The sequence below is a fragment of the Maricaulis maris genome, assembly GCF_003634045.1.
In the GTDB taxonomy this organism is placed as follows: Bacteria; Pseudomonadota; Alphaproteobacteria; order Caulobacterales; family Maricaulaceae; genus Maricaulis; species Maricaulis maris.
Genome location: NZ_RBIM01000003.1, coordinates 164777 through 221935, shown reverse-complemented (window position 1 = coordinate 221935; position 57159 = coordinate 164777). Strand labels below are relative to the sequence as shown.

Here is a 57159-nt window from a genome sequence, read left to right as displayed (position 1 = left end):
ACAGATCACGCGATCAAATGTGTTGTCGGGGAAGGGCAGTTTCTCGCCGGTTCCTGCCGTCAGAACGGCATTGCGCAGCGGTGAGGCGGGGTCGGGCGGCGGTAGTTCAAAAAACTTGTCCAGCGCGATGACGACGTCGTCGTAACACAGGTCCAGCCCGACCGCGGAGACCGGGGTCTCGTCCCAATACAGCCCATGCATGTGGCGACCCTGGCCGCAGCCCAGATCAAGTACGCGCATGCCTGGCTGGAGCGCCAGGTAGTCAGTCCGGATGGTTTGCATCGATCAGGTCCTGCCCTGTTCGGCCAGCGCCTCGACATAAAGATGTGAGGCAGCAAGGGCGTGTTTCGACCAGTCGAATTCCTGGCGCGCACGGATGGCGGCCTGCTCGCCCAGCTGGCGCGCGGCGTTCGGGTCATCGAGCAGGCGGGCCAGATTTGCGGCCATCGCGCCGGCATCACCGGCTGGTGAGACAAGGCCGGCTTCTCCGACCACTTCCGGCAGGGCGCCGCCATCGCTGGCGACCACGGCCGCGCCGCAAGCCATGGCTTCGGCGGCGGGAAAGCCGAAGCCTTCAAACCGGGCCGGGCAGGCGACGATATGGGCGCGGTGGTAGAGCGCGGCGACTTCGGCCCGTGTCAGGTCGGAGGAGGTGGTCACCCGGTCGGACAGGCCGTGTGTGGCCAGCATCCGCTTGGCCGGACCGTCGCGCAGCGTGCCGATAATGTGCAGCCGTGCCGCCGGCCGCGCTGCGGCGACCCGCGCCAGCGCTTCAATCAGCACGTCCAATCCCTTGATCGGCACATCGGCGCTGGCGGTGGTCACGATCAGCCCGGTTTCGCGCGGTACCGCGTTGTCCGGCCGGAATGTGCCATGGTCGAGCCCGTTGAAGGCCACCCGCACACGTTCGGCATCGACACCATAGCGTTGAGCGTGGGTCTGGCGCGCGGCGTCAGAGACGGCCAGGTGCCGGGGCAGGGCCCGGGCCGTCTTGGCCTGCATGCCGATGAAGCGATACCAGCGCCGCGTCAAAAGTCGTTCCCACCATTTGCGTCCGGCTGCGATCGCATAATCGCGGTCGATTGCGATCGGGTGATGCAGTGTCGTGATCACCGGAATGTGGGCATTGATGCGCAACATCGGTGTGGCAAGGGTCTGGTTGTCATGGATGACATCGAACTCGCCTTCATGAGCTTTCACGAAGCGTTCGAGCCGGCGTCCGAAGGCGTAGAGTTCGCCGAAGGCCCCCGAGTTGTGCGCCAGCCATTCTGACAGGTCGGCCCAGGATGTGAGGTGGCGGGGGCGCAAGGCGAGGAAGGCGTTGGCTTCGGCAAACAGGTCCAGGGAGGGCAGTTCGTGCAGCGTGATCCTTGGGTCGAGCTCGGGATAGGGCGGACCCGAGGCGACCGAGACCTGATGTCCGAGCGCGGTCAGTGACCGTGTCAGCTCGCGAAGATAGACACCCTGTCCGCCGACATGGGGATGCGAACGATAGCCGGTGACAAGAACGCGCAGCGGTCGGACCGGCGTGTCGTCACTCTCCTTTTCCATCGGTGTGGAAACAAGGCTATGTCCATCCATGACGCGTGATTCCGGCAGTGGCAATTGAACGGCGAACCTATAGAAGTGAACATTGTTCGCCAAGCGCGTCTTGCCGGAAATGCGGCGCTGCAGCGAAGCCGGACCCGAGGGGCGTTTCCCGGGGGCGGGCCGACAGGATGATGGAATGGTGAAACCAACAGCCCTGCGCTTTGCGACCTATTACGGCGCCTTCTATCTGATGTTCGGCGCCTTCCTGCCCTACTTCCCGCGCTGGCTGGACGGGCGCGGCCTGTCGCCGGAATGGATCGGCTGGATCCTGGCGGCCGGCATGATCGGGCGCACCCTGGTCTCGCCGATCGGTGCGCGCTGGGCTGACCGGGCGGTGCGCCATCGTGATCCCATTCTCGCTTTTGCGATTGGAAGCGTGATTGTCTTTGCGCTGCACCTGCCGGTCTCGACGCCTTGGGTCTTGCTGATCCTGTCCTTTGCCACCGGGGCGCTGGTGTTTGGCCAGATCCCGGTGACTGACGCCTTCGCCATCCGGGCGGCGCGTGACCATGCGTTCGAGTTCGGTCCGGTCCGCGCCTTCGGGTCGGCCCTGTTCATTGTGGCCAATTTCACCGCCGGGGCGCTGATCGACCGGACCGGGACGGAAAGTGTGTTGGCCTGGATGATCATCGCCGGCGGCTTGATGGCGCTGGCGGCAGCCTGGTTGCCGCCGGGGCACCGCCCGACGGCATACATACCGCGCCCGGACGAGTGGAAACGCCTGGCCCGCCTGCTCGCCGGGCCGCTGGGTCTGGCGCTGGCGGCCTCCGCCCTGACCCAGTCCGGTCATGCCTTCTACTACGTCGTGTCCGCCAATGCCTGGTCGGCGGCCGGGATCAGCGGTGCCATGATTGGTGCGCTGTGGGCCTTTGCGGTGGCCTTCGAAATCGCCTTCCTGTGGCTGTCCGGGCGTGGATTTCTGGGCCGGCTCAGCCCGGCCAAACTGATGATGATCGGCGGCGCGGCCTCGCTGGTACGCTGGGGATTGACGGCGCTGTCACCACCACTCTGGGCCTTGTTTCCGCTGCAGGCCTTGCACGCACTCACCTTCGCCGCCACCTATGTCGGCTTCCTGCGCTTTACGGCGCAGGACATGCCGGACGACCAGACGGCCTTGTCACAAGGCCTCAATTCCGCCTTGTCCGGCGGGATCATACTGGCAGCGATGTCGACCGTGTCGGGCTATGCCTTCGCGCAATTCGGCATAGCCGGTTTCGCGTTCATGATGCTGCCGGGGCTGTTGGGACTGGGTGCGGCCTTTTTGTTGCATCATGTTTCTTCACTCCCGCCGCAGAAAGATATCGACTAGGATCGGGGCCATGAGGGGAATGCGGGACGAATCATCGGCGAGCGCCGAACTGGTTGTGCGCGAGCAAGGCGGCCGCACGATCCTTGAACCCCATGGCGATTGGGTCGTCGACACCATCGGGCGGCATGACAGCGCAATCCGCGCTGTTGAAACCTCCAATGATCCCTGTGACATCATTGTCGACCTCACCCATCTCGGCCGGGTCGATACGGCGGGCGCTTATCTACTGGGGCGCGCCACGCGGCGCTGCCCGACACCCGATGCGGATTTTCATTTTGTCGGCATTCACCGCACCGCCCGTCGCCTGATCGAGGAAGTGCGGTTGCGCACCCAGGTTTGCGGCCCTGAAGAGGTCCGGACCTTCGGTTTCATGAAGGCGATGGCGCGGATCGGGGCCGGGCTGGAAGCCGCCTATCAGGAAGCGGTCGACACGTTTGCCTTTTTCGGCAAGACATTGACCACCGGTCTGACGTGTTTCGTCCAGCCTTGGCGTTTTCGTCTCACACCGACCGTCTGGGCCATGGAGGAGGTCGGTGTCAACGCGCTGCCGATCGTCGCCGTCCTGTCGTTTTTCATCGGTGCCGTGGTTGCCTTCATGGGCGCCAACCTGTTGCAAAGCGTCGGTTTCTCCGTGTTTACGGTGGAATTGGTGGGGATTTCGGTGTTGCGCGAATTTGGCGTGCTGATCACCGCCATCATGTTGGCCGGCCGCTCTGACAGTGCCTTCACCGCCTCGATCGGCGCCATGAAGATGCAACAGGAAGTCGACGCCATGCGCGTGCTCGGCCTTGATCCGTTTGAAGCGCTGGTCCTGCCGCGCGTCGTCGCCTGTGTGCTGATGGCGCCCTTGTTGACCTTCGGGGCCATGGTGGCAGGGATTTTCGGTGGCATGCTGGTCGCCTGGACGGCGCAGGATATCTCGCCGGCGCTCTTTTTCACGCGCCTGCATTCCGAACTGGATATCAGTCATTTCTGGGTCGGCATGTCGAAAGCGCCGGTCTTCGGCCTGGTCGTCGCGATCATTGGCTGTCGTCAGGGCATGCAGGTGCAGGGCGATGTCGAGTCGCTCGGTCGCCGCGTGACCGCCTCCGTCGTGCAGTCGATCTTTGCAGTGATCGTGCTCGAAGCCCTGTTTGCCATGATGTATCTGGAGTTGGGGATTTGAGCGACGACATCCTCATCTCGGTGCGCAATCTGCGCAGCGCCTTCGGGCCTCATGTGGTGCATGAGCATCTCGATCTCGATATCCGGCGTGGCGAAATTCTGGGCATTGTCGGCGGCTCCGGCACCGGCAAGACCGTATTGCTCAACACCATTCTCGGCCTCAAACAGCCCGAGGGTGGCGAAATCCTGCTCAATGGCCAACGCTTGGCGGAGATGTCGGAGCGTGAGCGCCGGCAGATCGATAGCCGCCTCGGCGTCCTGTTCCAGAACGGTGCCCTGTTCACCTCGCTTTCCGTGCTCGAAAACGTGATGGCGCCGCTGCGCGAACATATCGATATGCCGGTCTCGCTGATGGAAGAGATCGCCGGCATGAAGATTGGCCTGGCCGGTCTCGACCCGAGCGCGGCTGACCGTTTCCCGTCGGAATTGTCGGGCGGTATGCGCAAGCGTGCCGCCCTGGCGCGCGCGCTGGCGCTGGACCCGGAAATCCTGTTCCTCGACGAACCGACCGCCGGACTCGATCCGATCGGCGCGGCGGCCTTCGACAATCTCATCCTGGAATTGTCGCAAGCGCTGGGCCTGACTGTGGTCATGATCACACACGACCTCGACAGTCTGTACTCGATTTGCGACCGGGTGGCCGTTTTGGCCGACAAGCGGGTTGAAGCGGTGGCGCCAATCAGGGACTTGTTGAACAACCCGCACCCTTGGATCAAGGAATACTTCCACGGGCCGCGCGGTCGCGCCGCGCTGGCCGGCAAGGAGAATTAGGACATGGAAACCAAAGCCCATCACGCCCTGGTCGGCCTGTTCGCGGTACTCCTTCTGGCGGCTGGCGGCTTCTTCGCCCTGTGGCTCGGCAAGGTCTCCTTCGACGAGGACTATGCCGTCTATGACATCGTGTTCGACGGCCCGGTGCGTGGCTTGCGCGAAAGCGGGGAGGTCCGCTTCAACGGCATCCAGGTCGGCGAGGTGACCGAGCTGGAGCTGGATGATCAGAGCCGGGTTATTGCGCGCATCCAGGTGCTCGCCCAGACACCGGTCCGGGTCGACAGTTTCGCCCAGCTCGAGCCGCAGGGCCTGACCGGCCTGTCCTATATCCTGATCACCGGTGGCACGCCGGAGGCAGAGCGCCTGCGCAGCGAGGCCGGTCGGCCGCCGCCGCGCATCTTCGCGCGCCGGGCGCAGCTGGAAGGTCTGGTTGAAGGGTCCGAAGATGTGCTTGATGCGGCCCAGACAGCCCTGTTCCGGCTGACGGCCCTGCTCAGCGAGCAGAATGTCGGTGAGGTCTCGGCAACCCTGACCAATCTGCGCGAGATTACCGAGCGTCTGTCCGAGGAAGAGGCGTTGATCGCGGACATGCGTCGCACCTTGGGCAGTATTGACACGGCAGCTCAGGACATGTCGGAAGCTGCGGCCTCGCTACAGCAATTCGGCGTTACGGCCGAAGCCTTCCTCAACAATGAGATGACGCTGGCCACCAATGAGACGACGCTTGCTGCCATGGCAGTGAACCAGGCGGCGGCGGATACCAACCAGATCGTCCTGACCCTGCAACCGGCGCTGGAAAGCCTCGCCGACAGCGGCATCGAGGACCTCAACCGGACACTCTCCGACTTGCGGCGCGTCGTCGCTTCGCTCGAGCGGATCACGTCGGAAGTTGAAAGCAATCCGGGCGGCTTCATTGCCGGAGCGCCCCGCGAAACCGTGGAGGTGCCGCAATGAGCGGATCCCGCTTTATCCGAGCCGCCCTGGCCGGGCTGACCGCCTTGTCGGTGTCGGCCTGTGTCTCCCTGTTGCCCGAGTCCGAGCCGGTCAATGTCTATCGCCTGTCATCACCGGAACCGGCCGAACTGGCGGGCGAGAACTGGGTGATCATCGAGATCGATACGCCGAATGCGCCGCGGGGCCTGTCCGGCGACCAGATCGCGATCATGCAGGACGGGGTCAGCCTCGCCTATATCAGCGGCGCGCGCTGGATTTCGCCGGCGCCGCGTCTGCTGCAAACATTGGTGATTGATACTTTCAACGCCAACAATAACCAGCTCGCCCCGACCCGGGCCGATGACGGTGTTCGCGCCGATTATGAGCTGCGTCTGGACATGCAGGAGTTCGAGGCTGTCTATGATCACGGCGTCGATGCGCCGCCGCTGGTGCGCGTGCGTATCGCTGCGCGCCTGGTTGCCGAACATGGCCGCCGATTTGCCGGCGCCCGTGTCGTCACTGCGGACGTGCGAGCCAGCGCCAACCGGACCTCAAGCATCGTCGCCGCTTTCGACCAGGCAACACGACAAACCGGTCAGGAAATCGCCGATTGGACGGCGATCCGAACGGCGTCGTCCGCCGACTAAGCTGTCAGGGCTTCAGGGCTTCAGGGCTTCAGGGCTACAGTCAGGCAACGAATTTCAGTCCGGTATCAGGCGGCTCAGCTGTCGCCCGAGCCGTCCTCATCCTTGGGGGCGCGGCGGCCGCGTTTCGGGGCCGGGGCGTCGTCCTCGTCGGGCATGGATGAGAGCAGGTCCTTCCAGCGCCAACCCGGCTCGCTGCTGGCGCCGCTGCTGCGCCGTCCACCACGTTCGGGGAAACCGACCGCATTGTCGGCACGCGGCTGGGTCGAGGCTTCGGAATGGCCGAGCGGGCGCTTCATGTCATCGTCATCGGAGACGGCGTCGCTGTCCGTGTCGGTCGGCTGGGCCGGTTCGGATGCGGAACGGCGTGACTTGCGTCCGGCCAGAGGGTCGGGCAGTTCGTTGGTGCCGAGGTCCGGCGCCCGGCGTCCGCCGGCGACCGAACCCATGCGCAGCATGAAGTCCGACAGCAATTCATAGTTCTGGCGAATGCGCGCCTGGAAGGCGGCATCGATTTCCTGGGCTTCCTCGGCCGCGGCCATGGCCGCCGCATTGAGGCCTTCCAGTCCTCGGCGCAGCGTGTCGGCGGCCTCTTGGGCGCGATCACGCGCCATGCCGGGCATTTCCGCGAGGCGTTCGGTCATGGCATCAATATGACGTTCGACGGTCTGGGTTTCCGAGCGGGCCGTTGCCAATACGGACTCGAGCCGGCGGCGTACCGAGTCGGCGGCTTCGTCGGCAGCGACCGAGGCGCGCTTGGTCAGCTTGTCGGCTTCGGCGAGGCGCAATTCGAAGGCCTCATCGGAACGGCGGGCGGCCTCATAGGCGGCCTCATTGGTCTGTTCGACCTTGCTGGCGACGATATCGGCCTGGGCCTCGATCGCGTCGATGGCGGCATCGGAGACAGACTTTGCCTCCTGGGCCGACGCGATCAGGCGCGCCAATGCCGACTCGTGTTCCTGCGCGGCGCTTTCGGTTTCGGCCCGGACGCGGCCGGCCATGCCATCAGCCCGTTCAATCGCGGCCTCCACGGCTTCGCGGAAGGCGACCGCTCCGTTCGACGCGGCGGAATTGAGCGCATCAGCGCCGTCGCGCGCGGTCGAGGCCATGACTTCCAACTCGGCCTTGTGGAAGTCGAGGGCGGCGGCAATCTTTTCCTGTTCCTTGCGCAGGGCTTCGCCAGCATCGGCGAGGCGTTGGCGGTGCTTCACATACGCGGCATCGAGGTTTTCCGAACGCTCCTTGAGACCGTCGGACAGCTCGCGCAAATGCGTGGTGCGCTCGGAAATGACCAGGGCGGCGGCATCGCTGCGCTCGGTGACGGCGCTGCCGGCCGAGTTGAGGTCTTCGACGCTGGCGCGGATGCGGCGTTCGCTGTCAGAGGCCTGGCTGGCCGCCAGCTCGGCGGCGGCGGCGACCATTTTGGATTGATCGGAAATCGCCGCTGCGATCAGGGCCGCCTTGTCGTCGAGCGATTCCGACACTTCGCCGAGCCGCAGGCGTTCGGTGCGCAGGCCCTTGAGCAGGTGTTCGGTCCGGTCGCGGGCGTCGGTGGCGGATTGTTCCAGCGATTCCGCGTGATGGCTGATCACTTCTTCCATCGCCGCCAGCCGGGCGAGGGCGCTTTCCAGCGCGGAGTTGATCCGTTCAACCTCGCCGGACACAGCATCCGACAGGGTCTGGACTTCATGGCGGGCATATTGCGCCGGTTCGGCGAGCTTGCGGATGGCCAGTTCGACACGGCGGGTATTGGCCGAGCTGCGAACGATCTCGCGCGCCATCATGCCGGCGATGATGAAGATCAGGGCGGGCAGGAGGGCGAAAACCGACAGGCCGGTCAGCTGGCCGAAGCTGTAGCGGCCAAGCGCGTCGAGCGACTGAATGCCGAGATAGGCCCACAGATAGGCGCTGGCGCCGCCGACCCAGCACAGGGCAAAACAATTGCCCAACCAGACCAGCCAATTGCCGCCGCGCGGCGGTGCCTCGGCCGAATTGGCTTCCGGTGCGGCGGGCGCGGTCAGCGCCTTGCTGCCGGTCTCGGCAATCGGCGTTGTGCTGTCCTCGTCGGCCATGGTCATCTCCGCGAGTTCGATCTTGTGGTCGTGTCTGGTCTCGGTCATTTCGGGCCTGGCTGGCTGCAATCGGCCTCCGGCCAGCGCGCGCGCACGCCTGCCGGAGCTGGATATTATGACAGAGAATAGGGGGAGATGCGCGCGAGGCACACAGATAATCTATGCAAATTCAATATTTGCAGCGGAAAGGTCGTGTGGATTGACGGCGGATCGGGCGTGTCAGCTGTTGTAGATCAACGGTGGCGACAGCAATTCCGGCGTCTCGCGCGGGTCGCGGATCGGCATCCACTGGGCGCAGCCATCGCCGCGGGCGGGAACCCAGCCGGACTTGCCATCGGAACCGTTTACCAACAACACCGCTTCGCGGTATTCGGCCGGACGCGCGGTCGGATCAGTGCCGCAGTGTGCGGACCCTGACGCCTCGATCCCGATCGAGGACAGGGCCATGACGGCGAACCATTCGATGAGCGCGATAAGAAACTCGACCATTTCAGGGGCGTCCCCGGATCCTGAATGTGTTGAACATGTGCCTAGTACCTGCATACGGTGAGGGCAATTCACGAAACATGGGAAGTTCGTGAAGACTTGGTAAGAAGATGGCAAAAATGGGGCGACGCCCCGCGGGGGCAGGCATGGACGAGGCCAGTGAGAGCGAGGAAGCGGGCGTCCTGATCATGCTCGGCCTCACCGTCTTCGGCCTGCTGTTCGCCAACCTGGCCGGCTTTGCCCATGTCTGGCCGGCTGCCGACATCCTGCCGCTGCAAACCGCGGACCCCGGTCCGGCCGACCGTGTGGTGTGGTGGCTTGGCCAGACATTTACTGCCTGGGTGTTCAACATATTGCTGCTCGTCCTGTTCGGTTCAGCCCTGGCGCTGGGCCTGGATGTCGGCGGGCGCGGTTCGCTCGGCTGGATGTGCCTGCTCGGTCTGATGGCGGCCTATCTGTTCTGGCATGGCGAGCTTTTGACCGTAATGGCGCTGGCCGGCATGATTGCGCGTCCGATGCGGGCGCTGCAGCCGGCGACCCGCTGGATGACTCTCGGCGCATTGATTGGCGGGTCTTTCCTGATCCTGCTCGCCGGCGCCGGGATCACCGCCTTGCTGCCGGACACGATGGCTCTGGCTGACCTGCTGGGCCTCGACAACACCCGGATCGCCGCCATCGAGGCGAGCCACCAGGCCGGCTTCCTGGCGCGCTTGCCGGGCAATATGGCGACCGCCCTCCAGTTCCACATGGTCGAGATGTTTTTTCTGGGCGGCGGCGTTTTGGGTTTTGTCTTGCTGGGCATGGAATTGGTCGAGCGCGGTTTCTGGTCGGGACGCTGGCCGGTCATGCCGCTGGTTCTCAGCGCCGCGATCGCGCTCGGCATCGGCCTGCCGCTCAATGGCTGGGCGGCCTTGCACGCACTGAGCACCGATTTCGCGCCGTCACAGACCGGTCAGGGCGTGGCGGCACACGCCACCGGGGCGATGCTGACGGCCTGGGGCTATGCGGCGCTGGTGGTTTTGGCGGTCCGGTTTCGGCTCGGAGAGGCGTTGCAGCTACTGCTCATCCGCGCCGGCCATCTCTGGCTCAGTGTCGTGGTCGGCCAGATCATCGTGCTGACCCTGATCTTTTCCGGCCTGCCGGGTGTGGCCCTGTTTGGCCGGATCGGCCCGCTTGGCTTGTTTGCCATGGGGATCGGACTCGCCCTTGTGCAAGCCGGACTGATTTGGCTGTGTGACCGCCATTTGCGGGTCGGCCCGGTTGAATGGGCGTTGGAGGGCTTGGCCCATCGCCGCTTCGCGCGGCTGCGGCGCTAGTTTTCCGCGTCGGGCTGCCGCTCCGGCGCCGCAGCGTCGAAAGCCGGCAGGGCGCGGCAGGCGGCGTCCGCCGCTGCAAGAGCAGGCCAGTCGGCCATGTCGAGACCCCATCGGCGGGCATTATAGGCCTGCGGAACCAGATAGATGTCAGCCAGACCCGGCCGCTGGCCGCCGAGATATTCACCGGTTCGCGGCGCCGCCCTGACCAAGGTCTCGAGGGCATCCAAACCGGACGTCATCCAGCGTTGCGCCCAGGCCTTCATGCCCTCGGGGCCCTGGCCGAGATCGCCGGCGACGGCTTTCAGGACGCGCAAATTCTGCAGCGGGTGGATGTCGCAGCCGATAATCGACGCCCAGCCGCGGATCCGGCAGCGTTCGGCAGCGTCGCGCGGCAGGAAGGCGGGGTCGGGCCAGGTTTCGTCGATCCATTCGAGGATGGCGGGCGATTGCAGCAGGCGGTCGCCCCCATGTTCGAGCACCGGCACCAGGCCCTGTGGCTGGATCGCGAGCCAGTCGGCGCCCGCCTGTTCGCCCTCTTTCAGATTGACGGCCACCTGCTGGTAGGAAACGTCCTTCAGATTGAGCGCGATGCGAAGCCGGTAAGCGGCGCTTGAGCGCCAATAGCCGTAGAGTGTCGTGGTCATGGCGCTGCTAGCTCCGTTCGGTGAGGGCAAAATCGAGCGGTGGCAGGCCGTCGATCCGCGCCGCAACCGTGTCGCCGGGATGCAGTGCGCTGACGCCGGCCGGTGTGCCAGTGAAGATGAGGTCGCCCGCGCCCAGGGTGAAATAGCGGCTGAGTTCGGCGAGCAGTGCCGCCGGAGGCAGGATCATCTGTCCGAGATCACCGGACTGGCGCATGCCGCCATTGACCGACAGGCTGATCGTGCCGGTTGCCGGTGGTGGGCCGAGTTTGAGTTTGCCCATCGGGGCCGAGGCATCAAAACCCTTGGCGATTTCCCACGGGGCCGACTTGGCCTTGAGCCGGGACTGGAGATCGCGCTTGGTCAGGTCGACACCGGTACCGCAGGCGATGATGGCACCGCCTTCGCCGAGGGCGAGGACCAGCTCGACTTCATGGTGCAGGTCCGCGGTTTCGGTCGGGTAGGGCAGGCCGGCCGCTGTCGATACGGCGCTGGCCGGCTTGGTAAAGAAGATCGCCTCGGCGGCTTCGCCCATTTCCTTGGCGTGGTCGGCATAATTGCGGCCGATGCAGAATATCCGGGCGACCGGAAAGGTCCGGCTGTCGCCATCAATGGCAAGTCGGGGCGGGGCGGGGGCAGCTATGAGATCCGTCATGCGCTATCGATAGCCGAACCGGTGGCGCGCCGTCGAGCCAACAAACGCCTTGCAGCTGCCGCCGGCATCCGGCACCTCATGGGCATGACCGATCCGAACGCCACCCCGCCTGCACTGAGCCTGCGCGATTTCATGCCTTACAGCCTCGCCGTGACCTCCAATCAGGTCAGTCGCCTGGTGGCGCGTGCCTATCAGGACCGGTTCGGGCTGACGATCTGGGAATGGCGCGTCATTGCCTTGCTGGGAGAGGCCGAACCGATGACGGCGCAATCCCTGTCCGACATTGCCGCGATGGACAAGGTGTCGGTGAGCCGGGCCGTGAAGGCACTGGTGGACCGCGGTCTCGTCGACCGGGCCGAGCGCAAGGCGGACCGGCGTTCGCGCGATCTTCGCCTGACCGCGGCCGGTCACCAGATTTATCGCGAGATCACGCCGGTGGCGCTGGGCGCTGAAGCCGATCTCCTGACCGGGCTCGATGAAGCCGAGATCGCGGTGCTGGCTGTTGTGCTCGACAAGCTGCGCCATCGCGCCGCTGAACTGTTGTCCGCCCCGACCCCTGACTAGGCGACGCGGCTCGGCGGGCGGGCCGCAGCGGCAATGCGTCCGGCTGCCAGCATGGCCAGGATTGTCGACAGGGCAAAACAGAAGGCGCCGATCAGCGGTCTCGCTTCGAGTAGGAGATTGCCACGCAGGCTGAACACGACCAGCGCGATCACCAGCACATCGGCCATCGACCATTTTCCCAACCGCTCCAGCCATCGCAGCGCGCGAGGTTCAGTGACGGCGTCTGACGCCGGGTGGGATAGTTGCAATCGCCACATCCAGCCGAGCTTGGCGAAGGGAAAGCCGACCGAGAAGGTCAGCACCGTCAGCGCGAGCAACCATTCCTGTGCGCTGAGCAGCGACAGGCCGAGCGACAGGATGGAGTGAGCGTCACCCCAGAGGCCGAGATGTCGTGTTTCCAGTGCCGGAAGTGTCAATCCGGGCACGAGCAGGACGCTGGCGAGAAGCAGCAATCCGGTCGCCAGGGAATCGGGTCGGGAGTTATTTCGCGCCACCATCCATCATACCAGCGCGAGGAAGGAGGCCAAAAAACGGCAGGTCGCGCAGATTTGCGGCACCCGATACCGCAGCCTCCGACGGCGCTATACTTGAAATTTTTGCGGCAACCGGCATTCAGTATTTACTTTTCAGGAACAGTTTTTGGCTCACCGCCATGGTCATAGGATATTACAAGTATTGGTAATATCCAATTACCCGGACGAAAGTCGTGGTTAATACCCATCCCCTAGGTGGACCCCATACGCCGCACTGCGGTGACATAGGAACAGGACGGGGTGTCCCCAATGCACAAAATCATTTTGCCGGCTCTGGCCGGCCTTCTCATGACAACGCCAGCCATGGCCGAGACGACGCAGCGCGATCTGGAAGTGATCGGTCGCGCACTGGGCTTTGTTGAAGGCGCCAGCGGTTCCGACCGCACCGTCGCGATCGTGTTCGATCCGGCCAGCGAAGGCGAAGCGCAGGCGCTCGCGTCTGCGATGTCCGGCGGCCTTTCGGCGGGCCGGGTCACGCTCAATGCCCGCCTTGTCCCGATGGCTGACACGGGTTCGATCAGCGGCGCTGACGCGGCTGTCCTGCTCGGTTCGGCTGCCGGTGATGCCGGCGTCTTCGGTGCCGCAAGCTCCGCAGGCGTGATGACCGTGTCCACCGATATGAGCTGTGTCGAAAGCGCTCGTTGCGTGATGGGCGTCCAGAGCGCGCCGTCCGTGCGCATCGTGGTCAATCGCGGCGCGTCCGACAGCTCGTCGGTCTCCTTCGCCGCCGCCTTCGCCATGATGATTGAAGAAATCTAAGCGTAATCCGAGATTTGAGAGAGTAGCTACCATGAAGACCCAATTCCTCACGACGTCGATCTCGGTGCTTGCGCTGAGCGTCGGTTTCTCCGCCGCGACTGCTGCCCAGTCGCTCGACTATACCGCCATGAGCGACCTGTTCGGCGAGCCGGTGACCGCTGGCGCCACAGGGGCTCCGCAGCGCGCGTCCGACGTTCCTGCGACGATGATCATCATCACCCAGGGCGATATCGAGCGTTTCCCGGAGTACGATATTCCGGGCATCCTGCGCCACTATGCCGGTATTGATTACAACCGCTATGGTTATGGCGATGGCCAGATCTCGATCCGTGGCGCTGCCACACCTTACTCGCCGCGCCTGCTGGTGCTGGTAAACGGTCGTGAAGTCTATCTCGACAGCTATGGCTACACCGCTTGGTCGACGCTTCCGGTCCAGCTTGAGGAAATCCAGCAGATCGAAGTCGTCAAGGGTGCCCAGTCGGCTCTCTACGGCTTCAATGCGGTGTCCGGTGTGGTCAATATCATCACCCGCAACCCGCAGCATGGCGACTACGCCACGGCGCGCGTGAATGTCGAAACCGATGGCGGTTTCAACGCCGCTTTCGTGGCGGCACGCCAGTTCGGTGACCGCGCTGCCGTACGGGTCAGCTATGGCAATGCCGAGACCTCCGAACTGCCGGCGGGTGACAACGCCATCGAGGCCCAGCCGCTCGCCCTGCAGGACTTTCACCGTGAAACCGGTGCCATCGAAGGTCGTTTTTCCCTGACCGACAAGGTCAGCCTGACGGCGGAAGCGACTTTCACCAATGTCGACCAGTCGGAAATGACGTCGGTCTATTCTTCTGCTCGCGCCCTGTACGAGTTGCGCTCCTACAAGGCCGAGCTGGAAGCTGATACCGATTATGGTGTCATCACGGCTCTCGCTTACCGCAATGAAAGCGAGATCGCCTATTCCTTCGGTCCGCTCAGCGCCGAGCTGACGACCTTCCGCATCCAGGACCTGTTCAAGGTCGGCACCAACAACACCGTCCGCATTGGCGCCGAGTTCCGCGACGGCCAGACCGCGTCCTTCCCGGATCCGGGCAATGGCGATTTCGGTTATGAGTCGATGGCCTTCTCGGTGATGTGGAACCACAAGTTCTCCAACGCTTGGGACCTCACACTTGCCGGGCGCTATGACAGCGTCGACTGGAGTCGTGATGGCGCGCCGGGAGGCTTCTACAGCTTCACGCAGGACGACTATTCGGTGTCGTTTGAAGAGTTCTCCTACAATGCGGCGCTGGTCTGGCGTCCGTCCTTCGGCGGCACGATGCGCTTCATGGCGGGGCGTGGCATCCAGGCACCGACCTCCTTTGACATCGGCTTCACCCTGCAGACAACCGTGGGGGGCAACCCGCTCATCCTGTCGGGCAATCCGGACATGGTACCGTCTATCGTCGACAGCTATGAGGTCGCTTATGACCGTAGCCTGACGCCGACCATCGACATGCGTGCCGCTGTGTTCATGCAGGACACGTCGGACGTGCGGGGCCAGTTCGGACTCTTCCCGGACCTGCTGCCGCCGACCGTCACGATCCCGACCCTCCTGTTCGATAACCGCGGCGACACCACGACGACCGGTTTCGAATTTGGCCTCGCCGGCGATCCGGAAGGCAATTGGAACTGGGATGCGAACTATACGTACCAGCAGACTGAAGACGATCTGGATGGCACGTTCGGTCTTGGCCATGTCCAGGACTTCGAGAATGCGACCCCGGCTCACCTGTTCAACGGCCATGTCGGTTGGACCGGCGACAAGCTGAGCGTCGATGGGTTCGTGAACTATGTGTCAGAAACCACGTCGCCGCTGCAGCCGGTCTTCGGCCTGCCGACCCAGGTTGCGATCGACGATTATGTCGCCGTTTCCTTCCGCGCCGGCTATCGCTTCAACGACCATATCGCTGTGTCGCTGAACGCCCAGAATGCCAATTTCGGCGACGGCGAGGCGACCACCGCCAACGCCCAGTCGGAAAGCCGCGTCTGGTTCGGTCTGTCGAGCAGCTTCTAATATGAAATGAGCGCCCCGGCACTGAACGGTGCCGGGGCGTTAACCCTGACTTCAGCGATTCGGGCGGATTCTCGGCCTGACGACAAAACCGCCACCGGTGATGTCAATTGGGAGACTACAATGGGCAAGGCCTCTTCACTCTTCAAGCTGACCATCGCGCAATCCTTTGCGGTTGCGCCGATCGCAGCCATCATTGCGCTGATTGCGGTTGCCGGATTGGGCGCCTGGTCGCTGCAGGACGGGTCGGCCAGTCAGCAACGTGCGATGCGGGAGATGAATGCCGCGCTCGAACTCACTGACCTGAAATCCGAACTCCAGACCATCAACAGCGAAGTGCTCGCTGTCGTGACGGCCCAGGCCGCCGGCAATTCGATTGATGTGATGGCGGAGTTTGACGCCGTCAGCACCCGTGTTGACGGCCTGTCTGCCCGGATCAGCCAGCTCCAAAGCTCCGGCGCCGACATCGCGGCGGGGACGGACACGTTTGACAGCCTTGTCGAACAGCTCGCCCTTTATCGCGATGCGCTTGATTTCGTCGGCCAGATGCTGGAACTCGATTTTGCCAGCTCGGTTGCCTTCCTCCAGCCCTTTGACGCGGTTTTTGCGGAGATCAGTGCTGATCTGGATGGCCTCGCCATGGAAGGGGCCTCCCTGGCCCGCATGGATGCCGAAGCAACGCAAGCCGCAGTGCGCAACTCCATCATCATGTTCATCGGGCTGACCATTGGTGTCGGCATCGCCCTGATTGCCCTGGCCGTCCTGTTCGGACGCCAGATCTCGGTTTCGGTGCGCAAGATCGCAGCCGCGACCGAGGCCCTGGCTGACGGTGATTATTCGCTCGATATCGGCGCTCTGGAACGCTCGGACGAATTGGGTGCCGTGGTCGAAAGCCTGCGCCGCTTCCGCGAGAAGGGCCTGCAGGCCGAGGAACTTGAAAAAGAACAGCGCGCCCAGGCCGAAGCCAATGAGCGCCGCGCCGCCAAGCTCAATGATCTGGCCCAGGCATTTGATGCCGAGGTCATGTCGATGCTGGGCGAAGTCAATGAGGCCTGTTCCTCGATGTCGGCGATCGCCGAGCAGCTGTCGCAGGCCGCGACCGAAGGCTCGGAACAGTCCGGCCAGATGGCGTCATCCGCCGCCCAAGCCTCGGCCAATGTCGAGTCTGTTGCGGCGGCGTCTGAAGAGCTGACGGCCTCGATTGCCGAAGTCACTCAGCAGATCCAGGGCTCCTCCGACATGGCCAGCCAGGCCGATGAACGGGCCAAGTCGGTCCGCGCCGTCGTCGACAATCTCGGTGCGGCTGCGCAGGAGATCGGCAATGTGGTGCAGCTGATCAATGATATTTCCGAGCAGACCAACCTGCTGGCCCTGAACGCCACCATTGAGGCCGCCCGCGCTGGCGAAGCCGGCAAGGGCTTTGCGGTTGTCGCTTCCGAGGTCAAGTCGCTCGCCGCCCAGACCGCCAAGGCCACGGATGATATCCGCGACCAGATCCAGGCGATCCAGGAGGCAGCCGCCTCGTCTTCCGCCTCGATCGAGGACGTGACCCGCGCTGTCGGCGAAATCTCCCGTTCGGCTTCGGCGATTGCCGCTGCTGCGGAAGAGCAGAGTGCCTCGACCCGCGAGATTTCGAGTTCTGTCTCGCATGCCGCGACCAGCGCCCGTGCCGTCTCCGACAATGTCGATGTGGTGTCCCGCTCGGCCCGTCAGACCGGCGACGCCTCGCAGGACGTGCTGCGTGCCGTGCGGACCGTCTCCGAACGAGCCGAGAAACTGAATTCCACCGTTGAAACCTTCCTCACCGAGGTTCGCGAGGCCGGCTGATCTCTCCCCCCTTGATGTCGCCTTGCAACATGAGCGCCCGGACCCTCTCCCCCCTCGGTCCGGGCGCTTTAGTTTTTGGGGTCCGGTTTCCGTCCCTAATTCTCGCCCAGGGCGCGTAGCGGCAGGCGGATGATGCGACCGGCGATGTTCGCGAGGCTGCTCGGTGCGGCGATACGGTCCTGCGAGGTTTCGCCGTTGAAGGCATGACTGAGGGCTCCGCTGGCGGCGAGTTGCATCAGGGTCTGGGAGGCTGCGAAGTCGGTATGCCCGATCAGCGTGCCATCGGTGAGCTCGCTCAGATCGAGGATGGCGATGCCGCGTTCGATCAGGGCGTCCTGGCGGGCGCCTATGCCCAGCCGGGCGCGGCCGCCGCCGCTCAGCGTGTCTGACACCAGCAGCGCCTGATCGCGGTTCGAGACCACGACCGTCATGTGCCGGGGCGGTGGATTGATCGCGGCGAGCTGGTTCAAAAACACGTCATAATCGATATCCGGCGACGCTAGGATGACCGGGTCAATCTTGGCCAGGATGTCGGTGCGCCCTTGCAGGGACAGTTGCCGCATCGCTTCCATGGTCACCAGCGCCCCCATCGAATGGGCCAGGATCGTGACTGAGACGGAAGGGCTGTTGGCGACGGTTTCAAGCAGGTCTGCCAGCCCGTCGCGGGCAAATTGCGCGCTGTCGCGATCGTGCAGATAGGCCGTGATCTGGCCGGCCGACGGCCAGGCATAATGCACGGCCACGGTGTTCACCCCGAAATCATTGAGGATCTGGGCGTTCAGATAAAGCCCGTCCGAATAGGGCGTGTTGAAGCCGTGCACGAAGACGAAGACCTGTCGCTCGACTAGGGGCAGGGCGCTCAATTGCCGGTCGAGCAGGGCTGAAAACTCGCGGCGTCCGATATCCGGCTGATATCCGGTCAAGGCGAACTCGCGCCGCGGGTCGACCCGCGCCGAGGGATAGTTGATCTCGCCGGCCAGCCGGTTGGCCGGAACCCAGACATCAGCGCGGGCAAAGGACAACTCGCCGCGCAGCGTGGTCAGGCGGATATCCGGATCCGGGCTGGGCACCCGCGTCGTCGCAATCAGGATCGTCTCGCTACGCCCGTTGGCACTGCCCGGATCCACAATCGGCAAATGCGCCGGCGCGCTGGCACATCCCGCGAGCAGGCCGAGACAGGTGACAAAGAGGGCGAGGGCGGGCAGGCGGAGGGACGGGGGCAAATTCGGCTCCTGAAGATGCGGCGTCGACCGACGTCCACGCAACGGCACAGTCGTCTCAGACGGACCACGCGGTCAATGCCACAGGCGCGTGGCGTCTGGCGTTGATGTCTTGGGGAAAATGGTGCGCCCACTAGGATTCGAACCTAGGACCCGCTGATTAAGAGTCGCCATTCGATCTCATAATTTCAATGGGATAAAAGTCAACGAGGTACAAGGGATTGTCAATGTTAGGTACCCCCAACGCAACGTCCAGGCAATCAGTCCGGCCTGCGCATCCTGATGCTTTATGTAGCGCGATGATTTTGACCGCGACTCCACAAACTGAACTTGCCCGTGCAGATTGCTCGTATGAATCAGTCCAAGGTTTGGCCAAAAATCATTGCCGGTGCCCTAATCGTCGTTCTACCAACGGTGGTAGGCATGACTTGGTCTGAATTGCCACAAGCGGTCGGCATAAGTGTCATCGTGCTGTGTTGTGTCGTCAGTTTAGCAGCTGCCGTATGGGGAGTATGGTGGCAACCAAAGTGGGAAAAAGGTTGGCGACCGGAATGGCTTCAGGCGTGCCTAAGTGTTCGAGTGGCATTCTATGATGCGCGCAAGCGTCGGTTTGTTCCAACGAGTGGTGAAACTGCGGCAGTGGCGCCCACAACTCCGCCAAAGACCAAGAGCAAAGCCAAACAAACGGGCTCTTCAACCAAGACCGCCTCAGTTGGTCTCGATGTCATTTCGCAGTCCAAGTCAGACGCTCTCCGTGCAATTGCAAGGGGCGGGCAGTCTGGCGACGATCCAACTTTCAACCAGCATGTGCGACCAGTCGGAGCAACGCTAGGGGTGTTTCCAACTGCGCACGGCTATGATTTCGAGTTGAGGGTAAAGATCGAGAACCGGTCACGCCTGAAAATGAACGTCAAAATACGAGATCCCAAGTGGGAGGTTTGTGGGCAGTCCCCCCAAGCAAAATCTGAGAGGTATTCCTCGTCCGACTGCGACGGTAAGCCAAATTCGCAATGTACGTTCAGGACCGGGAAGCTTCAGATCTACGAGCCACCGAACGACTTTGCTGCTTCGATCAGCTTGAAGATTTATTTTGGCGGAGAAGGTCGGGTGTTCTTCGACAAGATGATCGATGCCAAATACGTGTTCACGGTAACTGGATTTCGTGAGTTCGTTGCGGGCAAGAAGCTGCCGATGAACAGCCCAATCCCGTTCGAGGGCGTCGAGGTGGAACGTGAGTACCTCACGTACTTTAATGCTGAAAACGTCCGACAGGATGGATGAAATTTGTTCCGACGCAATCGTGCTTCGCCCCAGAGGGACTCACTTTTGAGTGTTTGTCGGATCTATAAAGCTTAAAGCAGATTCAATGACTTATGGGGCCGTATTCTAAAAGAAGTCAACGTTGACTTTCTCTAGGTTGACGATCGGCCCATTACAACCGATTAAGTCTTTGAAACTATTGGTGCGCCCACTAGGATTCGAACCTAGGACCCGCTGATTAAGAGTCAGCTGCTCTACCAACTGAGCTATAGGCGCGCCGGTTGGGAAGCGGCGGAAAATACGCGTCCGCGGGACAAAAGCAAGCCATTCATTTGCCCGATTGCACATGCCGGCCATGCCGGATTGCCGGTGCCGGCAGGTGCAATTGGCCGGGCTATTCCACCGAGGCGCGGCCGATGGTTCCCATATCGCTACCGAACCAGATATCGCCGGTTGATGGCAGGTAATGCATGTGCCGCACGACGCCGCCGCCGGACGGGATGCCGGTGATCGAGAAGAAGGTCTCGCTCGCCGGGTCGAAACCGACAAACCAGTTGGGATCGACGCCGGTTTCGACGAACCAGACCCGGTCCTGGCCATCAACGGCCAGCGCATAGGGGCGGGCGTTGGCACCGGACGGCATGGCCCATTCACGGATCGAGCCGTCGGACGGGTCGAGCACGCCGAGGAAACCATCGGCATAATCGCCATACCAGATGCGGCCGTCGGAGGTGATATCGAGACGGCGCGGCCGGGCGCTGTCGCGCGGTAGGTCATGCTCGGTCAGGACCAGCGTGTCCGGATCGATTGATGCCAGCTTGCTGGTACCGAACAGGGCGACCCAGATCGTGCCGTCGGGCGCGATCTTGATGCCATAGGGGCGCGCCGAGTCGGTTGGCACCATCACCACATCGAGTTCGCGGCTCTCCATGTTGAGGCGGCTGACCGAATTGCTGCGCTGGCTGGAAAACCAGACATGGCCGGCATCGTCGAAAATCTGGGTGTGCGGATCAGCGACGGTGTCCGGTGGTGTCTCGACATAGTCGAACGCGCCGCTGGCAGGATCATAGATGCCGATATGGGCATCGCGATTGCCGGCATACCAGATCCGTCCGTCAGGATGGACGATGAGATTGTGCGGACCGGCACCTTCGCGCAGATCGACGCGGCTCATCTCGCCGGTCGCGACGTCAAGACGGCCGATATAGGAGTTGGCCTGGCCGACGAACCAGACGGTCTCGCCATCCAGCGTGTACGGGTCGCGCGGACGTCCCTCCCAGGGCACGTCCCATTCCTGCATGTCGATGGCCGCCAGTTCGCGGCTGTCGGCGGGCGGCGTGACGTCATCGGCCGGGCGTGTGTCGGTCATTGCCGATGCTGTCGTGTCGCTGTTGCCTGGCATCGCCGCGGATCCGGCGCTGTCTGAGGCGCCGGCTTCCGGCTCGCCCGACGGCGAACAGGCGGCGGTCAGCAATGCCAGGGCGGAACCGGCGGCAAACAGGTGGCAGGTGCGGCGGTTGGACATGATCATTCTCCCTCAAGGAGAGAAATATCGCGCCGCCGCCCCGTCTTCAAGCGGAAGCTTGGCAAGGCTTACCAGTGCCGGCGATGGCCGCGGAGATAGCGGACCAGTCGCGTCGATCCGCGCACCGCATGGGTCCGACCATGGCGATCCCGGCACACCCGGACCGATACCACGGCCGGGCGGCCACGATAGTGTGAGCGCTGGTTCTCGCTCCAGCACCGTGAGGCGTGGCGGCGGGCATTGCGGTAGTCATTGCGGTGTCCGCGACGATAGTCGTGATGGTCCCGCGAAGTTCGGCGATCGCGATAGCCATGGCGGCGAGGGTGATGGCGTCGCTGCAGGCGCTTTTCGCCGTTCTCAGCGACGAGCTTGATGTCGCTCGCCGGAGCGATAGCGGGCGCCGTCATGGCGCTGGCAAGGCCGCCAGCCCCCATGGTCAGCGCCAGGCCGCAGGCGATCATTTTGACAGATTTCAGCATTTGATCCTCCCGTTTTGCAGCTGAAAATCTGACATTTCGCGCCTGACGGGAATGTGAACGCTGTATTCACCAAGATGAGCGATCGCCCTTGCCGGGCACGAAAATTAAGGAGGGTGTTAAGGCGCTGACGCTAGGAATGGGCTATGATTGCTGCCATGAAATCCACCAATGCGCCGCTCTTCGATGCGGCTCACCTCGCCCGCTATACCGGCGGGGATGCCGCGCTTCGTGATGAATTGCTCGGCTTGATGTGTGACCAGGCGCGGCGTTGCCTCGCGATCATGGAGGCGCCGGCCGATCCGGCCAGCTGGCGCGCCGCCTGTCACACCCTCAAGGGTGCCGCGCGCGGTGTGGGCGCCTTTGCTCTGGCCGATATTTGCGACGCCGTTGAAGGTGAGGCCGAAACGGCCTGGCCCGGCGCCCGACTCGCGGTCGAGCGCTGCTTTCGTGAGACCGAACTGGCCTTTGCCGCCGCCGACTGATCAGGCCTCGCGCGTCGCGTCCCAGACACTGAACTCATAGGCAATCGAGCGTTCGACAAGTTCGCGCCAGACCGGCTCGGCGATCTCCACCGCGAGGCCGTGGCTTTTTGCCTCGGCGCTTACCTTCGAGATTACATCATTGATCCGCCATTCATCGCGGACCACATCCCGGCTCGGCTTGATACGGGCCGCGGCTTCCATATAGCGGGCGCGTTGCGCGACCAAGGCCACCAGTTCGCGGTCCAGCGCGTCGACGCCTTCGCGGACCTCCTGCATGGTCTGGCAGGATTCGGGCGGGGTGATGCCGGGTCGGGTCTGGGTGTTCATGCGGGCGAATACCTGTGTTCGTTTCGCTTCTTATAAGCGGCCTCGGTGCGCGGCCCAAGCGGCGGACTGTCACAGCTTGACCAACATGCGCGGGCGAATGCCGGGCACTCGCTGCGCGCGACACGCATTCATCACTCGCGCTTGCCGCCGGTGGCGTTATGCTGCGGAAAGATGCAAGGGAGTCGTCGCATGACCCAGCCAGTCCGTATTTATGGTGATCGCCACAGTGGCAACTGCCTCAAGGTGAAGTGGACCGCCGACCGGCTCGCCATCCCCTATGACTGGCACGAGGTCAATGTGGTGAAGGGCGAGACCCGGACCGACGACTTCCTGGCCATCAACCCGGCCGGCCAGGTGCCGTGCCTGGAACGCGAGGATGGCCGCATCCTGGCCCAGTCGAACGCCATCATCATCCATCTGGCGGCCGGCTCGGCGCTCATTCCGGCCGACCCGTTCGACCATGCCAAAATGCTCGAATGGATGTTCTGGGAACAATACAGCCATGAACCCTTCATTGCCGTGCGACGTTTCCAGAAAGCCTTCCAGCACATGTCCGAGGACGCCATCGATCCGCAGCTCATGGCCAAGGGGCGGCGGGCGCTCGGTGTGATGGAGATGCGGCTCCTGTCGCGCGACTTCATCGTCCGTGACCAGCTTACCCTCGCCGATATCGCCCTGGTCGCTTATACCCGCGTCGCCGATGAGGGCGGTTTCGACCTCGACGAGTTCCTCGGCGTGCGCGGCTGGATCGCGCGGGTCGAGAGCGAGCTGGAGCTGGACTATGATGAAGGGCGGGTGACGGTGCCGGGCTAGCCCACCTGCACCGGCCCGGTCGTCGTTCCGCCGCCCGCCGGTCTCCATGTCCACGGACGCGTGCTTGCCAGCAGGATCAGTGCTGTGACCGCCAGTCCTGCGCTGACACCCCAGGAGGCTTCGCCCTGGTACTGTCCGGCATTGACGGCATGGTGCACCGCCAACCCGGCAAGGGTCAGCGCGCCGGCCGCCAGCCGCAGCGCACGTGACCAGTGGCGGGCGCTGCCGAACAGCATGGCCAGCACGATCAGGCCAGCCAGGGCGAGCCAGTGGAAGGGGATCAGCACCGCCTCGGCCATGACACCGCTCACGGCGCCAAGCAGGGTCGCGGCCAGCACGGCCGGTGCGCCCCACACCACAGCGATCCAGGCCCGCTCAAGGCGCGGAGAGGGGCGACCCTTCTCCCGTCGCTTGATCAGCCACAGCGTGAATCCGGAGGCGCACACAGCTGTCAGGGCGAGGCCCAGGGCCAGATAGGCGAACTTCACCGGCAGGCCGCCGAACCAACCGAAATGCAGGGAATAGACCGCAGCGGCTATTTTCTGTCCGGCTTCACCGTCGCTCATCCCGGTCGCGCCGATCATGGTACCGGCGGCGTCGAACTGGACGCCGTCGAAATAGGCGAGCTGGCCCGGCACCTGGGTCAGGATTTCGATATTCTGCGCCTCGGTCCCGGGGCCGTTGACATAGATCAGCCATGCGGTGAGGTCCGGACGTTCGGCCTGGAAGTTGCGGTAGGCGGTCGCCACATCGGCGACCCCGTCCGGCGCCGGCCCGGTTTCCGTTTCGCCTCCGAAAATGGGCGGGAAGACGGCTTCGAAGTCACCGTCGTGAAAGACCAGCGCGAGCGCATAGGCCCCGATCGTTGCCAGGCCCAGAAGGGCGCCGGTCAGCGCGATTGTGATGTGGAAGGGCGCGGCCCAGACCGACAGCCGGTTGTGTAAATCGGTTTCGCCGAGCCTGGCGCTCTTGCCGCGACGGAACTGGAAGGCATCGCGGAAGATCCGCGGATGGGCCAGGAAGCCGGTCAGGACCAGCCCCAGCATCATGACGCCGAGCAGGCCGACCAGCGTGATCCCCGCGATCGCCGGCAGGTGAAGATACATGTGCAGCGTGACGAGGAATTCCGAGAAGGGGTGGGCGACCGGTTCGCCCAGCGTGCCGTCGGCTCCGGCGACCCAATAGTCCTCGCCGGCACCGGCAACAAGCCGCGGAACATCCGGCGTCGGCAGGACCAGGGTGACCTGGTCCGGCGTTTCTTCCAGGCGCCCGAGCACGTTTTCCAGCAGGGTCTGGATGGTTTGCGGCGTGACGGCCTCGATCTCCGTGATGCCGGGCTGTTCCCAGCGCGAGAACTCATTGTGAAAGACGACGAGCGTGCCGCTCAGGCAAACAATGTAGAGCAGCGCCGACAGGGCAAGGCCCAGCGCAGTGTGGCCGGACAGCATGCGGGCGACGAGACGGGCGGGCATTTTCGGCCAGGGCAGGGCGGTCATGGTCGTCTCCTAGACAGTCACGGCGATAAGGACGCCGCCGAGCACCACCGGCAGGACCAGTCCGAGCGCGCGAAGACGCAGTTTCAGGTCGAGAACGGCCAGGGTGGCGAGCGCGCTCCACAGGATGGGGACGGCGAACAGGAAGAGGGCAAGACGGTTGGCCTCGCTCCAGCCGGCCTGTCCGGCTAGCGCGAACAGGATGAGAGAAAGCGCCACGGCGCCCAGCAGGGCGAGGGGGCCGGCCAGCAGGGTGACGGCAGTGCCTCGCAGTCCGCGACGCCAGGCGCGGGCGGGCTGCGGGGCGGCCGGTCGTCGAGGCTCCGCCGGTGGCGGTCCCGTCCAGCCTGTACGCCAGAAAACCACCATGAGGGCGAGGCACTGGATGACAAGCATGCCCAGGACGACGCCATAGACCGGCAGGCCGACGGGCAGCCAGGCCAGGACGGCGGCCAGCAGTGCAAGCCAGCCGAGCGCGATCAGAAGCCGATGCGGCTCCTGGCGGCGCTTCCAGGCCTGCCGGAGCACAAGGGCACCGAACAGCCCGGCGCCGATCGACAGCAGGATCCAGATTGCGGCGGCATACGCCATGGTTTGATCTCCATCCTCGTCAATAATCGGGTGCCGGACCGCCACTCGGCAGCGGCCCGGCACCCGCACGCAACGCCGTCTGGGGGGCGGCGTCGGTCAGAAGCGGCGCGCCGCCCGGGCCACCACGGTGCGGTCCTCACCCACGAAGCAGTCGCCGCGGGACAGGCAGGTCGCGAAATACGCTTCGTCGAAAAGGTTGGAGGCGTGCAGGCCGAAATTCCACGCATCCATCTCATAGCCGATCATCGCATCGACCAGGGTGTAGGAAGGGGTTTCCAGGCTGTCGGTCCCGTTCTGGCTTTCGCCGACATGGCGCACACCGGCGCCAGCCCGGAAACCGGACCAGGCGCCGGTCGGCTGCCAGCCCAGCCAGGCCGAGGCCTGCACTTCCGGGATGGAGGCGAGCTGATAGCCGTCAAGGGTTTCGGTCTCGAGCTGGCTGGCACTGACATCCAGCGACACGGTGTCCCAGTACCAGGCGGCTTCCACTTCAAACCCGGTAATGGTCACCACGCCCGCCTGGATCTGGAAGCCCGGATGGGCGGGATCGGCGGTCAGCAGGTTGGACTGTTCGATGTCGAACCAGGAGAGGGTGACCAGCGAACGGCTGCCCGGCGGCTGGTACTTCACGCCGATCTCGTATTGGCGGCCCTCCTGGGGCTCGTAGGCCGAGCCGTCGAATGCGGTACCGATGACCGGCTCAAAGCTTTCCGCATAGCTGACATAGGGGTTCAGCCCGATGTCGAAGCGGTACATCAGTGCGAAGCTGGTTGAGAGCTTGTCGTCGTCCTGGGTTGCCGAGCCGGTATCCGTCTCGACCCAGTCACTCCGCAGGCCGACCGTGGCGAGCCAGCTGCCGTGCTCGATCTGGTCGTGGAGGTAGAGACCGGTGCTCTGCGTCCGGCTCTCGGGCGAATCCGACATGTAGGCGTCGATGATCGCGTCCGACGGATAGGCGCCATAGGACGGGGCGTAGGGGTTGAACCAGAAGCTGTCGCCATAGGGGGCGTCCGGCAGGCCGGTGGCGAAGTCCAGACCGATGGCGAACAGGTAGGCGCTGTCATTATCCGTTGTCACGTCCTGGTATTGCAGGCCGCCGAGAACTTTGTGGCTGAAGGCGCCGGTCTCGAAATCCAGTCTTGCGCGCATGTCCGCCGCGGTCTGTTCCGAACTGGCCTGCGAGGCGTAGAAGGTGCGCGGCATGTAGCCGTCGCGATAGAGGCTGCCATCGGGATTGCGGATGTGGCGGTCGCCGCCGATGAAGGAAATCCAGGCCTGGCGATAGTCCGCTTCGCTCTCGGTCCGGCGCACCGTCGCTTCCAGCTGGAGATTCGCGTTCACCCGGTGCTCGGCGAGCAGGGTGAGCGAAACCGACTCGGTGTCGTAGCGGTCGAAGTCCGGTTCGCCGGTGAAGACATTGGCGTCGAAGTGTCGACCGTCAGGACCGGGCAGAAGCGTGCCATGAATGGGCAGGAATTGTGACGCAGCTGCGGCGTTGATGTCCTGATATGTGACGATAGCGGACAGGCGCGTGTCGGGCCCCGGCGCGAAGGTGAGCGACGGTGCCAGCGTGATCGCCTCTTCATCAATATGGTCGATCTGGGTCCCGGTCTCGCGCCACACACCGATGCCGCGATAGAGCCAGGTGCCGTCGGCGTCCAGCGGGCCGGTGAAGTCGGCGGCCAGCTGATAGCGGTCGTGATTGCCGACCTCGCCGACGATCTCGCCGGAGAATTCATCCTCGGGTGTTTTCGACACCACATTCACGATCCCGCCCGGCGAGCCCTGGCCATAGAGAATGGCCGACGGGCCGCGCAGGATTTCGACCTGTTCGATGGTGTAGATGTCGGAACGGGTATTGTTGTAGCTGCCGAACAGCGCCTGCAGGCTGTCGCGGTATTCCGGCGCGCGCAGGCCGCGCACCTGGACCGAGTCGACGCGGGTCGAGATGCCGTAAGTGTCGCCGATCACGCCGGCGGAATAGAGATAGGCGTCCGACAGGTCGACGCCGCCGCGATCGAGAATCTGGTCGAGGGTTTCGATGGAGACCGAGCGCGGCGTCTCGATGACCGGCGTGTCTGATTTGGTGGCCGAATAGCGGCCCAGTACACCGTGTACGACGACGACGTCCTCGGTCTCGTCGGCATCCTGTGCGAGCACCGAGGACGGCGCGGCGAGGCCGGTCAGGGCGGTGCTCGCCAGGCAAGCGAACGCGATCGGCGCCGGGCGCCGTAATGTATTGAAACGCAACATGAAGTGTCCCCACTCAAAGCACTGAACTGGGGTGTGTGATAATGAGAGTGATTTGCAGAGTCAATTTGTTTTGAGACTCATTCGCAGAAATGATCCGAGCGATGTCTGTCGGTCGTCATGCTGAAAGGACCCGGACGATGCGCCCTAACGCGCCAATTCCTTCATCGCCGCATCGACGCCCTCAAGCGTCAGCGGGAACATGCGGTCGGCGCCGATAATGTCCTGGACGAGGCGGGTGGAGTAGGAGTGCTCCCACCATTTTTCCGGTGTCGGATTGATCCAGATCAGGTGCGGCCAGGTGTCGACGATGCGCTGCAGCCAGACCGCACCGGCCTCCTCATTCCAATGCTCGACCGAACCGCCATCATGGGTGATCTCATAAGGCGCCATGGCGGCGTCGCCGACCAGGATGACCTTCCAGTCGGCCGGGTATTTGTGCATCACATCGAGGGTCGGCACGGTCTCGGTTCGGCGCCGCAGGTTTGACCGCCACACGCCCTCATAGGGGCAGTTGTGGAAGTAGAAATATTCGAGGTTCTTGAAGGTCGTGCGGGCGGCCGAGAAGAGCTCCTCGCAAAGCCGGACATGCGGGTCCATCGACCCGCCGACATCGAACAGGGCGAGCACCTTGATCGCATTGCGGCGCTCCGGCCGCATGATGACATCGAGCCAGCCCTGCTTGGCAGTGGCGTCGATCGTCTCGCCCAGATCAAGTTCCTCGCGGGCCCCGTCACGGGCAAATTTGCGCAGGCGGCGCAGGGCGACTTTCAGATTGCGCGTGCCCAGTTCGCGCTCACCATCGAGATCCTTGTAGCGGCGCTGTTCCCAGACCTTGGCGGCGCGCTTGTTCTGGCTCTCGCCACCGATGCGGACGCCGGACGGGTTGTAGCCGGAATGACCGAAGGGCGAGGTGCCGCCCGTGCCGATCCACTTGTTGCCGCCCTCATGGCGTTTTTCCTGTTCTTCCAGGCGCTTCTTGAGGGTTTCCATCAGCTCGTCAAAGGGCAGGGCCTTGAGCTCGGCCATCTCTTCCTCGGTGAGCATGCGCTTCATCATCGCCTGCAGCCATTCGTCCGGGATTTCCTTGTCCTCGAACATCTGGGAGAGCATTTCCACGCCTTTGAAGACATGCCCGAACACCATGTCGAACTTGTCGAAATCCTTCTCGTCCTTCACCAGCGCGGCGCGGCTGACCGAGTAGAAATGCTTGATTTCCGGCTCGATGACGCCCTTGTCGAGGGCCTCGAGCAAGGTCAGGTATTCCCGTGTGGTGACAGGGATTTTGGCGGCGCGGAGTTCGGTGAAGAAATGGTGCAGCATGAGCCCAATCTAGCGGGGTTCGTGTGGCAGGGAAGGGTGGGTGTGCGGATTGGCGGATCGCAGCTGGCGCTTGTGGGGATAAAGGCGCTTGTATCCTGCGTTTCGGACCTGCTCGCGGTCATGACGCCGCGCCCGGCGCCGGAATCCGCTATAAGCGAAGACACACGCCATATTTCCGGCGCTGAAGTACCGGATGCGGCCTGCTGTCCGACGCGCCCGCATGAGTGGCGCCGCGCCAGGCGTTGGGCAGCAGGCGGGGCGGCGGTTATGCGGGTCAATTGCCGAGACAGGTCGCCAGCTCTTCGGCCCGGCGCTGCGCCGCCCTTGTGATCGCCTCAAACATCGCATCGGGCACTGACGGGTCGAGAGATTTCTGAACCGTCTCAATCGCCTTGGGAAGCTGAGCCATGATCGCGGCCATCTCTTCATGGAGGGCTGGCAGCGGGAAGCCGGCAAGCTTGGCGGATTGCTCGAAATGGCGCGGAGCGATCCTTGCCATCTTGTACTGCCGCCTGTCGCCGACCGCCATTGCGAGCCGGAAGGCATTGCGCGGTATTTGCTGGCGGTCATGTTGCCACTGGGTGGAGAGGATGTCGTAAAGCGGCGCCAGCCTGAAACGTCCCTGTGGCCCCGGATGCAGTGAGAAATTCTTCGCATGTCCGTCTGTCGCGCCGATCAACCAGAAAACGATCTGGGCCTTCATGAAAGCGCGCCGGTCGTCATCCGGTGCATCGCTCGACTTCAGGACATCAAGGCAATCGCCGATACCGGGGCCGCCATCGCCTTCGTATTTGCCGGTCGGTGGGATGCCGAGCGCTTGGCACATGTCTTCCTGGGGGAGCCGCAAGAGGCGACCCTTGCTGTCAAGTCGGCGGTCAAACCGTTCAATGCTCAGGACCAGAAGGTCGTCATCCAGTCTCAGGATCTCAGTCGGCGCAACGGCCAGGCCAAGGGCCCGGCACAATGCCATGCAGACATGCTCGTTCTGCACACTGTCCGTCATGTCCACCTCGCCATCGGCGGTTTGGACCGTGCCGATTTGCGGCTTGAGGATATGCGTGGTGGGTGTGGTGCCGACAGGCAGCAGCCACTGGCCATCATGATAGAGAAGCGCTGTTTTCTCCTGCGCGCCCGCCAGCGAAATCCGGAATCCGTCATCGCCGCCACGCATGCCAAGCGGCGCAAGGCTCAAAGACCGAATTCGCGCGGCGATCTCCTGATCGCTGATCGGTTCACCCTCTGGCGGCCCGGGTGGTGCGGGGGGCATGTCTTCGGTGAGGAATTGCAGCGCTCCGACGCAATCGCGGCCAAGCGCGGCCAGCATGGAGACGGCGTCGGTGCCCTCGGCCCCGACCCTGGCGGCGATCCGGGCGCGGATGCGGTCATCATCGGGGAGCAGGTTGTCGAACACCGCCCGCACCGGCAGACCGGTGAAGGGGCGGTCCACAAGCGGCATGGATCGCGAGACCGCGATCGCATATTCCCAATCCAGCCATTCCTTGGCGTAGTCAAACCGTGTCGCGCCGTCAGCGGCGCGCGCAAGCTTGCCGACAATGCGGCCATTCAAGGCCACCGTCAGGACGCTGGATCGGCGCTTTCGGCCCATCAGAACAGCTCTTCAAGGCTCGGTGTGTTGTTGCCGGCTCGAGGCTTCAGCGACACTTCAAGGCCAAGCGCCGCCATGATGTCGAAGATGACCTGAAGCTCTGAGCGCGGCTTGCCGCCCTCAACGGCCGAAATGGTCTGCTGACGCAGACCGGCTTTGCCGGCGAGTTGTGTCTGGGTCAGGCCTTGGCGCTTTCGCTCCCGCTGGAGCGCGGCGCCGAGCTGTTTGGTGTCGCGTATGGTCATGGTGTGTCTCCAATAACCGATATACGCGAACGCGGATAAATATGCAATATCCGCGTTCGAGGATAAGTTTGCTTTATCTCCGTACGCGGATAAGTCGAGCGCGCCTGCCAACCACCCAAAACGCAAACGGCCCCGCCCAAGAGGGCGAGGCCGTCCAGCCGCAATGGAGATCGTGACTAGAAGTCGTAACCGAACTCCACCCCCCATACCCGCGGCCGCGAGATCGAAGCGAAGGGCGTGCCCAGCGTGCTCGCCGTGATATTGTTGACGCCCTCGACATACTGGTTGTCGAACACATTGTTGACGAAGGCGCTGATCGTCAGGTTCTCGTTCGGAGCCGTCCAGCGGGCTCGAAGGTCAGTGCGGTTGCGGGCCTCGCCGGTGGCGAAGGCGTCATAACCGCCACACGTGCCCTGAAGCACTGACTGGCTGTTGCAGCGGCTTTCTCCCCGATAGGCGTGGTTGGCTTGGAGCGTCAGCTCGCCATTGCCGGCCAAGTCAAACACATAGTCGGCACCGACCGAGATGTTCCAGAAGGGTTGGCCTGTCGGCTCCCCGGCCAGGTCCGCCCCATTGCTGTCAATGCGACGCTTGTGGGTGGAGTCGAGCCATTGCGCATTGCCGCGCAGGCGCAGGGCGTCGGTTGCCGCCCAATCGAGTTCGATATCGACGCCGATGGCCTCGTCATCGGAGGTCTGGACCAGGTATTGCGGCACGCCGCCACCGGTCGGCACGACCAGGCGGATCGACTGCTTGTCCTCATAGACATAGGAGAAGGCCGACATGTTGAAGATGAGGTCCGGATTGATGAAGTCCGACTTGAAGCCGAATTCCCAGCTGGTCACGGTCTCGTTCTCGAAGCGCGAGCCGACTTCAACCGAATTGTAGCCGCCGGCCTTGTAGCCCTCACTGAACGAGCCATAGATCATGACATTGTCGGTCAACTGGTAGTCGACGACGACGCGCGGGCTGAGATTGTTCCAGCTGTCTTCCATGACGCAGGCCACGCCTTCGGCGACATTGACGCCATTGTCGCACGCCACGCCGCCGAGCGGTGACAGGTCAAAGACAAAGTCGAACTGGAAGTCGGTCGGCGAGGCACCGGCGAGACCGAGAATGCCGGCCCCGTCGAGGGCCGCAAGCGTCTGGTCCAGACTGTCGGCCTGGCGGCCACCATTGGTCCACTGGAAGGTCTTCTCATCCTCGGTATAACGCAGGCCGACCGACAGGTTCATCCGGTCGGTCACCGACCAGATCATGTCGGCATAGACAGCGCGGGCCGTGAACTCGCCCTGATTGCTCATGATCTCGGACCAGGAATGGCCGAGCATGGTGAAGGGCAGGTCGAAAGGAACCAATAGGCCGTATTCCAGATCGGTGAAGGGTGTGCCCGCACCGATATTGCCCAGCACCGTGTTCACGGTATCGGTGAAGGTGAAGGTCTCGGAGGCCTGGATCGCGGTCTCGTCATAATAGCTGGCACCGATCAGCCAATCGACCGGGCCATTGGTGCCGGCGAGGCGGAATTCCTGGTAGAAGGCTTCATTGTCTTCGACATTATTGGTGTCGAAATAGGTGTCGATCCGGTTGGTGCCGTCCTCGTCCTCGCGGTTCATCGTGTCAAATTCGCGATAGGAGGTCAGCGAGGTCAGCGTCATCGCGCCGATATCCTGGCGGATGGTCAGCGTGGTCTCGGCCAGGTCGCGGGCTTCGCGGTTGAACACGACGTCGTTTCGGATCGGGGCGCTGAACGGATCAAGATAGGCGTCCGTATCGACCGGAAGCGGGGGCGTGCCGGGATAGGCCGGCAGGTCGACAATGCCGATCGCCGGGCGGGCGTCCTGGTCGATACTGTCACGGCTGTGGCGCAGCAGGATCTCGGTCGACGGCGTGGCGTTCCAGCGCACGGTGATGCGGTCGGCCGAGGCGTCGTCGCGGCCATAATCCTCGCCGGTGACGTCGTCGGTCAGCCAGCCATCGGCCTTGTTGCCGAGGAAGTTGGCGCGAACGGCGAGCGTGTCGGTGATCGGGATGTTGATCATCGCCTCGGTGCGCGTGCGGTTATTGCTGCCCATGCGGACGGCGACGCGGCCCTCAAGCTCGTCGCTCGGCTCGCGCGTGATGATCGAGACCGCACCGGCCGCCGAGTTGCGACCGAACAGCGTGCCCTGCGGCCCCTTCAGGACCTCGATGCGCTCGATATCGTTGAAGGCCAGCAAGGATGCGCCTGACCGCGCTGCATAGATGCCGTCAACATAAATGCCGACCGCCGGATCGGTACCGACGCCGAAATCACTGGTCGTGATGCCGCGGATTGAATAGCGCGGCTGGGTCGGGCTGCCATTGGAGACGTCGAGGCCCGGCACGAAGGCTTCCAGATCGCCCATATCGTCGGCGGCGAGCGCGTCGATGAACTCACTGTCCAGCACTTGCAGGGAAATCGGCACGTCCTGGGAGGACTGGGCGCGCTGCTGTGCGGTGACGACGATGACGTCTTCATCCGTGTCGGCGCCCTGTGCGAGTGCGGGGGCAACCGCGATGCAGGCCGCCGTCGAGGCGAGCAGGTACCGGAAGCCGCGACGTTTGGCCGATATGGTCATTTTCATGTTTCCTCCGCTGGGCCTTTGACCCATTTCCGGCCTGACGCGCGCTGACAATTGCGTGTTCTGCCGATTTTCCCCTTGGAATCCCCGTCCGGAGACCTAATTAAACGAAACAGAATTTTTTTCAGTTATTCAAGCGATGGTCTTGCTTGAAGCGGTGGAAGATCGCGGCGCGACGCAAATGGGTCACACTTGCCTTGCCGCCTTGATGTGCGAAATTGCAATGTGATTTCAACGAGGCAGAATGTGAACGAGCGAGCCCCGACGGAAAATATCGACCTGGAGCGACGCGCTGCCCCGAGGCAGAAGCGGTCCCAGGAACGAATCACGAAGATCGTTGCGGCGACCAAATACCTGCTGGAGCATGACGGGGTCGACGCGATCACGACCTCCAGCGTGGCCGCCCAGGCCGGCGTTCCGGTGAGTTCCGTCTACCGCTATTTTCCCAACATCTACGCCATCCACTGCACCATTCTCGACGAATTCATGCTCGAGGCCGAGGGCATCGTCTCGAAAATTCTGGAAGATCCCGAGGAGCAGGACTGGCGGATCAGCGTGTTTGGCATGCTGAACGGCTTGCGGCAGCTGGTCTCAGGCAATCCGTCCTATGGTGCGGTCTTCCAGCTGACCCTGACAACGCCCGAATTGCGCGTTGTCCGCGAACGCTGGAACGTTCGTCTCGCAGCAGTACTGTCCCATCGCTGGCACAAGGGGATGGACGGATTTCATGATGGCGACCCGGATGTGGTGGCCCGTTTGACGGTCGAATTCTATTGCGCCGCCGAAGTCCTGATATTCGCCACGCGTGACCGGCCGGAACAGGCGGAAACCTATTTCAATGAAACCCTGATGGCGCTGCAGCGCTATCTGGCGCCCTATCTCGACTGATCAGTTGCAATCGCCGGGCAGGCTTTCAATCCAGGCCCGGATCAACTCAACACCTTCCGTGTGGATGGTCGAGCGGCCGACTTCCGGCATCATTTCGTCCGGTTGCACATTGTCGAGGCGGAAGAGCAGGATCGATTCGTCGGGCGCGCCCGGAACGATGTCATGACGGCGATCGCCGGTTCCCGAACCGGCCGCGATCGGCAGTTTGCAGATGCCCAAAGCTGGGCCGTGGGCGATGTCGGGTTCAAGGTTCAGCCCGGACGTGTCGGCCGGCCCGACCGGGCTGTGGCAATGTGAGCAATTGGCGTCCAGATATGCGCGGGCGCGGGCTTCCAGGCTGGCGTTGATATCGGCCCAATCGGCATTGCGGGGCGCGGTATCCGCCTGCGGCGCGCCGGTCAGATAGCCGATAGCCGTCAGGTGATCGAGCTGGTTTCGCGTGCCGTCGGGATAGTCGAAATCACGGTTGATATGGCGCGGTTTCGGACCGATCGGCGAGATAATCCGCGTGTTGGAATCCGGGGCATGGCAGCTGGCGCACTGATTAACGTCCGGCATGACATAATTGAACCCGGTCTCGCTGCCGTCGGCGTCAATCATCTGCAGGGGGATGACGTCGCCATAGCGCAGCAGGACGGCCTCGGTCTGATCCTCATTCCAGCGATAGGGCAGGGCCGCCCAGCCGTTTTCACGGCGCACCAGAATGCGGGTCTCGATCAATTGCACCGCGTCGAGGTCGAGATGGCCGTCCGCGGTGACCAAGGCATGGCCGTCACCGCGCGAGACCCGGTCCGGCCCGCCGGCGCTGGCATAGTAGAAGGTCTTGGTGATGACCGTGCCGACCGGGAAGTCGAGCACATCATTCTCACGATAATCGGCCGACACGCCCTCGGGCATCCAGATGGTGCGCAGTTTGAGGGCGTAGTCGGTGAAGAGCGGGGTGTTGAGATCATAGGTGACGACACCGGCACCGGTGCGCAGCTCCGCGCCGACGATGCCCAGCTGTCCCCATTCGGAGAGCAGCCGGGGATTGTCGTCAGCATGGAATTGCGGCGTTGGTGCATTCTGCGAGCACGCGGCCAGCAGGCCGACCAGGATCAGCACAAGGCCGCGCATCGGATTCATCGTCACAGTCAAACTCACACCCATACCCACACGTGTTCCGATTTAATCGGCGAGCGCCAGTTCGACGCCCGAAAGGCTGTCGAGCGTGCAACGGAAGGCCTCGGTGTCGACCCGTGGCGAGTCATACCCGTTGGGACCGTCGGCATTGAGCACGTCGACCTCGTCGGCAACACAGATGCGCAAGGCGTCCGGCATGGCGCCGTCCACCATCTTCGCGGTGTCGACATAGCCATCGAACAGGACGTCGGGCAGGGCGCCATTGAGACCGAACAGGGCGATTTTCAGTGCCGTCAGGTCGAGCCCGTCGGGCGAGGTACCACCACCGGAATAGATGTTGTCATGGATCCAGATCGTTTCCGGATAGGGATCGAAATCGGTCTGCACGGAGTAATCCGAATAGCCGGTCGAATGCAGGCTGGAGATGATGATGTTGGCGGTGTTGTTGTCGGAGATACGATTGTTGAAGATCTCGACCTGGTCATTCGAGTTGATGACAATGCCCGAACCGGCCGGAACGCTGGCCACCGGCGTGCCGGCATGGCCGAAATTCTCGGTATTGTTGGCGAACACGTCATTGTCGTAGACGCGGGTGTGATAGCCCGGCTGCGGCAGGTTCGGCATGTTGAAGACCAGGATGCCGCCGGTATTGTTGGTGGCGGTGTTGCCGTAGACATCGGCGCCGATGCAATTCTCGATCTCGATCCCGGCGACATTGTATTCGGCACGGCTGTTGCGGACGATCACATTGCGCGACTGGCCGACATAGATACCGGCATCCGACGCGCCGATCGCGACGGTGTTCTCGACCAGCACATTCGTTGTCTGCACCGGATAGATGCCGTAGGCGCCGTTTTCGGTGGCATAGCCATTGGTCCATTCGACGCGCACGCCACGAATGATGATGTTCTCGCCGCCATTCACTTTCAGGCCGTCACCGATCGTGTCCTCGATGGCGAGGTCTTCCAGTGTGAAACCATTGGCATTGACGATCAGGCCTTCGGCGCCTGCGACCTGGCCCTGGAAGGACAGAATGGTCTCGTCCATGCCGGCGCCGCGAATGGTGACGTTGTCGACATTGAGGCTCAAGGAGCGGTCAAAGCTGTAAACGCCGGCCGGAATCTCGATCACATCGCCCGGCTGGGCGTCGATGAGCTGTTCCAGCAGCGTCGCTTGGTACTCGGCATTGGCCCCGGACACATCGCGTGATGTGTCGCCATTGCCGCAGGCGCCCAACGCCAGGGCGGACAAGGCCGCGATCAGATATCCCGTCGTTTTCATAATGCTCTCCCGACTGTCGTCCGCGGGCATGTCCTGCGACCGCCGCTGTTCGTTTCTCCGTTGTGCCACAAATTTTCATATCCCGACCAGTTGCACAATCAGAAACAGAAACAGTTTCTGATTTTAATGCAGCAGACCACCGCATGCGGACCCTGGCCAGGCATGGCGGGCGATACACGGACAGGAGGGGGAGAGATGAAACCGTGTCTGAGGTTGTATTCAGGAGTCCGACGTGATGTTCTATGCCGTGGGGACGATGACACAGACAGGCGCACCATTTGGCTGTGCCAAAAAAGGCTGGCGACGTCGGACATTAATTGGGGGGATGCATGTCCTATAGACGTCGTGAACCGACGGATACGCTTGCGTTCGACTTGCCGCACCGTCGGCCAAGTTTCTTGTTGAACACGCCGGCACTGATTTCGCACTTCATGTTTCGCTACGACGACGCAGATATTGCGGCGGCCGGTGACAAGTCAGGTGATGGGAGTTCCAACGCCGCGCCCGATGTGACCGAGCGGATCAATGCGTTCCTCGGCTCGGTCCCGCATGTTGATGACAAGCCGCACCCGAGATTTACGCGCGACTATGCGGAATGCGCGCGCGCCGCACGGAAGAGTGCGTCCCACTATGGCAGCAAGGTTTTCCATAACCGGACGCTCTCATGCATCGGTGTGCAGGGTGACGGGTGCGCCTACGACTTCCTGGTCGATCTGCACTCCGAATATTTTTCGATCTCGATCCGTGCCTATCCGGCCATCAATGCGGCCGACGACATCGGGGCTGACCGGTACGACGCAAAAGCGCCGGCCGACGACGCAAATGACGCGGACGCGGTGCAGCGACCGGCCTATCTGCACGACGTCCTGACGATCATCGAAGACATCTACAAGAAAGAGCATGGAGGCGAACTCGAACAACGTTGGCTGGCACTGCGAAACGCAGCGGACCTTGCCGAACGCAATGATCAGGGTTTTGACGAGCAGCACACCGATGCCGACATCGAGACGATCTTTGTGAGTTTCTGGGCGTCATTTTTTGACGACAAGGGTTTTCTCAATCCGATCAAGTTTTTCGCGTCTGTACCGGGGATCACCCATGCGGCGACGTTCAAAGGGTTTGTGCTTCGTGATCAGCCTTTGGAGATGCAGAAGCAGAGCTATCACCAGAAGCGTCGCCGCAATGTTCTGGACCGGAATGTCATTGCATCAGACGTACAGGTCAGTGTGTCCGATGATCCTGACTCGCGCCACAAGATCCAGTTCTTCGACGAGATCAATGCCGATGGATATCTGGACGAAGTCCCTCACAAGCGCGCGGCGTCATGGCTTGCCAAATTCATCAATCGCCGGGCGATCCTGTTCAGCCGCATCTTGGGCTTTCGTCTCGGCAATGACTGGATTCAGGATTACCGCGGCGGCGGTGCCGTCCTCTGCCAGATGCTGGACGGGCTGGCGCTCTACGGGTCTGCAATGGGTAATCGCGATGCGGCGGGTGCGCCGTACGGCTCGAAGGAAGTGCGCTATTTCGTGGTCTATGCCGGGCCGTCCCGAAACCAGTTGGGGCGGTTGGTGCGACGAATTCACCTGTGCGGGGAAAGTCGAATCCAGGGCGGGCTGGACTATGAAACCATTCGCGAAATGGATCGCCGAATACAGCAATTGCAGACCGAAATTCAGGGGGCGGGATCTGACGTTCCACAGGCCGACCGGGCCCGGTTTCTGTCCGAATTCGGGGAGATTTCGAACAGCGTCGAAATTGGCCTGAGCAAGCGGATCGAAAAGTCACTCTACTACAAGGAAAACCTGGAAGAGCGGATGCGTGAGCTCCGGGTGCGGGCGTATGAAGGTTGGCAGCCCTATACCGAATTCATCTCGCGTTATGTCGCGCCGCAATTCCACTCGATAGCGTCGGTCAAGAACGCCTATGACGAGTTGGAGAAGTCGATCCGCCGTTTGATCGCACAGTCGACGGTCGTGGAAATGCGCGATCAGGCTGGTGCGATCGAGGGCGTGATGAAAAGTATCGCAGCCCTCCAAGAGCATCAGACGAAAATTACCGATGACATGTTCAACCTTGCCACGACGCAGCGGGTTTTAGCCGAGCAGGATGAAAAAATTCGCCGGAATGGCAACAAGATCCAGTTCGTTGGCGGTCTCTTGGCGCCGTTGGTCGCAGGTGCAACCATGCAACAGATTTACACGCCGGTGGTTGCGGTGTTCGGCGGCGGCGAAAACGGCGTCGGCGTCGCGGTTTTCATTGCGATTCTGACGACAGTCCTGGCCATGTTTGGCGCGATAATCTGGAATACGAGGCGCCAGCCAAAGTAGCTGACCTATCCCGGCTCCGGCGCAAGCCGCTCCAGCGCGTCCACATCCGCGTGCATCAACGCGTCCGAAGCGGCGCGGATGGCCTCGACCGGCCAGTCCCACCAGGCCAGCGCCAGAAGCCGCGCGATATCGACGTCCGGCAGACGTTTGCGGATCACTTGTCCGGGATTGCCGCCGACAATCGTGTAGGGCGCGACATCGCGGGTGATCACGGACTTGGCCGCGATGATGGCGCCATGGCCAATGCTCACCCCGGGCATGATCACCGCATCCCAGCCGATCCACACATCATGGCCGATCGTGATGCCGCCCTTGTTCGGCCAGGGACCCGGGTCGGGTTCGCCCCAGCATCCGAAGATCGGAAAGGGATAGCTCGACAGGCGGTCAGCAAAATGATTGCCGCCATTGAGCACAAAGCTGGCATCCGCCGCGATCGAACAGAATTTCCCGATCTCGAGACGGTCCTCGATGAAGTCGAAGGCGTATTTCAGCTGGGTCTCGGCAAAGCGGGCCGGATCGTCAAAGGAATGGATATAGCTGTAATCGCCGGCGCTGATCTTGGGATGATCGGCGACCAGCGGTTTGAGATAGGCCATCGACGCCGCCGCCGGCATGGGGGCGGCATTCATCGGGTCGAGGGCAGGGTGAGCGAAAGCAGGCGTTTTGGACGAGGCAGTCATGAACAGACTCCGGGTGTGAGGGGTTTCAGGTATCCGAAACGCGCCTCCGGTCTCCCGGTCAGGCGCGGACTAGCCGCGCGTGTTCATTTGAGCTCTCTCCTGCGTTGGGCCCGTTTTATAGCTGCCATTGGGTCCGCGATCCACCGTCATCCCACGGTGGCTGCGAAGCAGGCATCCGGGGGACCTTTGCTTTCCCGTCAGACGGATAGGTGAGGTCCCCCGGATCACGACGCGGTCGTGACCGTGGGATGACGGTGAAGACGGGTCACGAAAAACGGTGTCGAAAAAAGCAGGGCACACACCTTGTTGCCCGCGCCGGGCGCAGCCTGATCCATAGAACCCTTGTCAGCCAGCGGGCCGTATCCGGCTCTTGAGGTCAAGGGCGGCGCAGCCGCCGCTTCGCGGTTTCACCCTTGAGCTCAAGAAGCGGATACGGCTTCCTCTCGGCAAGAGGTTTATGGCGGGGCATGCGCGCGGCGCCTCGACCCGAAAACGGATCACCAGTCTCACCTCACCCAACATTTTTCCCGGACGCGCGTTTGCGCGATCCGGGACCAACGGGAGACTCATCGCTTGCCGGTCAGGCCCGTCGGTCCCGGCTCTGCGCCCCGCTTTCGCGGGGCTTCGGCCGGGAAAAATGGGGTGGTAGTTGGCGGATCAGCTAAGCCGCGCCCGGACCCCGCGGTCCGTCACCCGGTCCACCGGGCCGGCGCACCATGAAGGAGAGCTTTTCGAACAGCATCACGTCCTGTTCGTTCTTCAGCAGCGCGCCGTGCAGGGGCGGGATCAGCTTGCGCGGGTCGCGTTCGGCCAGGACGGAGGCGTCGATATCCTCGACGAGGAGGAGTTTCAGCCAGTCCAGCAGTTCCGAGGTCGAGGGCTTCTTCTTGACGCCGGGGACATCGCGGATCTGGTAGAAGAGCGTCAGCGCTTCTGACAGGAGGCGCCCCTTCAGGCCGGGGTAATGGACCTCGACAATCCTGCGCATGGTCGCCTCGTCTGGGAAGGCGATGAAGTGGAAGAAGCAGCGGCGCAGGAAGGCGTCCGGCAGTTCTTTTTCGTTGTTCGAGGTGATGATGATGACCGGGCGATTCTTGGCGGTGATGGTCTCGCCGGTCTCATAGACATGGAATTCCATCCGGTCGAGCTCCTGCAGGAGGTCGTTGGGGAATTCGATATCGGCCTTGTCGATCTCGTCGATCAGCAGGACCGAGCGCTCGGGCGCCGCAAAGGCCTCCCACAGCTTGCCCTTGCGGATATAATTATTGATGTCGTGGACGCGGTCATCGCCCAGCTGGCTGTCGCGCAGGCGGGCGACGGCGTCATACTCGTAAAGCCCCTGCCGGGCCTTGGTCGTCGACTTGATGTGCCACTCGATCAGCGGCATGCCCATCGCCTGGGCGACCTGTTTGGCCAGTTCGGTCTTCCCCGTGCCCGGCTCACCCTTGACGAGGAGCGGACGCTCGAGAGCCACCGCGGCGTTGACCGCGGCGCTCAGTTCTCCATCAGCAACATACTGATCTGTACCTTCAAAGCGCATGGGAGCGATCTAGCGCGATTGGTCGCATGTCTCCAGAGGGCAGTGCCCGTTAATTTTGTATTCGCCACCAACACGCGTCGATTAAGGGACTGTAAAGACGAATCCCGTCGAGTGTGCTTGCATGATGGAAGAGGTGCTCGAGCCATGGCTGACGGGATGATTCGGACGCAGAATTTTTACGCCTTTGAATGGCTGACCGGGAAAGTGGCGGATTGCGATCCCAACTTCCCGACGAGCTTGCATGCCTGGGACGGCGAGACGCTGGAACTGGGCAATGTCGATACGGCCTATTTCGGCTTTGTCCAGGACGGCGAGGCGACACTGGTCACCGCGTCCGGCCAGTTCAAGCTGCAGGCGGGCATGTATTTCTCGGCCAACAACGCGCTCACCGTCTCCGGTGGCCGCGGCATCGTGATGGCCCGCGAATACCACCAGGCCTTCTTCATGATCGGCGGACCGGTCGAGCCGCAGGGGCGCCTGAAATACATTGACGGTTGTACCGACAGCCTGCTGGTGGCGCCGGTCAAGATGGGTGATCCCTGCCTCAACCTGCTCTATTTCCCGCCGGGCATCGACCAGACCCCGCACACCCACCCCTCCGACCGGATCGGCGTGGTCTTCTCCGGGCGCGGCGAATGTGTGACCCCGGAAGGCATCATCCCGCTCGAGCCGGGCGTGATGTTCCGCATCCCCTATGAGGGCAATCACAAATTCCGCACCACCGACAGCGAGATGCGGGTCATCGCCTATCACCCGGACAGTGATTTCGGTCCCCAGGACGAAAACCACCCGATGATCAATCGCACGATTGTTGACGGTGTCTCGGCTTCGAAGATCGACGCGATCCGGACGAAGTAAGGGTGGGTTACAAGCGAGACAAAAGGGGCGCCTTCGGGCGCCCTTTTTTGTTTCTGCGCCGCTTCTGGCTCTTCCAATGGTGCTTCCAAACTAGCGTCACCCTGACGAAGGTCAGGGCCCAGATCCCAAGGCGGGATCTATCCAGCCTGGGCACCATCTCGCTTTATGATCTGGGTCCTGACCTTCGTCAGGATGACGGTTGGAAGAGGCTGGAAATCATGCGCGCGCATGACCGGCATCACGGACGCGCCGATATGCCAAAAGCTACAATCCGCGCATGGCTCGCCATCCATGCGTCTACATCCTCGCCAGCCAGCGCAACGGCACACTCTATATCGGCGTGACGGGCAATATCGCGATGCGGATCATGCTGCACAAGGAAGGCAAGGGCTCGGCCTTTACCCGGAAGTACAAGGTCAATCGCCTGGTCTGGTACGAGTTTCACCAGGATTTCGGTTTTGCCATAGAGCGCAAGAAACGCCTGAAAAACTGGCATCGCCAATGGAAAATCAATCTGATCGAGCGCACCAATCCCGATTGGGACGATCTGTACGAGACGATCCAGATGTGGGCGCCCATGGACTGATCAGAATTCCGCGCGATCGTCCGGGGCGTGTTGCGGGCGCAGCCAGTCGGTCCCGTTGTCATCCGGCTTGCCGGTGGCCGCGTCATAGCGGCCGCGGCGCAGATTGCGGCGGCGGTTGATTTCGCTGGCGGCCGGCTTTTTCTCGCCATCGCCGAGCGCGGTTTCCAGATTGCGCAGATCGGTGATCATGGCGGCCAGCTCGTCCATTTCCATGGCGAAGGGATGGTCCGGGCCCGGCGTATTGCGGTCAAAGGTGACGTGTTTTTCGATCACCACGGCGCCCAGGGCCGCTGCGGCAATCGGCGCCATGGCACCGGGTGAGTGGTCGGACAGGCCGACCGCCAGACCGAGCGCGGTCTGCAGGCGGGTGATCGCCGTCAGGTTGAGATCATCCCAGGCCGGCGGATAGCTGGCGGCGCAGTGCAGCACTGTCAGCCGCGTGCAACCGGCCCGGCTCAGCGTGTTCACAGCTTGCACGACCTCGTCGAGATAGCTGGCGCCGGTCGACAGGATGAGCGGTTTGCGCGTCGCGCCCAGCGCTTCCAGAAGCGGCGTGAAGGTCAGGTCTCCCGAGGCGATCTTGTAGCGTTTGACGCCGAGGCTCTCCATCAGCTCGACGGCGGCGAGCGAGAAGGGCGTCGACATGAATTCGACGCCATTGTCCTCGGCGCAGGCTTTCAGTGGGGCGTGCCAGTCATCGGGTAGTCCGGCATTGCCGAAGGCGGCGAATTTCGGGTTTTCGACGATCTTGCCGTCGCTGTCCTTGACGAAGCGGGCGATCAGGCCCTCGCGGGTCAGGGTCTGGAATTTGACGACGTCGGCACCGGCCTTGGCGCAGGCTTCGACATAGCGTTTGGCTTCATCGAGATCGCCGCCATGATTGGAGCCGATTTCGGCAATCACATCGATATGGGTCATGGGTCAGGAAGCCAGGTCGGTGAGGATGGATTTGAGCACATGCGTCTCGTCGTGCAGGCGGCACAGATGGGCGGTGTCCACCGGCCAGTCGCGCTCGGACAGGGCGGCGTAGAGGGCCCGTACGAGGGCGAGATCGTCGATCGTATCGACCGAGACATCGAAATCCGGTCGATGCAGCGGCTCCGGAAAATCCACATTGTGGCAGCGGAAACGGTCGAGATGGTCGCGGATGAAGACGGTCACGTGTTCGCGGTCGCGCGCTGTGGTCCCGGCGGCGGCATCGAGCTGACGCAGCACGGCGGTCTCGACCACTTCCGCGCGCAGCCCCTTGGGCAGGTGACCGGCGCTGGGGCGGGTGTATTCGGCGCCCTGGGCGTTGTGCTCGGCGACGCAGCGGGCGATCACGGCCGGATCGCGGAACGGGCTGTCCGAGGTGATGCGGACCAGCGTCTTGGCGAGCGTCTGGTCGGCGACCAGCAGGAAGCGCGACAACACGTCCTCCTCGGAACCGCGAAAGACGCGGATGCCTTCGCCCTCGGCCAGGGTGACCACGGCGTCGTCATCGGGATTGGTCGTGGTGGCGATCACCAGCTCGTCGACCCCGTCAATCTGGCGCAGATGGCGGCATTGATAGGCCAGCAGCGACACATCATCGTGCAGCGTCTCGAGTATCTTGCCCGGCAGCCGGTTGGATCCGGTGCGGGCCTGGATGACGGCGACTGTTCGGGTCACGCTCGCGTCTCCTCGGTCGGCGGGATTTCGATATCCTGCCAGGTTCGAACCATACGCGTCGGAGCGTAAGGCGGAAAGGTTGACGGGATATGGCCGGACACGTGCTCCCGTCCGGCCAGCATGCGCACCAGCAGGGCCGGGATGTTGAGGCCGGCGAGGGTCATCAGATAGCCAAAGCCCCACATCCGCGGATTGATTTCGAGCAGAAAGGCCGGCGCGTCGCGGGTCGGGCGTTTCAGCTCGACCGCAGCAAGGCCGTGCCAGGGGCCGGAGGCTTGCAGCACGGCAAGACCGGCCGCCATCAAGTCAGGGTCATCGACCGTCTCGCCAGCAATCGCCACCCCGCCGGTCGGTGGATTGGTCTGGAGCTTTCGGTGCAGGGTCGAGACGACGAGATCGCCCTGATTCCACAGCGAGCCGATCGTGTAGACGGTGTCGGCACCGCCGGGGATGAGTTGCTGGACCAGGCAGGGGCCATGCGCATCCGTCGTCTCGCGCCAGGCCGCGGCCAGCTCGTTCGCGTCGGCGGGATAGCCGACCCCACGCGCGCCGCGTGAGCTGCGCGGTTTGATCACACAGGGAAAGCCGCCGGACCAGTCGGCCAGATCGGCTTCGCTGGACGGTTGCAGGGTCTGCGGGTGCGGCAGGCCGACCTGTTTGACGCGGTCGAGCAGCAGGCCCTTGTCGATCCCGAAGGCAATCACCTCCGGCTCGGCCACCGGCACGCGCAGTCCTTGCGCGCTCCAGCTGCGCGCGACCGGCGCCAGCGCCGCGACTTCGGCTTCCGAGCCGGGAATGATGATGTCCAGCCCGCGCGCTTCGCACACCGCCCGCACGGTCTTGCGGTAGGCCTCCGGATCGGCGGCGGCGGAGGGCAGGGTCTGGCTCTGCGTGCCCGGCTCAAACAAGCCACCGGCCAGTGGATTGGTGTCGGCGGCGACCAGGACGAGGTCGGGATCGGCGCTGCGCAGCGAGCGCAGCGTGCCCAGGCCTGGCGGAGCGCCAACGCCTGTCACCAATATGCCGGAGGTCAGTGCGGCCAGGCTCATGAGGGCCGCCACATGTCGAGCGAGCGACCGAGCAGGTCTTCCAGTGCGACGATTTCCGGCTCGAACCTCTCTTGCAGCCGGGCCCGGGTCGCGGCGGCCATGGGCGGGATCGAGACCTTGGCCTCATCGATCGGCGGATAGACGCCGTCGGCGCTGGTGGCACCGGCGATGCCGGTCACCGGCGCGACGAGTTCGGCGTGCAGGGTTTCAAAACTCACCCCGTCGCGATCATCATGGGCACCGTCCAATATGCTCATTTTGGCACGTGGAATGCCGCCGGTATTGTAGCGCGCCTCGACGGTGACAGGGATGTCGGCATCGATCTCCAGAAACTCGAATATCCGCCGCACCGTGCCCGGACCGTCCTGGTCGAGCTCGTCTTGAAGCAGGATCAGCACGTCGTCGAACCGGTCGCGATACTGGCGCAGGCGTTCGGCATAGCGGCCAGTATCGGCATAGAGCCACTGAAACCCCCAATTGGCGGCGATCCGGCGCGGTTCGTCGGCGAGGGCTTTTTCGAAGGAGTAAAATTCGGCATCGCGGCGGACATTCTGCAGATAGTGCGACCAGGTCCGGTCGACCGGATTGCGCAGGATGGCGATGATTCTCGTCCCGCTGCCGCAATAGGTCAGGATGCGACGGGCCGCGATCGGGGCATAGGCGTAATAGTCCGGCGACACGTCACCGACGCGCGCTTGGCCGTCATGATCAGCGAACAGGGCCTGGTAGTCGCTGACATCGGGCGCGGTGTCGAAATGATAGAAGTCCGGCCAATAGACCGAGCCATCCCCGACCCCGGAAAAGAAGCGGCCTTCCTTGCGGACCTTCGACAGGAAGACGTCGGGATGCTGGCTGAGATAATGGTAGAGCGAGGTGGTGCCGGATTTCGGCGCGCCGATGACCAGAAAGTTCGGCCAGACCTGAGCGGCGCCTGGCGCGGCTGCGATGGGAGTGTCGGATTTGCGGGTCATGCCGGTCGCCTGTTCCTGTGTCGCGGCGGCGGTGCGAATCAGTACCGTGCCAGCGTCCAGTGGAGCTGTTGAGACTTAAGGATTTACTGCGATTCTCAGGCTGTCGCCGCCAGTCCGATGAGATGGCGGGCGACGCGTCCGGCGCCATCGCCATCGACCAGTGCCTGACCATTGCGCGCCATTGCGCCGCGGCGACCGGCATCGCGCATCAGCGTTTCCAGGGCGGCCTCGAACTGGCGGTCAAAGCCGGGATCGTCGGGGTTGAGGCTGATGCCGAGGCCGACGCTCTCGAACTGTTCGGCGCGGTCGAGCTGGTTGGATGCGATCGGTACGCACAGGGTGGGCAGGCCGGTCGCTGCCGCTTCGTGCAGCGTGGTGCCACCGGCCAGTATCCCGATATCGGCCTGGCGCAGGGCCTGCGCGAGGGGCGGCACGGGGCCGTTCGACGCCGGTCCGCGCCAGTCGATAAGGCCGGAAAACGTCTCGGCCAAGCGCTCGCGGATACGGTCGAGCACGGGCGTGATCGTGCCGCCCAGCGAGACCAGGATGCGGTTCGCCCGATCGGCGGTCTGACGGGTGGGCAGCGCCCGGTAAGCATCTGACAGAAGGAGATATTTCGGACCGCTCAGTGCCGCCGCGCCCGACGGGGAAAGGGCGGGCAGAAAGCCCTGACGGACGTGCAGGTCGGGTACCGCCCCGTGCAGGAAATTGCCGATCAGGCTCACATGCCGGCCGGCGGCGCGCAGGGCCGCGACCCGGTCCGCTTCGGTAAATTTCCAGTCGGCGACGAGATGGCGGATGCCGTGTCGGTCCAGTGTCGGGCCGAGTTCGTCATCATCGGCCAATACGACGACTTCAATGCCTGGGGCCAGATCGGCGGGCCGGTGCTGCGGTGTCGTCGTCAGCCAGAGCGGTTCCGCGCCCTCGGCGACTAGGGCATTGGCCAGGGCGCCGCAGCGCATGACATGACCCAGACCAATGGTGGTGGACCCGTCAGTGCGGATGGCAAACCGCGCCGTCATGAATCAATCCGCAGCGCCGGCAAGGGCGGCGAGATCATCGGCGACGCGCTTCATCGTATTGTCCCAATCGCGGAAACCCTTGCCGAAATAGGAGCGTGTCTGCGGATACCAGTGCTGCCGGTCGGTCCCGAGCAGGGTCCAGGTCGATGAGCGGGCGTGGATGAACCAGACCTTGCCGCCGCAGGCCGCGGCGAGGTTGGAGGTCGCATTCATCGGGCCGAGCACGAGGTCGCAGGCCGAGGCGTAGGCGGCCACCTTGTCGAGCTCCATCTTGAGGTCGATATCGGTCGGCTGATGGATGGTGACGCCAAAGCGCTCCCGCGCCAGTTCCAATTCGTCCGCCACCTTGCCATATTGCAGATTGATGAAGTCGACACCGGGCGTCCGCAGCACACCTTCCCAGGCATCAAAGGCCGAGAAGAAACGCGAGCGGCGGGCATTCATATTGAGCGATTTCCACAGAATGCCGACTTTCAACCCGCTGCCAAATCCGTCGATCTGGGTCCGGAACTCGGACTGCACCGCCGGGTCCGGCGTGAGGAAGCCTTCCTCGGCCGGATAGTCGTCAATCGTGTTCCGGAAAGCGCGAAGCGGCGTGGCCATCGGCGTCCAGAAATCGGCACCGTCTTCCAGCTTGGGCACCACGCGAACGTCACGGCCTTCGACATTGGCCGACATGTGGTGTCCGACCACGGCCTGCGGGAAGGAGCGTTTGACCAGCGGCATCAGGCGGTATTCGCAGGCGATCCGCAGCTCGCCATCGGGCCCGACGGCTTCGAGCATGTCCTTGACGATGTTCATGAAGAGGACTTCGTCGCCAAGCCCTTGCTCACCGACCAGCAAGACGGTCTTGCCACGCAGTTGCTGTGGGTTGGTGCCGTCCCAGAAAGGCGCTTTCAGGGTGAAGAGGGTCGCCTGGGCGCGGTTGGGATTGAGGCGGCTCTCATTGGCTGCCCAACCCTCCTCGATGCGGCCGGCGGCCAGCAGCACCATCGACCGGCCGTGCCGCATGGTGGCCTCTTCCATCGCGTCGGCAGGATCCTTCAGCGCCGCGTCGAAATGCGGAATCGCGAGCTCCGGTTCACCGAGCAGTTCGTGGATATTGGCCATGTTATTGTGGGCGCGGCCATAATCCGGCTTCAGGCGCAGCGCTTCCTCATAGAAGGTGCGGGCCTGGATCGGGTCACCACTGTCATTGATGACGGTGCCCATCGAGTTCCAGAGTTCATAATTTTCCTGGTGCGCATAGATGGCGGTGCGCAGAATCTCGATTGCTTCCTCGAACTTGCCGGCATCGCGCAGCACGCCGCCCAGATTGATCGCGGCATCGACGGCGGTCGGCGCGAGCTTGTATTGCAGGCGATAGAATTTTTCGGCCGCCTCCAGCATGTCGAGCTTCCAGGCGACAAGGCCGAGTTTCTGGTAGATTTCCGCGTCCTTGGGATCAATCTTCCAGGCGGTCTCGAAAAAATCGAGCGCCCGCGACAATCGTCCCAGATTATACAGCATCAGCCCGAGGACATGATTGGTCAGGGCCATGTCGGGCGCGAGAAGCCAAGCCTTGTGAGCCAGGCGGGCTGCGGCGACATTTTCGCCCTCTGCCGAGGTTTTCATCGCGCGTTTGGCAAGCGCGGCGACCTTTTGATAGATGCGGCGGCGGTCGGCCGGCATGCGGTCGACCGGGACCTCCACACGAACCGCCTGCGCGCCGAGGGGCACAGCATCGCGGGTTTCGTTCTTCTCGATTTCGGCCTCGGCGGAAATTTCCGCATCAAGGTCGAGCGCTGTGGCTTCCTGCATGTTCATCAATTCTGCCTCGATTCTGTGAGCCAAGGCAGGGGATTCGCTTTAAGAACTCGCTAATATTCGATGATGCCGACAAGTTGGGACGGAAACCTTTTCTTCACCCCGTATTGCCAACCTGCAGATCGCGAACGTCATCGCTCGCTTCACTTGTGGACCGGAGGGACCCCATGCCGCTCAAAATCTCGCTCAAACCCGGCGAGAAGTTTGTCCTGAACGGAGCCGTTATCGAAAACGGTGACCGGCGGGCCAATCTTGTGCTGCAGAACAAGGCTTCGGTGCTCCGCGAAAAGGACATCCTGCAAGCCGCCGATGTCGATACGCCCGTGAAGCGGATCTATTTCCCGATCATGATGATGTATCTGTCCGACAAGAATGACGACAAGCTCTATGACGAATTCGTGCTGCGCATGAATGAGTTCATGGGCGTTGTCTCGGCGCCGGAATTGCTGGCCCTGTGTGTCAATGTCAGTCGTGATGTGATGGCGGGCGAGCATTACAAGGCGCTTCTGGGCTGCCGCAAACTCATGACCTACGAAGCCGAGAGGCTGGGCTGATGTCCTTTCAAGCTTATCAGAAGACCGCCGCACGCGCGGAGGATCCCCGTGCCACCGAATACCGGCTCTTTGCCCAGGTGACGCGGTCGCTCATGAACGCCAAGACGCTCCCCATGGAAGCGGTCCGTGACCGGGCCGAGGCCATTGACTGGAATCGGCGCGTCTGGAGCAATCTGGCGCTCGACTGCGCCAGTCAGGACAACCAGCTGCCGGAAGCGCTCCGTGCGGCGATCATTTCCCTGTCGATCTTCGTCTCCAAACACGGCAGTCACGCCATGCGCAATCCCGAAGCGATCGATGATCTGGTCGATATCAACCGGACCGTCATGCAGGGGTTGATGCCACAGGCCGGTGCCGGCGCGGATCAGGCCGTAGGGTAAGAACTGCCGGGGCGGCAATAACAGGCAGGCAGGAACAGGCACCTTCTCCGGAAGGTGCCTTTTTTAATATCCTAAAATATTCAAATCATTGACTAAATTGCGCGTCCAATGCGGCACGCCGTTTGCGATACCTGATGCGAGCAAAACGCTCGCGGCTGAAAAACTCGGCCTGAAACGCATCCAGAATGGAGAGCAAAACAATGTCACTTTCAGTAAACACCAACGCTGGGGCGATGATCGCCCTGCAGAACCTGAACAAGACGAACATGGAAATGAACGAGGTTCAGACCCGCATCAACACCGGACTGGAAGTGGCCAGTGCGAAGGACAATGGTGGCGTTTACGCCATTGCCCAGCGCATGCGCTCACAGGTCGTCGGCTATGGCGCGGTCTCTCAAAGTCTGGACCTTGCGACTTCCGTCACCGACGTAGCCCTGGCTGCCGGTGAGGCGATTTCCGATATTCTCGTCGAAATGAAGGAAAAGGCGCTCGCGGCATCTGATGCATCGCTTGATGCAGCCTCCCGTACGGCTCTGAACGAAGACTTCAAGGCCTTGCGTGACCAGATCACCACGATCACTTCAAACGCCGAATTCAATGGCACCAACCTGATCAACGGGACGGTGACCTCGGTTTCGGCTTTGGCCAACTCGGACGGTACCAACACGATCCTCATCTCCGACCAGAACTTTACCCTGGCCGGTGGTGTCGTGACGGTGGCGGCCGCGGCTTCCTTCGCGACGGCTGGTGAAGCATCTACGCTTGTCGCCACGATCGAAACGTCTCTCGACAACCTCAACTCGTCCCTGGCCAAGTTGGGTACGGCTTCGAAGTCACTCGAGGTGCACAACACCTTCGTGTCGAAGTTGACCGATACGCTGGAGCAGGGGATCGGCAATTTGGTCGACGCCGACCTGGCCAAGGAAAGCGCACGGCTCCAGTCGCTGCAAGTCAAGCAGCAGCTGGGTGTCCAGGCGCTCTCCATTGCCAACCAGGCGCCGCAGACCATCCTGTCGTTCTTCGGCTAAGTTCGTCCGGCCGGGATCGCCTTCATGGCGATCCCGGTCATTTTTTTCAGGTTCGCCAGCGCTGGCGATCAGTCATGTCCAAATTTGCCCATTAACCTGATATTAATCATAAATTCTTGCCGACCGGCAATAATTTCCTAGCGGAATCTGCCCTGTGCCCGGCAATAATTGCCGACCAAATGGTTACCCGGGAAAGTTTGACTCGGCAAAAACATCCCGGCGAATCACGCGACTCGGAATTAACCCTTGCGGTCAACAACCAATTGGCACCGTGCTTGCTCTTCCTTGGTGAGGGTCAGAAGACCCGGCGGGCAGAACGTCCGTAGATCACCAGAATGGAAAGGGCCAAGAAATGGCTACTATCAACACCAATGCCGGCGCCATGGTTGCGCTGCAGAACCTCAATCAGACCAACCGCGACATGGAGCAAGTCCAGAGCCGCATCAACACCGGTCTGGCTGTGGCTTCCGCCAAGGATAATGGCGGCGTTTACGCGATTGCCCAGAAGATGCGTTCTGACGTCAACGGCTATGCCGCTGTCGGTAATTCGCTCGACCTGGCTGCTTCGACCACCGATGTGGCCCTGGCCGCCGGTGAGGCAATCGGCGACATCCTGGTCGAGATGAAGGAAAAGGCCCTGGCCGCTTCTGACTCTTCGCTCGACACGGCGTCACGCACTGCCCTGAACGAAGACTTCAAGGCCCTGCGCGATCAGATCACGACCATTGTCAGCAATGCTGAATTCAACGGCACAAACCTGATCAATGGCTCGGTGACCTCGATCTCCGCCCTGGCCAATGCTGACGGCACCAACACCATCACCATCTCCGACCAGAACTTCTCGCTGGCTGGTGGTACCGTGACGGTTGCTGCTGCGGCTTCCTTCGCTTCGGCAGGTGACGCTTCTACGCTCGTCACCACCATCGAAACCTCGCTCGACAACCTGAACGCATCGCTGGCCAAGCTCGGCACCGCGTCCAAGTCGCTCGAGATCCACAAGGGTTTCGTGGGCAAGCTGTCTGACACCCTGGAAAAGGGTATCGGCAACCTGGTCGATGCGGATCTGGCCAAAGAGAGCGCGCGTCTTCAGTCCCTGCAGGTCAAGCAGCAGCTTGGCGTTCAGGCCCTGTCGATCGCCAACTCGGCTCCGAGCACGATCCTGGGTTACTTCCGTTAATCACGGATAGGGTAGCGGAGCCTGGCTCCGCTACCCGCCTCCGGGGTTGACGCGAAGATCAAGTGAGGCGCTGACGCCTCCGCGTCAGCGATTAGGACAATGGCAGAAACGGGGTTCAATCCGAGATCTGTTCCAGTGGCACCCATCACCGAGAACAGGGACATCTCCTCCGACCGCCCACGCGAAGCCGTGCGGCGGGTCGAGCCTGTTGACCAGGCTGACCGCAGCGCATCCATCGTCGATCACCCGCAGGACCGGACGGCCGATATCGAACGCATGGCGGCCGAGACGCTGAGCAATTCGCGCCTGAAAATCCTTCAGGACAATGCCTCCGGCGATTATATCTATCTCCTGGTCGACCAGGATACGGGCGAGACGGTCCGTCGCTGGCCGCCCGAAAAACACGCAGACCTGATGGAATACCTGCGCACACGCACCGCAGGCCTGCTCGACCAGCGCGCCTGAAGCGCCTGGAATGCCCGGCCCCCGACCCGGCAAATTTTGACCCCCCGGGCACATGTGTCCCGGCAATCGGTGGTCATGCAATCCAGCCCCATCGCCACAATTCACTATCAAGCATTTGATTTAATGTTGATATTCAGGTCGTGCCAAAACGGCACGCCACTTGCGCATATCCCCTCGAACAGCCGCTGAAGGGCGGTGATTGAGAACGCGGGAGAATGTCGCATGACTATGAGCGTCCACACCAACACCGGAGCGATGATCGCTCTGCAGAACCTGAACAAGACCAATGACGACATGTTGGGTGTTCAGAACCGCATCAATACCGGCCTGAAGATTGCCGGTGCCAAGGACAATGCCGCGATCTACGCCGTTGCCCAGGGCATGCGCGCTGACATCCGGGCCCTCGAAGCCGTGCAAAGCGGGCTCGACCGGGCGTCGACCATTGGTGATGTCGCCCTGGCCGCCGGCGAGTCGATCTCCGACCTGCTGGTCCAGATGCGCGAAAAGGCGACCGCTGCGATGGACCCGTCGCTCGATACATTCTCGCGCCAGGCTTATGACGCCGATTTCAAGGCCCTGCTCGACCAGATCAGCGGCATTCTCCAGAACGCTGAATTCGACGGTGCCAATATCCTCGACGGCTCGATCACAAACGGAATCGAGTTCCTCGCCGATGCTGACGCCGCCCGCTCGGTCACGCTGAAATCCCAGGACATGAGCATTGGCGGCACGATCCTGACGATCGCTGCGACTGCCAGCCTCGGCTCGGTGACGCTCGCCACCAACGCCGTCACCGCGATCAAGACCTCGCTGGAAAACGTCAACCAGGCGCTCGCCAATCTCGGCTCCGATACCAAGAAGCTGGAGGCCCACTCCAACTTCGTCGGCAAGCTGATGGACTCACTGACCCGCGGTGTCGGCGATCTCGTCGATGCCGATCTCGCGGTCGAAAGCGCGAAATTGCAGGCCTTGCAGGTCAAGCAGCAACTGGGTGTCCAGGCGCTGTCGATCGCCAACGGCCAGCCGCAGATCATCCTCAACCTGTTCGGCGGTTAAACCGCTCACCGACCTCCACCACCACGGCGCGGCCCCGGATTTCCGGGGCCGTTTCCGTTTGCGCGACTCAATCCATCATTTCCGGCATGATTGCGGTGAGCGTCCGACCGGCCGGCGCCGCCCCGTGGAGTGTCCCGCATGGCCCAACATTTCCTGCCCTATGGGCGCCAGTCGATCGACGAGAGCGATATCGAGGCTGTCGTCGAGGTGCTGCGTGGTGACTGGCTCACCACCGGCCCGACCATTGATGCGCTCGAAGCGGCCTTCTGCGACGCGGTGGGCGCCGCTCACGCGGTCGCCTGCTCCAACGGCACGACCGCGCTTCATCTCGCGCTGGCGGCCGAAGGTGTCGGGCCGGGCGATGTCTGCATCGTGCCGGCCGTGACCTTCATGGCGACCGCCAATGCCGCCATCTATTGCGGCGCTGAGGTCGTGTTCGCCGATGTCGATCCGGATACCGGGCTGATGACGCCGAACACACTCGCCGATGCGCTCCGCCGCGCTGGCGGCAAGGCCCGCGCCGTGTTGCCGGTTCACCTGGCCGGCCAGTGCGAGGCGCTTGATGTGATGGCCGAACGGGCCGCCGCAGCCGGGGCTGTCCTCATCGAGGATGCCTGCCACGCGGTCGGCTCGCGCTGGCAGGGGCAGCCGGTCGGTAATTGCACGCATTCGCGCGCCGCGACCTTCTCCTTCCACCCGGTCAAGACGATTGCCGCGGGCGAGGGCGGCATGGTGACGACACATGATGCCGCACTGGCGCGGCGGATGCGGGTATTGCGCAGTCACGGCATCGAGCGCGACCCGTCGCGTCATGAACGCCGGGCCGGTGAGCCTTGGTGGCATGAGATGCAGATGCTGGGCTGGAATTACCGGCTCAGCGATATCCAGGCAGCCCTGGCCCTGTCACAGCTGAAACGGCTCGGCGACTTCACCGCACGGCGCGGCGCGCTGGCCCAAGCCTATGATGCGGCCCTGGCCGGGACCAAGCTGCCAGTGTCGCCACTGGCCCGCACGGCTGACTGCGAGCCTTGCCTGCACCTTTATCCGGTGCGGATTACGTTCGAGGCGGCGGGTGTTTCGCGAGCTGATGTGATGGCGGCGCTGGCCGCGCGCGGTGTCGGGAGCCAGGTCCATTATATCCCGGTGCCGGACCAACCCTGGTACAAGGCCCGCCATGGTGAGCAGGAACTGCCGGGCGCCCGTCATTATTACGAACACACCCTGTCACTGCCGCTCTATGTCGGGATGAGTGATGACGATCCGGGTTTTGTGGTCGAGATGCTGGCAGAGGTGCTGGGAGGTTAGGCCGCTGCCGCCATGCCGATCAGCGCGCGCAGGGCGGCACCGGTCAGCTGCTCCGGATTGGTGTTTGAGGCATAGGCGAAGCCATCCGGCACGAGATGTCCGCCGGACGCCATGTAGCGCGCCGTCACCTTGGCGCCGTGTGCCGGCAGGATGGCAAACCGGTCATCCAGCTCGATCGTCGTGCGGGCATCATCTTCCGGGATCATGATCTCGTGCAGTTTTTCGCCGGGCCGGATGCCGATCACCTTGTGCGGCAGATGCGGCGCCATGGTGCGGGCCAGGTCGGCGGTGCTCATGGAGGGGATTTTCGGCACGAAGATCTCGCCGCCGCGCGCCATGGACAGGCTGGACAGCACGAAATTGACGCCCTGTTCGAGCGTGATCCAGAACCGCGTCATGCGCGGGTCGGTGATCGGCAGCTCCTTGGCGCCACTGTCGATGAGGCGACGGAAATAGGGAATGACCGAACCGCGCGATCCGACGACATTGCCATAGCGCACGACCGAGAAAACCGGTCCGCCTTCACCGCCCATGTGCTGGGCCGCCGTGAATATTTTATCCGCTGCCAGTTTCGAGGCGCCGTAGAGATTGATCGGGTTGGCGGCCTTGTCGGTCGACAGGGCGCAGACATGTTTGACGCCGCGCTTGATGGCGGCGCGCACCACATTCTCGGCACCCATGACATTGGTCTTGATGCATTCGAACGGATTGTATTCGGCGATCGGGACGTGCTTCAGCGCGGCGGCGTGAATGACGATATCGACATCGCGCATGGCCTGGTCGAGACGCGATTCATCGCGCACATCACCGATGAAATAACGCAGGAAGGGATAATCGCTGGGCGAAAAATCCTGAGCCATTTCATACTGTTTCAGCTCGTCTCGCGAAAAGATGATCAGCTTCTTCGGCTTGTATTCAGCGCAGATCGTCTCGGTCAGCTTGCGGCCGAACGAACCCGTCCCGCCGGTGACGAGAATGGTTTTGCCGTCGAGCGGCATGCGCGGATCGAGGAAGGAGCGTTGGTTCATCATTTCCTCGAAAGGCGTTTCGGGCGCTGTCTTGTTCGACATGCTGGGCCTCGCGATTCGTATCCAGTGACCGACGCTGCGCCGCCAAGGTTAACGGTCAGTTAGGCCCGTTACGACGCGGCCCAGACTAGCAGGTTTTTCGCGGGCTGAGCAGTGGGCCTGGAAAGGCTGATTGGATCGACTTGTCGGCAATCGGTTTACCTTGTCTCGCAACACTTTCTTTGTGTTTTGCGTCCAATCTCGGCAATCAGGAAAAAAGGATTCTCGCCGTGAGCGTGATCGGGTTGGACATGAGCGTTCTGACGGGGTGGTACAATTCCCGTATCAACGCCTCGTTGGCGTCGTCGACGGCCTTGTCGTCGGCGGGTGCATCCAGCCGTAACCAGGCCCCGACGGCACCGGCACCGTGGGAGGTCGGGTCGCCGAACCTGATGACGCTGGAGGAGATGAGCCGCAAGGTTCTCGCCAATGGCGTCTTCTTCAACGACCCCGACCGCGAATTCTCCGGTCTCGATGCGCCCGACGACCACAAGCAACTGTTCTCCCTGCATCAGGGCCTCAAGCGCTTGGCGTCGCTGGCCGAAGAGGCCAAGGAAAAGACCACCACCGACAGCCGCCGCGACTTCCTCGACAAGAGTTTCCAGTCCGGCCTGGCCCAGTTCGACAGCTTCTTCGATGACATGGATCTCGAGGGCCTGACCCTTTTGAAGGGCGAGGAGCTGACCAAGGTGGAGAGCGAGGTCGCGATTGCGCGCGGCACCTCGCAATACAAGACCGACACGATCCACAAGGGTGATTTCGATGCCGAGGTCGCCAGCCTGACCGGTGACGTGCAGTTCTCCATCTCGGTGAAGAAGA

Annotated in this window: 54 protein-coding genes and 1 tRNA gene (2 of these 55 only partly in view); 25 read left to right on the top strand and 30 right to left on the bottom strand. The window is 62.8% G+C overall.

Annotation, left to right across the window (positions count from 1 at the left end):
- Together C7435_RS07045 and C7435_RS07040 are read right to left on the bottom strand one after the other, a co-directional pair.
- A protein-coding gene (locus C7435_RS07045; protein ID WP_121210566.1) for a class I SAM-dependent methyltransferase crosses the window boundary here: on the bottom strand, nt 1-282 show its 5' portion. 438 nt of this gene lie to the left of the window's left edge; 282 of the gene's 720 nt are visible here — the first part of the coding sequence; the start codon lies at nt 280-282; its stop codon lies off the left edge, out of view.
- Between the two features lie 3 nt (nt 283-285).
- Nucleotides 286-1581, bottom strand: coding sequence for a glycosyltransferase family 4 protein (locus C7435_RS07040; protein WP_121210565.1), 1296 nt, complete (start codon nt 1579-1581; stop codon nt 286-288).
- A gap of 145 nt (nt 1582-1726) precedes the next feature.
- Between C7435_RS07040 and C7435_RS07035 the strand changes: the two genes are divergently transcribed.
- Genes C7435_RS07035 through C7435_RS07015 form a run of 5 tightly spaced genes read left to right on the top strand, consistent with a single transcriptional unit; the run spans nt 1727 to nt 6414 of the window.
- Entirely contained in the window at nt 1727-2899 is a 1173-nt protein-coding gene (locus tag C7435_RS07035) for an MFS transporter (protein ID WP_075190588.1), read from the top strand.
- Between the two features lie 10 nt (nt 2900-2909).
- On the top strand, nt 2910-4064 hold the full coding sequence (locus tag C7435_RS07030) for an ABC transporter permease (protein ID WP_075190425.1): 1155 nt from the start codon (nt 2910-2912) through the stop codon (nt 4062-4064).
- A complete protein-coding gene (locus C7435_RS07025) occupies nt 4061-4834 on the top strand; it encodes an ABC transporter ATP-binding protein (RefSeq protein ID WP_075190426.1) in 774 nt (257 codons plus the stop codon). The genes C7435_RS07030 and C7435_RS07025 overlap by 4 nt, the downstream gene beginning before the upstream one ends.
- A gap of 3 nt (nt 4835-4837) precedes the next feature.
- The gene (locus tag C7435_RS07020; RefSeq protein WP_075190427.1) at nt 4838-5788 is read left to right on the top strand and encodes an MlaD family protein; all 951 of its coding nucleotides are present in this window, start codon (nt 4838-4840) and stop codon (nt 5786-5788) included.
- The gene (locus C7435_RS07015) at nt 5785-6414 is read left to right on the top strand and encodes an ABC-type transport auxiliary lipoprotein family protein (RefSeq protein ID WP_121210564.1); all 630 of its coding nucleotides are present in this window, start codon (nt 5785-5787) and stop codon (nt 6412-6414) included. The genes C7435_RS07020 and C7435_RS07015 overlap by 4 nt, the downstream gene beginning before the upstream one ends.
- Nucleotides 6415-6488: 74 nt before the next feature.
- On the opposite strand, the gene C7435_RS07010 is transcribed toward C7435_RS07015, so the two are convergent.
- A complete protein-coding gene (locus tag C7435_RS07010) occupies nt 6489-8531 on the bottom strand; it encodes a coiled-coil domain-containing protein (RefSeq protein ID WP_121210563.1) in 2043 nt (680 codons plus the stop codon).
- Between the two features lie 171 nt (nt 8532-8702).
- A complete protein-coding gene (locus tag C7435_RS07005) occupies nt 8703-8972 on the bottom strand; it encodes a hypothetical protein (protein WP_075190430.1) in 270 nt (89 codons plus the stop codon).
- Nucleotides 8973-9115: 143 nt separating this feature from the next.
- On the opposite strand from C7435_RS07005, the gene C7435_RS07000 reads away from it, so the two are divergent.
- Complete coding sequence (locus tag C7435_RS07000; RefSeq protein WP_170150374.1) at nt 9116-10285, top strand: DUF418 domain-containing protein; 1170 nt, start codon at nt 9116-9118, stop codon at nt 10283-10285.
- On the opposite strand, the gene maiA is transcribed toward C7435_RS07000, so the two are convergent.
- Nucleotides 10282-10929, bottom strand: a complete 648-nt coding sequence (gene maiA / locus C7435_RS06995; RefSeq protein ID WP_121210561.1) for a maleylacetoacetate isomerase — start codon at nt 10927-10929, stop codon at nt 10282-10284. The two genes, C7435_RS07000 and maiA, sit on opposite strands and share 4 nt — an antisense overlap.
- A gap of 7 nt (nt 10930-10936) precedes the next feature.
- Nucleotides 10937-11581 (bottom strand): fumarylacetoacetate hydrolase family protein, encoded by a 645-nt coding sequence (locus C7435_RS06990; RefSeq protein WP_121210560.1) that lies wholly within the window; start codon nt 11579-11581, stop codon nt 10937-10939.
- A gap of 84 nt (nt 11582-11665) precedes the next feature.
- Between C7435_RS06990 and C7435_RS06985 the strand changes: the two genes are divergently transcribed.
- A complete protein-coding gene (locus C7435_RS06985) occupies nt 11666-12145 on the top strand; it encodes a MarR family winged helix-turn-helix transcriptional regulator (RefSeq protein ID WP_121210891.1) in 480 nt (159 codons plus the stop codon).
- Here C7435_RS06985 and C7435_RS06980 read toward each other — a convergent pair.
- On the bottom strand, nt 12142-12597 hold the full coding sequence (locus tag C7435_RS06980) for a paraquat-inducible protein A (RefSeq protein WP_158025613.1): 456 nt from the start codon (nt 12595-12597) through the stop codon (nt 12142-12144). The genes C7435_RS06985 and C7435_RS06980 overlap by 4 nt on opposite strands.
- Nucleotides 12598-12927: 330 nt before the next feature.
- On the opposite strand from C7435_RS06980, the gene C7435_RS06975 reads away from it, so the two are divergent.
- The 3 genes from C7435_RS06975 to C7435_RS06965 all read left to right on the top strand — a co-directional run bounded on the left by C7435_RS06975 (nt 12928) and on the right by C7435_RS06965 (nt 17308).
- Complete coding sequence (locus C7435_RS06975; RefSeq protein WP_075190435.1) at nt 12928-13437, top strand: hypothetical protein; 510 nt, start codon at nt 12928-12930, stop codon at nt 13435-13437.
- 31 nt (nt 13438-13468) lie between these two features.
- Nucleotides 13469-15484 carry a TonB-dependent receptor plug domain-containing protein gene (locus C7435_RS06970; RefSeq protein WP_121210559.1) on the top strand — a complete coding sequence of 672 codons (2016 nt, stop codon included), beginning with the start codon at nt 13469-13471 and terminating at the stop codon, nt 15482-15484.
- Between the two features lie 120 nt (nt 15485-15604).
- Complete coding sequence (locus tag C7435_RS06965; protein ID WP_170150373.1) at nt 15605-17308, top strand: methyl-accepting chemotaxis protein; 1704 nt, start codon at nt 15605-15607, stop codon at nt 17306-17308.
- Between the two features lie 95 nt (nt 17309-17403).
- Here C7435_RS06965 and C7435_RS06960 read toward each other — a convergent pair whose 3' ends face one another.
- Nucleotides 17404-18531, bottom strand: a complete 1128-nt coding sequence (locus C7435_RS06960; protein ID WP_170150372.1) for an alpha/beta hydrolase — start codon at nt 18529-18531, stop codon at nt 17404-17406.
- Nucleotides 18532-18879: 348 nt separating this feature from the next.
- Between C7435_RS06960 and C7435_RS16955 the strand changes: the two genes are divergently transcribed.
- Nucleotides 18880-19809, top strand: coding sequence for a hypothetical protein (locus C7435_RS16955; RefSeq protein ID WP_170150371.1), 930 nt, complete (start codon nt 18880-18882; stop codon nt 19807-19809).
- Between the two features lie 179 nt (nt 19810-19988).
- On the opposite strand, the gene C7435_RS06950 is transcribed toward C7435_RS16955, so the two are convergent.
- From C7435_RS06950 to C7435_RS06940, 3 genes are all read right to left on the bottom strand, one after another.
- A tRNA-Lys gene (locus C7435_RS06950) sits at nt 19989-20064 on the bottom strand.
- Nucleotides 20065-20182: 118 nt separating this feature from the next.
- Entirely contained in the window at nt 20183-21313 is a 1131-nt protein-coding gene (locus C7435_RS06945) for a Vgb family protein (RefSeq protein ID WP_121210889.1), read from the bottom strand.
- A gap of 68 nt (nt 21314-21381) precedes the next feature.
- On the bottom strand, nt 21382-21792 hold the full coding sequence (locus tag C7435_RS06940; RefSeq protein ID WP_121210555.1) for a hypothetical protein: 411 nt from the start codon (nt 21790-21792) through the stop codon (nt 21382-21384).
- 143 nt (nt 21793-21935) lie between these two features.
- Between C7435_RS06940 and C7435_RS06935 the strand changes: the two genes are divergently transcribed.
- Nucleotides 21936-22274, top strand: a complete 339-nt coding sequence (locus C7435_RS06935) for an Hpt domain-containing protein (RefSeq protein WP_121210554.1) — start codon at nt 21936-21938, stop codon at nt 22272-22274.
- Here the strand turns inward: C7435_RS06935 and C7435_RS06930 are convergent, their stop codons facing one another.
- Nucleotides 22275-22601 carry a chorismate mutase gene (locus C7435_RS06930; protein ID WP_121210553.1) on the bottom strand — a complete coding sequence of 109 codons (327 nt, stop codon included), beginning with the start codon at nt 22599-22601 and terminating at the stop codon, nt 22275-22277. It abuts the gene before it with no gap.
- 189 nt (nt 22602-22790) lie between these two features.
- On the opposite strand from C7435_RS06930, the gene C7435_RS06925 reads away from it, so the two are divergent.
- Nucleotides 22791-23414, top strand: coding sequence for a glutathione S-transferase family protein (locus C7435_RS06925; RefSeq protein ID WP_075190445.1), 624 nt, complete (start codon nt 22791-22793; stop codon nt 23412-23414).
- Here C7435_RS06925 and C7435_RS06920 read toward each other — a convergent pair.
- From C7435_RS06920 to C7435_RS06890, 7 genes are all read right to left on the bottom strand, one after another.
- Nucleotides 23411-24910, bottom strand: coding sequence for a PepSY-associated TM helix domain-containing protein (locus C7435_RS06920; protein ID WP_121210552.1), 1500 nt, complete (start codon nt 24908-24910; stop codon nt 23411-23413). The two genes, C7435_RS06925 and C7435_RS06920, sit on opposite strands and share 4 nt — an antisense overlap.
- A gap of 9 nt (nt 24911-24919) precedes the next feature.
- Nucleotides 24920-25543: a hypothetical protein gene (locus C7435_RS06915; RefSeq protein ID WP_147422648.1), complete on the bottom strand. Its 624-nt coding sequence runs from the start codon at nt 25541-25543 to the stop codon at nt 24920-24922.
- A 51-nt stretch (nt 25544-25594) separates the two neighbouring features.
- Entirely contained in the window at nt 25595-27751 is a 2157-nt protein-coding gene (locus C7435_RS06910) for a TonB-dependent siderophore receptor (RefSeq protein ID WP_121210550.1), read from the bottom strand.
- Nucleotides 27752-27895: 144 nt separating this feature from the next.
- Nucleotides 27896-29071 carry a vWA domain-containing protein gene (locus C7435_RS06905; RefSeq protein ID WP_121210549.1) on the bottom strand — a complete coding sequence of 392 codons (1176 nt, stop codon included), beginning with the start codon at nt 29069-29071 and terminating at the stop codon, nt 27896-27898.
- Nucleotides 29072-29345: 274 nt separating this feature from the next.
- The gene (locus tag C7435_RS06900) at nt 29346-30677 is read right to left on the bottom strand and encodes a type II toxin-antitoxin system HipA family toxin (RefSeq protein ID WP_121210548.1); all 1332 of its coding nucleotides are present in this window, start codon (nt 30675-30677) and stop codon (nt 29346-29348) included.
- The gene (locus C7435_RS17110; RefSeq protein WP_075190451.1) at nt 30677-30922 is read right to left on the bottom strand and encodes a type II toxin-antitoxin system RelB family anti-toxin; all 246 of its coding nucleotides are present in this window, start codon (nt 30920-30922) and stop codon (nt 30677-30679) included. The genes C7435_RS06900 and C7435_RS17110 overlap by 1 nt, the downstream gene beginning before the upstream one ends.
- 176 nt (nt 30923-31098) lie before the next feature.
- Nucleotides 31099-33528 carry a TonB-dependent receptor gene (locus C7435_RS06890; protein WP_121210546.1) on the bottom strand — a complete coding sequence of 810 codons (2430 nt, stop codon included), beginning with the start codon at nt 33526-33528 and terminating at the stop codon, nt 31099-31101.
- Nucleotides 33529-33771: 243 nt separating this feature from the next.
- Here C7435_RS06890 and C7435_RS06885 point away from each other — a divergent pair, with 243 nt between their 5' ends.
- Nucleotides 33772-34413 (top strand): TetR/AcrR family transcriptional regulator, encoded by a 642-nt coding sequence (locus C7435_RS06885; protein ID WP_170150369.1) that lies wholly within the window; start codon nt 33772-33774, stop codon nt 34411-34413.
- Here the strand turns inward: C7435_RS06885 and C7435_RS06880 are convergent, their stop codons facing one another.
- A complete protein-coding gene (locus tag C7435_RS06880) occupies nt 34414-35556 on the bottom strand; it encodes an SO2930 family diheme c-type cytochrome (RefSeq protein ID WP_233350701.1) in 1143 nt (380 codons plus the stop codon). It abuts the gene before it with no gap.
- A 24-nt stretch (nt 35557-35580) separates the two neighbouring features.
- Nucleotides 35581-36816: a parallel beta-helix domain-containing protein gene (locus tag C7435_RS06875; protein WP_121210543.1), complete on the bottom strand. Its 1236-nt coding sequence runs from the start codon at nt 36814-36816 to the stop codon at nt 35581-35583.
- A gap of 398 nt (nt 36817-37214) precedes the next feature.
- Here C7435_RS06875 and C7435_RS06870 point away from each other — a divergent pair, with 398 nt between their 5' ends.
- Nucleotides 37215-39146 (top strand): DUF3422 family protein, encoded by a 1932-nt coding sequence (locus tag C7435_RS06870; protein ID WP_170150368.1) that lies wholly within the window; start codon nt 37215-37217, stop codon nt 39144-39146.
- Between the two features lie 5 nt (nt 39147-39151).
- Here the strand turns inward: C7435_RS06870 and C7435_RS06865 are convergent, their stop codons facing one another.
- Nucleotides 39152-39760, bottom strand: coding sequence for a CatB-related O-acetyltransferase (locus C7435_RS06865; RefSeq protein WP_407658341.1), 609 nt, complete (start codon nt 39758-39760; stop codon nt 39152-39154).
- Between the two features lie 727 nt (nt 39761-40487).
- Nucleotides 40488-41366 carry an AAA family ATPase gene (locus C7435_RS06860; RefSeq protein WP_075190457.1) on the bottom strand — a complete coding sequence of 293 codons (879 nt, stop codon included), beginning with the start codon at nt 41364-41366 and terminating at the stop codon, nt 40488-40490.
- A gap of 144 nt (nt 41367-41510) precedes the next feature.
- Between C7435_RS06860 and C7435_RS06855 the strand changes: the two genes are divergently transcribed.
- Both C7435_RS06855 and C7435_RS06850 read left to right on the top strand, forming a co-directional pair.
- Entirely contained in the window at nt 41511-42224 is a 714-nt protein-coding gene (locus C7435_RS06855) for a cupin domain-containing protein (RefSeq protein WP_121210540.1), read from the top strand.
- A gap of 277 nt (nt 42225-42501) precedes the next feature.
- A complete protein-coding gene (locus tag C7435_RS06850) occupies nt 42502-42810 on the top strand; it encodes a GIY-YIG nuclease family protein (protein WP_121210539.1) in 309 nt (102 codons plus the stop codon).
- Here C7435_RS06850 and C7435_RS06845 read toward each other — a convergent pair whose 3' ends face one another.
- The 6 genes from C7435_RS06845 to C7435_RS06825 form a co-directional block, all read right to left on the bottom strand.
- On the bottom strand, nt 42811-43728 hold the full coding sequence (locus C7435_RS06845; RefSeq protein WP_121210538.1) for an N-acetylneuraminate synthase family protein: 918 nt from the start codon (nt 43726-43728) through the stop codon (nt 42811-42813).
- Between the two features lie 3 nt (nt 43729-43731).
- Nucleotides 43732-44460 carry a cytidylyltransferase domain-containing protein gene (locus C7435_RS06840; protein WP_170150367.1) on the bottom strand — a complete coding sequence of 243 codons (729 nt, stop codon included), beginning with the start codon at nt 44458-44460 and terminating at the stop codon, nt 43732-43734.
- Nucleotides 44457-45509, bottom strand: coding sequence for a carboxylate--amine ligase (locus C7435_RS17105; RefSeq protein ID WP_170150366.1), 1053 nt, complete (start codon nt 45507-45509; stop codon nt 44457-44459). Before C7435_RS17105 ends, C7435_RS06840 begins: the two co-directional genes overlap by 4 nt.
- On the bottom strand, nt 45506-46480 hold the full coding sequence (locus tag C7435_RS06835; RefSeq protein WP_121210536.1) for a sulfotransferase family protein: 975 nt from the start codon (nt 46478-46480) through the stop codon (nt 45506-45508). Before C7435_RS06835 ends, C7435_RS17105 begins: the two co-directional genes overlap by 4 nt.
- Before the next feature lie 95 nt (nt 46481-46575).
- On the bottom strand, nt 46576-47502 hold the full coding sequence (locus C7435_RS06830) for a hypothetical protein (RefSeq protein WP_121210535.1): 927 nt from the start codon (nt 47500-47502) through the stop codon (nt 46576-46578).
- Nucleotides 47503-47505: 3 nt separating this feature from the next.
- Complete coding sequence (locus C7435_RS06825) at nt 47506-49308, bottom strand: tetratricopeptide repeat protein (RefSeq protein ID WP_121210534.1); 1803 nt, start codon at nt 49306-49308, stop codon at nt 47506-47508.
- Between the two features lie 167 nt (nt 49309-49475).
- Between C7435_RS06825 and flbT the strand changes: the two genes are divergently transcribed.
- From flbT to pseC, 7 genes are all read left to right on the top strand, one after another.
- Nucleotides 49476-49862, top strand: coding sequence for a flagellar biosynthesis repressor FlbT (flbT, locus tag C7435_RS06820; protein WP_121210533.1), 387 nt, complete (start codon nt 49476-49478; stop codon nt 49860-49862).
- On the top strand, nt 49862-50242 hold the full coding sequence (gene flaF / locus C7435_RS06815; protein WP_075190466.1) for a flagellar biosynthesis regulator FlaF: 381 nt from the start codon (nt 49862-49864) through the stop codon (nt 50240-50242). Before flbT ends, flaF begins: the two co-directional genes overlap by 1 nt.
- A 185-nt stretch (nt 50243-50427) precedes the next feature.
- Complete coding sequence (locus tag C7435_RS06810; RefSeq protein ID WP_304441959.1) at nt 50428-51270, top strand: flagellin; 843 nt, start codon at nt 50428-50430, stop codon at nt 51268-51270.
- Between the two features lie 352 nt (nt 51271-51622).
- On the top strand, nt 51623-52447 hold the full coding sequence (locus C7435_RS06805) for a flagellin (protein WP_075190467.1): 825 nt from the start codon (nt 51623-51625) through the stop codon (nt 52445-52447).
- 135 nt (nt 52448-52582) lie between these two features.
- The gene (locus tag C7435_RS06800) at nt 52583-52912 is read left to right on the top strand and encodes a flagellar protein FlaG (protein WP_158025615.1); all 330 of its coding nucleotides are present in this window, start codon (nt 52583-52585) and stop codon (nt 52910-52912) included.
- Between the two features lie 222 nt (nt 52913-53134).
- Nucleotides 53135-53968, top strand: a complete 834-nt coding sequence (locus C7435_RS06795; protein WP_075190469.1) for a flagellin — start codon at nt 53135-53137, stop codon at nt 53966-53968.
- Nucleotides 53969-54106: 138 nt separating this feature from the next.
- The gene (gene pseC, locus C7435_RS06790; protein ID WP_121210531.1) at nt 54107-55273 is read left to right on the top strand and encodes a UDP-4-amino-4,6-dideoxy-N-acetyl-beta-L-altrosamine transaminase; all 1167 of its coding nucleotides are present in this window, start codon (nt 54107-54109) and stop codon (nt 55271-55273) included.
- On the opposite strand, the gene pseB is transcribed toward pseC, so the two are convergent.
- Nucleotides 55270-56343 (bottom strand): UDP-N-acetylglucosamine 4,6-dehydratase (inverting), encoded by a 1074-nt coding sequence (pseB, locus tag C7435_RS06785; protein ID WP_121210530.1) that lies wholly within the window; start codon nt 56341-56343, stop codon nt 55270-55272. The two genes, pseC and pseB, sit on opposite strands and share 4 nt — an antisense overlap.
- 248 nt (nt 56344-56591) lie before the next feature.
- Here pseB and C7435_RS06780 point away from each other — a divergent pair, with 248 nt between their 5' ends.
- On the top strand, nt 56592-57159 hold the start of the coding sequence (locus C7435_RS06780) for an NHL repeat-containing protein (RefSeq protein WP_233350700.1). 2165 nt of this gene lie beyond the right edge of the window; the window shows 568 of its 2733 coding nt (coding positions 1-568); it begins with the start codon at nt 56592-56594; its stop codon lies beyond the right edge, outside the window.

Coding starts and splice junctions, on each gene's coding strand:
- C7435_RS06905 (WP_121210549.1), bottom strand. CDS start 29,071: ATGCTGCACCATTTCTTCACCGAACTCCGCGCCGCCAAAATCCCTGTC.
- C7435_RS06965 (WP_170150373.1), top strand. CDS start 15,605: ATGGGCAAGGCCTCTTCACTCTTCAAGCTGACCATCGCGCAATCCTTT.
- C7435_RS07005 (WP_075190430.1), bottom strand. CDS start 8,972: ATGGTCGAGTTTCTTATCGCGCTCATCGAATGGTTCGCCGTCATGGCC.
- C7435_RS07040 (WP_121210565.1), bottom strand. CDS start 1,581: ATGGATGGACATAGCCTTGTTTCCACACCGATGGAAAAGGAGAGTGAC.
- pseB (WP_121210530.1), bottom strand. CDS start 56,343: ATGTCGAACAAGACAGCGCCCGAAACGCCTTTCGAGGAAATGATGAAC.
- C7435_RS06975 (WP_075190435.1), top strand. CDS start 12,928: ATGCACAAAATCATTTTGCCGGCTCTGGCCGGCCTTCTCATGACAACG.
- C7435_RS16955 (WP_170150371.1), top strand. CDS start 18,880: ATGAATCAGTCCAAGGTTTGGCCAAAAATCATTGCCGGTGCCCTAATC.
- C7435_RS06985 (WP_121210891.1), top strand. CDS start 11,666: ATGACCGATCCGAACGCCACCCCGCCTGCACTGAGCCTGCGCGATTTC.
- C7435_RS17105 (WP_170150366.1), bottom strand. CDS start 45,509: ATGAGCCTGGCCGCACTGACCTCCGGCATATTGGTGACAGGCGTTGGC.
- C7435_RS06900 (WP_121210548.1), bottom strand. CDS start 30,677: ATGGGCCGAAAGCGCCGATCCAGCGTCCTGACGGTGGCCTTGAATGGC.
- C7435_RS06795 (WP_075190469.1), top strand. CDS start 53,135: ATGACTATGAGCGTCCACACCAACACCGGAGCGATGATCGCTCTGCAG.
- C7435_RS07000 (WP_170150374.1), top strand. CDS start 9,116: ATGGACGAGGCCAGTGAGAGCGAGGAAGCGGGCGTCCTGATCATGCTC.
- maiA (WP_121210561.1), bottom strand. CDS start 10,929: ATGACCACGACACTCTACGGCTATTGGCGCTCAAGCGCCGCTTACCGG.
- C7435_RS06935 (WP_121210554.1), top strand. CDS start 21,936: ATGATTGCTGCCATGAAATCCACCAATGCGCCGCTCTTCGATGCGGCT.
- C7435_RS06925 (WP_075190445.1), top strand. CDS start 22,791: ATGACCCAGCCAGTCCGTATTTATGGTGATCGCCACAGTGGCAACTGC.
- pseC (WP_121210531.1), top strand. CDS start 54,107: ATGGCCCAACATTTCCTGCCCTATGGGCGCCAGTCGATCGACGAGAGC.
- C7435_RS06825 (WP_121210534.1), bottom strand. CDS start 49,308: ATGAACATGCAGGAAGCCACAGCGCTCGACCTTGATGCGGAAATTTCC.
- C7435_RS06930 (WP_121210553.1), bottom strand. CDS start 22,601: ATGAACACCCAGACCCGACCCGGCATCACCCCGCCCGAATCCTGCCAG.
- C7435_RS06910 (WP_121210550.1), bottom strand. CDS start 27,751: ATGTTGCGTTTCAATACATTACGGCGCCCGGCGCCGATCGCGTTCGCT.
- C7435_RS07010 (WP_121210563.1), bottom strand. CDS start 8,531: ATGACCGAGACCAGACACGACCACAAGATCGAACTCGCGGAGATGACC.
- C7435_RS07030 (WP_075190425.1), top strand. CDS start 2,910: ATGAGGGGAATGCGGGACGAATCATCGGCGAGCGCCGAACTGGTTGTG.
- C7435_RS06810 (WP_304441959.1), top strand. CDS start 50,428: ATGGAGAGCAAAACAATGTCACTTTCAGTAAACACCAACGCTGGGGCG.
- C7435_RS06945 (WP_121210889.1), bottom strand. CDS start 21,313: ATGTCCAACCGCCGCACCTGCCACCTGTTTGCCGCCGGTTCCGCCCTG.
- C7435_RS06970 (WP_121210559.1), top strand. CDS start 13,469: ATGAAGACCCAATTCCTCACGACGTCGATCTCGGTGCTTGCGCTGAGC.
- C7435_RS06845 (WP_121210538.1), bottom strand. CDS start 43,728: ATGACCCATATCGATGTGATTGCCGAAATCGGCTCCAATCATGGCGGC.
- C7435_RS06850 (WP_121210539.1), top strand. CDS start 42,502: ATGGCTCGCCATCCATGCGTCTACATCCTCGCCAGCCAGCGCAACGGC.
- C7435_RS06830 (WP_121210535.1), bottom strand. CDS start 47,502: ATGACGGCGCGGTTTGCCATCCGCACTGACGGGTCCACCACCATTGGT.
- C7435_RS06860 (WP_075190457.1), bottom strand. CDS start 41,366: ATGCGCTTTGAAGGTACAGATCAGTATGTTGCTGATGGAGAACTGAGC.
- flbT (WP_121210533.1), top strand. CDS start 49,476: ATGCCGCTCAAAATCTCGCTCAAACCCGGCGAGAAGTTTGTCCTGAAC.
- C7435_RS07035 (WP_075190588.1), top strand. CDS start 1,727: ATGGTGAAACCAACAGCCCTGCGCTTTGCGACCTATTACGGCGCCTTC.
- C7435_RS06805 (WP_075190467.1), top strand. CDS start 51,623: ATGGCTACTATCAACACCAATGCCGGCGCCATGGTTGCGCTGCAGAAC.
- C7435_RS06875 (WP_121210543.1), bottom strand. CDS start 36,816: ATGAAAACGACGGGATATCTGATCGCGGCCTTGTCCGCCCTGGCGTTG.
- C7435_RS06920 (WP_121210552.1), bottom strand. CDS start 24,910: ATGACCGCCCTGCCCTGGCCGAAAATGCCCGCCCGTCTCGTCGCCCGC.
- flaF (WP_075190466.1), top strand. CDS start 49,862: ATGTCCTTTCAAGCTTATCAGAAGACCGCCGCACGCGCGGAGGATCCC.
- C7435_RS06940 (WP_121210555.1), bottom strand. CDS start 21,792: ATGCTGAAATCTGTCAAAATGATCGCCTGCGGCCTGGCGCTGACCATG.
- C7435_RS07020 (WP_075190427.1), top strand. CDS start 4,838: ATGGAAACCAAAGCCCATCACGCCCTGGTCGGCCTGTTCGCGGTACTC.
- C7435_RS06990 (WP_121210560.1), bottom strand. CDS start 11,581: ATGACGGATCTCATAGCTGCCCCCGCCCCGCCCCGACTTGCCATTGAT.
- C7435_RS17110 (WP_075190451.1), bottom strand. CDS start 30,922: ATGACCATACGCGACACCAAACAGCTCGGCGCCGCGCTCCAGCGGGAG.
- C7435_RS07015 (WP_121210564.1), top strand. CDS start 5,785: ATGAGCGGATCCCGCTTTATCCGAGCCGCCCTGGCCGGGCTGACCGCC.
- C7435_RS06890 (WP_121210546.1), bottom strand. CDS start 33,528: ATGAAAATGACCATATCGGCCAAACGTCGCGGCTTCCGGTACCTGCTC.
- C7435_RS06835 (WP_121210536.1), bottom strand. CDS start 46,480: ATGACCCGCAAATCCGACACTCCCATCGCAGCCGCGCCAGGCGCCGCT.
- C7435_RS06865 (WP_407658341.1), bottom strand. CDS start 39,760: ATGCCGGCGGCGGCGTCGATGGCCTATCTCAAACCGCTGGTCGCCGAT.
- C7435_RS06855 (WP_121210540.1), top strand. CDS start 41,511: ATGGCTGACGGGATGATTCGGACGCAGAATTTTTACGCCTTTGAATGG.